At 72.7% G+C, this 56141-nt stretch carries 53 protein-coding genes (1 of these 53 only partly in view); 30 read left to right on the forward strand and 23 right to left on the reverse strand.

Annotation, left to right across the window (positions count from 1 at the left end; all coding sequences use genetic code 11):
* Nucleotides 1–365 carry the 5' portion of a YbjQ family protein gene (locus tag ACIO92_RS12430; RefSeq protein ID WP_366442066.1) on the reverse strand. Its footprint begins 4 nt before the window's first position, so the window shows 365 of its 369 coding nt (coding positions 1–365); it begins with the start codon at nucleotides 363–365; its stop codon lies off the left edge, out of view.
* Nucleotides 366–514: 149 nt separating this feature from the next.
* Between ACIO92_RS12430 and ACIO92_RS12435 the strand changes: the two genes are divergently transcribed.
* Nucleotides 515–1234: a DedA family protein gene (locus ACIO92_RS12435; RefSeq protein ID WP_402279871.1), complete on the forward strand. Its 720-nt coding sequence runs from the start codon at nucleotides 515–517 to the stop codon at nucleotides 1232–1234.
* 46 nt (nucleotides 1235–1280) lie between these two features.
* On the opposite strand, the gene ACIO92_RS12440 is transcribed toward ACIO92_RS12435, so the two are convergent.
* Complete coding sequence (locus ACIO92_RS12440) at nucleotides 1281–2951, reverse strand: threonine/serine exporter family protein (RefSeq protein ID WP_366442068.1); 1671 nt, start codon at nucleotides 2949–2951, stop codon at nucleotides 1281–1283.
* Between the two features lie 117 nt (nucleotides 2952–3068).
* The gene (locus ACIO92_RS12445) at nucleotides 3069–3560 is read right to left on the reverse strand and encodes an inorganic diphosphatase (RefSeq protein ID WP_351785830.1); all 492 of its coding nucleotides are present in this window, start codon (nucleotides 3558–3560) and stop codon (nucleotides 3069–3071) included.
* Between the two features lie 104 nt (nucleotides 3561–3664).
* Here ACIO92_RS12445 and dacB point away from each other — a divergent pair, with 104 nt between their 5' ends.
* From dacB to folE, 6 genes are all read left to right on the forward strand, one after another.
* Nucleotides 3665–5065 (forward strand): D-alanyl-D-alanine carboxypeptidase/D-alanyl-D-alanine-endopeptidase, encoded by a 1401-nt coding sequence (gene dacB, locus ACIO92_RS12450; RefSeq protein WP_402054537.1) that lies wholly within the window; start codon nucleotides 3665–3667, stop codon nucleotides 5063–5065.
* A gap of 70 nt (nucleotides 5066–5135) precedes the next feature.
* Nucleotides 5136–6275, forward strand: coding sequence for a zinc-dependent metalloprotease (locus ACIO92_RS12455; protein WP_366442070.1), 1140 nt, complete (start codon nucleotides 5136–5138; stop codon nucleotides 6273–6275).
* 204 nt (nucleotides 6276–6479) lie between these two features.
* Nucleotides 6480–7493, forward strand: a complete 1014-nt coding sequence (tilS, locus tag ACIO92_RS12460) for a tRNA lysidine(34) synthetase TilS (protein ID WP_366442071.1) — start codon at nucleotides 6480–6482, stop codon at nucleotides 7491–7493.
* Nucleotides 7494–7533: 40 nt separating this feature from the next.
* Nucleotides 7534–8073 (forward strand): hypoxanthine phosphoribosyltransferase, encoded by a 540-nt coding sequence (hpt, locus tag ACIO92_RS12465; protein ID WP_317876926.1) that lies wholly within the window; start codon nucleotides 7534–7536, stop codon nucleotides 8071–8073.
* 174 nt (nucleotides 8074–8247) lie between these two features.
* Entirely contained in the window at nucleotides 8248–10266 is a 2019-nt protein-coding gene (ftsH, locus tag ACIO92_RS12470) for an ATP-dependent zinc metalloprotease FtsH (RefSeq protein WP_366442072.1), read from the forward strand.
* A gap of 99 nt (nucleotides 10267–10365) precedes the next feature.
* The gene (gene folE / locus ACIO92_RS12475) at nucleotides 10366–10971 is read left to right on the forward strand and encodes a GTP cyclohydrolase I FolE (RefSeq protein WP_366442073.1); all 606 of its coding nucleotides are present in this window, start codon (nucleotides 10366–10368) and stop codon (nucleotides 10969–10971) included.
* A 72-nt stretch (nucleotides 10972–11043) separates the two neighbouring features.
* Here the strand turns inward: folE and ACIO92_RS12480 are convergent, their stop codons facing one another.
* The 6 genes from ACIO92_RS12480 to ACIO92_RS12505 all read right to left on the reverse strand — a co-directional run bounded on the left by ACIO92_RS12480 (nucleotide 11044) and on the right by ACIO92_RS12505 (nucleotide 15859).
* Entirely contained in the window at nucleotides 11044–11523 is a 480-nt protein-coding gene (locus ACIO92_RS12480; RefSeq protein WP_366442074.1) for a DUF3180 domain-containing protein, read from the reverse strand.
* A gap of 47 nt (nucleotides 11524–11570) precedes the next feature.
* Nucleotides 11571–12170, reverse strand: a complete 600-nt coding sequence (folK, locus tag ACIO92_RS12485) for a 2-amino-4-hydroxy-6-hydroxymethyldihydropteridine diphosphokinase (RefSeq protein ID WP_366442075.1) — start codon at nucleotides 12168–12170, stop codon at nucleotides 11571–11573.
* Nucleotides 12167–12526: a dihydroneopterin aldolase gene (gene folB / locus ACIO92_RS12490; protein ID WP_351785809.1), complete on the reverse strand. Its 360-nt coding sequence runs from the start codon at nucleotides 12524–12526 to the stop codon at nucleotides 12167–12169. The genes folK and folB overlap by 4 nt, the downstream gene beginning before the upstream one ends.
* Before the next feature lie 135 nt (nucleotides 12527–12661).
* Nucleotides 12662–13069: a nuclear transport factor 2 family protein gene (locus tag ACIO92_RS12495; RefSeq protein ID WP_401235470.1), complete on the reverse strand. Its 408-nt coding sequence runs from the start codon at nucleotides 13067–13069 to the stop codon at nucleotides 12662–12664.
* Between the two features lie 56 nt (nucleotides 13070–13125).
* The gene (folP, locus tag ACIO92_RS12500) at nucleotides 13126–13986 is read right to left on the reverse strand and encodes a dihydropteroate synthase (RefSeq protein ID WP_402279867.1); all 861 of its coding nucleotides are present in this window, start codon (nucleotides 13984–13986) and stop codon (nucleotides 13126–13128) included.
* Between the two features lie 28 nt (nucleotides 13987–14014).
* The gene (locus ACIO92_RS12505) at nucleotides 14015–15859 is read right to left on the reverse strand and encodes a phosphatidylglycerol lysyltransferase domain-containing protein (RefSeq protein ID WP_401234959.1); all 1845 of its coding nucleotides are present in this window, start codon (nucleotides 15857–15859) and stop codon (nucleotides 14015–14017) included.
* A gap of 167 nt (nucleotides 15860–16026) precedes the next feature.
* Here ACIO92_RS12505 and ACIO92_RS12510 point away from each other — a divergent pair, with 167 nt between their 5' ends.
* Complete coding sequence (locus ACIO92_RS12510) at nucleotides 16027–17139, forward strand: alpha/beta hydrolase-fold protein (protein ID WP_366442078.1); 1113 nt, start codon at nucleotides 16027–16029, stop codon at nucleotides 17137–17139.
* Nucleotides 17140–17142: 3 nt separating this feature from the next.
* On the opposite strand, the gene ACIO92_RS12515 is transcribed toward ACIO92_RS12510, so the two are convergent.
* Nucleotides 17143–18165 (reverse strand): ATP-binding cassette domain-containing protein, encoded by a 1023-nt coding sequence (locus ACIO92_RS12515; protein ID WP_366442079.1) that lies wholly within the window; start codon nucleotides 18163–18165, stop codon nucleotides 17143–17145.
* A 144-nt stretch (nucleotides 18166–18309) separates the two neighbouring features.
* Between ACIO92_RS12515 and ACIO92_RS12520 the strand changes: the two genes are divergently transcribed.
* The 5 genes from ACIO92_RS12520 to ACIO92_RS12540 all read left to right on the forward strand — a co-directional run bounded on the left by ACIO92_RS12520 (nucleotide 18310) and on the right by ACIO92_RS12540 (nucleotide 22797).
* Nucleotides 18310–18996 carry an ABC transporter permease gene (locus tag ACIO92_RS12520; RefSeq protein ID WP_402279864.1) on the forward strand — a complete coding sequence of 229 codons (687 nt, stop codon included), beginning with the start codon at nucleotides 18310–18312 and terminating at the stop codon, nucleotides 18994–18996.
* 1 nt (nucleotide 18997) lies between these two features.
* Complete coding sequence (locus ACIO92_RS12525; RefSeq protein WP_366442081.1) at nucleotides 18998–19792, forward strand: ABC transporter permease; 795 nt, start codon at nucleotides 18998–19000, stop codon at nucleotides 19790–19792.
* Nucleotides 19785–20774, forward strand: a complete 990-nt coding sequence (locus ACIO92_RS12530) for an ABC transporter substrate-binding protein (RefSeq protein WP_401234953.1) — start codon at nucleotides 19785–19787, stop codon at nucleotides 20772–20774. Before ACIO92_RS12525 ends, ACIO92_RS12530 begins: the two co-directional genes overlap by 8 nt.
* Nucleotides 20775–20905: 131 nt before the next feature.
* Nucleotides 20906–22168, forward strand: coding sequence for a hypothetical protein (locus tag ACIO92_RS12535; RefSeq protein WP_366442083.1), 1263 nt, complete (start codon nucleotides 20906–20908; stop codon nucleotides 22166–22168).
* Nucleotides 22165–22797 carry a GNAT family N-acetyltransferase gene (locus ACIO92_RS12540; RefSeq protein ID WP_402279861.1) on the forward strand — a complete coding sequence of 211 codons (633 nt, stop codon included), beginning with the start codon at nucleotides 22165–22167 and terminating at the stop codon, nucleotides 22795–22797. The genes ACIO92_RS12535 and ACIO92_RS12540 overlap by 4 nt, the downstream gene beginning before the upstream one ends.
* 16 nt (nucleotides 22798–22813) lie before the next feature.
* On the opposite strand, the gene ACIO92_RS12545 is transcribed toward ACIO92_RS12540, so the two are convergent.
* Both ACIO92_RS12545 and ACIO92_RS12550 read right to left on the reverse strand, forming a co-directional pair.
* Nucleotides 22814–23956 carry an NADH-quinone oxidoreductase subunit D gene (locus ACIO92_RS12545; RefSeq protein WP_402054518.1) on the reverse strand — a complete coding sequence of 381 codons (1143 nt, stop codon included), beginning with the start codon at nucleotides 23954–23956 and terminating at the stop codon, nucleotides 22814–22816.
* Nucleotides 23953–25068: an SAM-dependent methyltransferase gene (locus ACIO92_RS12550; RefSeq protein ID WP_402279859.1), complete on the reverse strand. Its 1116-nt coding sequence runs from the start codon at nucleotides 25066–25068 to the stop codon at nucleotides 23953–23955. The genes ACIO92_RS12545 and ACIO92_RS12550 overlap by 4 nt, the downstream gene beginning before the upstream one ends.
* Before the next feature lie 97 nt (nucleotides 25069–25165).
* Between ACIO92_RS12550 and ACIO92_RS12555 the strand changes: the two genes are divergently transcribed.
* Entirely contained in the window at nucleotides 25166–26368 is a 1203-nt protein-coding gene (locus ACIO92_RS12555; protein WP_366442087.1) for a sensor histidine kinase, read from the forward strand.
* 51 nt (nucleotides 26369–26419) lie between these two features.
* Complete coding sequence (locus ACIO92_RS12560) at nucleotides 26420–27097, forward strand: response regulator transcription factor (RefSeq protein WP_366442088.1); 678 nt, start codon at nucleotides 26420–26422, stop codon at nucleotides 27095–27097.
* Between the two features lie 134 nt (nucleotides 27098–27231).
* On the opposite strand, the gene ACIO92_RS12565 is transcribed toward ACIO92_RS12560, so the two are convergent.
* Entirely contained in the window at nucleotides 27232–28320 is a 1089-nt protein-coding gene (locus ACIO92_RS12565; protein WP_366442089.1) for a DUF5937 family protein, read from the reverse strand.
* Nucleotides 28321–28467: 147 nt separating this feature from the next.
* On the opposite strand from ACIO92_RS12565, the gene ACIO92_RS12570 reads away from it, so the two are divergent.
* Nucleotides 28468–28698, forward strand: coding sequence for a hypothetical protein (locus tag ACIO92_RS12570; RefSeq protein WP_402279857.1), 231 nt, complete (start codon nucleotides 28468–28470; stop codon nucleotides 28696–28698).
* A 129-nt stretch (nucleotides 28699–28827) separates the two neighbouring features.
* Here ACIO92_RS12570 and ACIO92_RS12575 read toward each other — a convergent pair whose 3' ends face one another.
* Nucleotides 28828–29994, reverse strand: coding sequence for a threonine aldolase family protein (locus tag ACIO92_RS12575; RefSeq protein WP_402279856.1), 1167 nt, complete (start codon nucleotides 29992–29994; stop codon nucleotides 28828–28830).
* A gap of 136 nt (nucleotides 29995–30130) precedes the next feature.
* Here ACIO92_RS12575 and ACIO92_RS12580 point away from each other — a divergent pair, with 136 nt between their 5' ends.
* The 10 genes from ACIO92_RS12580 to ACIO92_RS12625 all read left to right on the forward strand — a co-directional run bounded on the left by ACIO92_RS12580 (nucleotide 30131) and on the right by ACIO92_RS12625 (nucleotide 38767).
* Nucleotides 30131–31048, forward strand: coding sequence for a Rossmann-like and DUF2520 domain-containing protein (locus ACIO92_RS12580; protein WP_401234936.1), 918 nt, complete (start codon nucleotides 30131–30133; stop codon nucleotides 31046–31048).
* A gap of 83 nt (nucleotides 31049–31131) precedes the next feature.
* Nucleotides 31132–32181: a pantoate--beta-alanine ligase gene (gene panC / locus ACIO92_RS12585; RefSeq protein ID WP_402280343.1), complete on the forward strand. Its 1050-nt coding sequence runs from the start codon at nucleotides 31132–31134 to the stop codon at nucleotides 32179–32181.
* Complete coding sequence (locus ACIO92_RS12590) at nucleotides 32178–33872, forward strand: L-aspartate oxidase (RefSeq protein ID WP_401234933.1); 1695 nt, start codon at nucleotides 32178–32180, stop codon at nucleotides 33870–33872. Before panC ends, ACIO92_RS12590 begins: the two co-directional genes overlap by 4 nt.
* Nucleotides 33873–34898, forward strand: a complete 1026-nt coding sequence (nadC, locus tag ACIO92_RS12595; RefSeq protein WP_366442094.1) for a carboxylating nicotinate-nucleotide diphosphorylase — start codon at nucleotides 33873–33875, stop codon at nucleotides 34896–34898.
* Nucleotides 34898–35704 (forward strand): type III pantothenate kinase, encoded by an 807-nt coding sequence (locus ACIO92_RS12600; protein WP_366442095.1) that lies wholly within the window; start codon nucleotides 34898–34900, stop codon nucleotides 35702–35704. Before nadC ends, ACIO92_RS12600 begins: the two co-directional genes overlap by 1 nt.
* 558 nt (nucleotides 35705–36262) lie before the next feature.
* Nucleotides 36263–36835 carry a hypothetical protein gene (locus tag ACIO92_RS12605; protein ID WP_401235466.1) on the forward strand — a complete coding sequence of 191 codons (573 nt, stop codon included), beginning with the start codon at nucleotides 36263–36265 and terminating at the stop codon, nucleotides 36833–36835.
* A gap of 14 nt (nucleotides 36836–36849) precedes the next feature.
* Entirely contained in the window at nucleotides 36850–37029 is a 180-nt protein-coding gene (locus ACIO92_RS12610; protein ID WP_366442096.1) for a hypothetical protein, read from the forward strand.
* 264 nt (nucleotides 37030–37293) lie between these two features.
* Nucleotides 37294–37719, forward strand: a complete 426-nt coding sequence (locus ACIO92_RS12615; RefSeq protein ID WP_366442097.1) for a BlaI/MecI/CopY family transcriptional regulator — start codon at nucleotides 37294–37296, stop codon at nucleotides 37717–37719.
* Between the two features lie 9 nt (nucleotides 37720–37728).
* Nucleotides 37729–38277 (forward strand): amino-acid N-acetyltransferase, encoded by a 549-nt coding sequence (locus ACIO92_RS12620; RefSeq protein ID WP_366442098.1) that lies wholly within the window; start codon nucleotides 37729–37731, stop codon nucleotides 38275–38277.
* A gap of 154 nt (nucleotides 38278–38431) precedes the next feature.
* Nucleotides 38432–38767 carry an Lsr2 family protein gene (locus ACIO92_RS12625; RefSeq protein WP_366442099.1) on the forward strand — a complete coding sequence of 112 codons (336 nt, stop codon included), beginning with the start codon at nucleotides 38432–38434 and terminating at the stop codon, nucleotides 38765–38767.
* On the opposite strand, the gene ACIO92_RS12630 is transcribed toward ACIO92_RS12625, so the two are convergent.
* Nucleotides 38746–39336 carry an SCO3374 family protein gene (locus tag ACIO92_RS12630; RefSeq protein ID WP_366442100.1) on the reverse strand — a complete coding sequence of 197 codons (591 nt, stop codon included), beginning with the start codon at nucleotides 39334–39336 and terminating at the stop codon, nucleotides 38746–38748. The two genes, ACIO92_RS12625 and ACIO92_RS12630, sit on opposite strands and share 22 nt — an antisense overlap.
* 460 nt (nucleotides 39337–39796) lie before the next feature.
* On the opposite strand from ACIO92_RS12630, the gene ACIO92_RS12635 reads away from it, so the two are divergent.
* On the forward strand, nucleotides 39797–42319 hold the full coding sequence (locus ACIO92_RS12635; protein WP_366442101.1) for an ATP-dependent Clp protease ATP-binding subunit: 2523 nt from the start codon (nucleotides 39797–39799) through the stop codon (nucleotides 42317–42319).
* A gap of 76 nt (nucleotides 42320–42395) precedes the next feature.
* Here ACIO92_RS12635 and ACIO92_RS12640 read toward each other — a convergent pair whose 3' ends face one another.
* Entirely contained in the window at nucleotides 42396–45482 is a 3087-nt protein-coding gene (locus ACIO92_RS12640; RefSeq protein WP_402279851.1) for an NACHT domain-containing protein, read from the reverse strand.
* Between the two features lie 544 nt (nucleotides 45483–46026).
* Here ACIO92_RS12640 and ACIO92_RS12645 point away from each other — a divergent pair.
* Nucleotides 46027–46698: a M23 family metallopeptidase gene (locus ACIO92_RS12645; RefSeq protein WP_366442103.1), complete on the forward strand. Its 672-nt coding sequence runs from the start codon at nucleotides 46027–46029 to the stop codon at nucleotides 46696–46698.
* Nucleotides 46699–46799: 101 nt separating this feature from the next.
* On the opposite strand, the gene ACIO92_RS12650 is transcribed toward ACIO92_RS12645, so the two are convergent.
* Entirely contained in the window at nucleotides 46800–47357 is a 558-nt protein-coding gene (locus ACIO92_RS12650) for a helix-turn-helix domain-containing protein (RefSeq protein WP_366442104.1), read from the reverse strand.
* Nucleotides 47358–47458: 101 nt separating this feature from the next.
* Here ACIO92_RS12650 and ACIO92_RS12655 point away from each other — a divergent pair, with 101 nt between their 5' ends.
* A complete protein-coding gene (locus tag ACIO92_RS12655) occupies nucleotides 47459–49039 on the forward strand; it encodes an MDR family MFS transporter (protein WP_366442105.1) in 1581 nt (526 codons plus the stop codon).
* A 226-nt stretch (nucleotides 49040–49265) separates the two neighbouring features.
* On the opposite strand, the gene cseC is transcribed toward ACIO92_RS12655, so the two are convergent.
* The 6 genes from cseC to ACIO92_RS12685 all read right to left on the reverse strand — a co-directional run bounded on the left by cseC (nucleotide 49266) and on the right by ACIO92_RS12685 (nucleotide 54915).
* Nucleotides 49266–50582 (reverse strand): two-component system sensor histidine kinase CseC, encoded by a 1317-nt coding sequence (gene cseC, locus ACIO92_RS12660; RefSeq protein ID WP_366442106.1) that lies wholly within the window; start codon nucleotides 50580–50582, stop codon nucleotides 49266–49268.
* 15 nt (nucleotides 50583–50597) lie between these two features.
* Complete coding sequence (cseB, locus tag ACIO92_RS12665; protein WP_366442107.1) at nucleotides 50598–51299, reverse strand: two-component system response regulator CseB; 702 nt, start codon at nucleotides 51297–51299, stop codon at nucleotides 50598–50600.
* A gap of 91 nt (nucleotides 51300–51390) precedes the next feature.
* Nucleotides 51391–52221, reverse strand: a complete 831-nt coding sequence (locus ACIO92_RS12670) for a hypothetical protein (protein ID WP_401234914.1) — start codon at nucleotides 52219–52221, stop codon at nucleotides 51391–51393.
* Nucleotides 52209–52781, reverse strand: coding sequence for a SigE family RNA polymerase sigma factor (locus ACIO92_RS12675; protein ID WP_351785718.1), 573 nt, complete (start codon nucleotides 52779–52781; stop codon nucleotides 52209–52211). The genes ACIO92_RS12670 and ACIO92_RS12675 overlap by 13 nt, the downstream gene beginning before the upstream one ends.
* A 454-nt stretch (nucleotides 52782–53235) precedes the next feature.
* A complete protein-coding gene (locus ACIO92_RS12680) occupies nucleotides 53236–54195 on the reverse strand; it encodes an A/G-specific adenine glycosylase (RefSeq protein WP_402054492.1) in 960 nt (319 codons plus the stop codon).
* A gap of 33 nt (nucleotides 54196–54228) precedes the next feature.
* On the reverse strand, nucleotides 54229–54915 hold the full coding sequence (locus ACIO92_RS12685; protein ID WP_366442109.1) for a phosphatase PAP2 family protein: 687 nt from the start codon (nucleotides 54913–54915) through the stop codon (nucleotides 54229–54231).
* A 245-nt stretch (nucleotides 54916–55160) separates the two neighbouring features.
* Between ACIO92_RS12685 and ACIO92_RS12690 the strand changes: the two genes are divergently transcribed.
* On the forward strand, nucleotides 55161–56000 hold the full coding sequence (locus tag ACIO92_RS12690) for a hypothetical protein (protein WP_366442110.1): 840 nt from the start codon (nucleotides 55161–55163) through the stop codon (nucleotides 55998–56000).
* The last annotated feature ends 141 nt before the right edge of the window (nucleotides 56001–56141 follow it).

Raw genomic sequence — 56141 nt, forward strand, 5'->3', positions numbered from 1 at the left:
GCGCGTGGCGCGATCACCACGGCAGTGCCGTACGCGCACACCTCCGTGCCCACGTCGGCCGCCTCGGTGACGTCGAAGCGGAACATCAGCACGGCGTTCGCGCCCCGTGCCTGCGCCTGCTCCACCAGGCGTTCCATCGCCTGGTTGCGGGTCTGCACCAGGGTCTTGGTCAGACCCTTCAGCTCCCCGCCGATCATCGACTTCAGCCCCGCGCCGATCTGACTGCCCAGATGGCGGGAGCGGACGGTGAGCCCGAAGACCTCACCGATCACCTGCCGCACCTCGTACCCCGGCACGTCGTTCGTCGTCACGACCAGCACGTCGGGCTGCGGCCCCTGGCCGCCTCCGTACTCCTCGATGCCCATCGGCATACACCTCCTGACCCCCAAGACTCCCGGTCCCGGGCCCCGTCCGCATCCCGTGGTGCCCGGGTGGAACCGGGTGCGCCCGGCCCGCGTTGGTAACTTGGAGGCAGCCGTCCCCGCCCCCACCGACCGCAGGAGCCCGGAAGCCCGTGAACACGATCGCCCTCGGACCGAGCTGGCTGGATCCGGACTATCTGATTCAGACCTTCGGTCTGATCGGAGTCCTCGTCATCGTCTTCGCCGAGTCGGGACTCCTCATCGGGTTCTTCCTCCCCGGCGACTCGCTGCTCTTCACCACCGGCCTCCTCGTCACCACGGGGAAGATCGACACCCCGCTGTGGCTGGTCTGCACCATGATCGTGGCCGCCGCGATCATAGGGGACCAGGTCGGCTACCTCTTCGGCCGCAAGGTCGGACCCGCGCTCTTCAAGCGCCCCGACTCCAAGCTGTTCAAGCAGGAGAACGTCGAGAAGGCCCACGTCTTCTTCGAGAAGCACGGCCCGAAGTCGCTGATCCTGGCCCGGTTCGTGCCCATCGTGCGCACGTTCACCCCGATCATCGCGGGCGTCAGCCGGATGAACTACCGCTCGTTCATCACGTTCAACATCATCGGCGGTGTCCTCTGGGGCGCGGGCGTCACCGTCCTCGGCGCCGCCCTCGGCAAGATCGACTTCGTGCACAAGCACATCGAGATGATCCTCATCGCGATCGTCCTGATCTCCGTCGTCCCGATCGTGATCGAGGTCCTCCGGGCCCGCTCCCAGTCGAAGAAGGCCCGCGCGGCGGGCGACCACGAGGTCCCCGGCACGCCCGGCGCCCCCGACCAGTCGCCCCCGGGACCCTCCCGGGGCCGCCACGCCAAGCGCTGACTTCCCCCCGGCCCCTCCCCGAGCGGAGGGGCCCGGACCGGGGGCCTCAGAAGCCCCTGGTCCGCTTCGCCGCCCGGCGCGCCGCGGCCGCGCCGGGCGCCTGCATGAACAGCCGCGCCAGCTCGCCGCCCAGGTTCACCCCGATCGCGATCGCGAGGGCCAGCGCCGCCGCCTTCGCCAAGGACGTGAAGCCCTGGTCCAGATTGTTCTGCGCGATGGCGAGGACCCCGAAGTACGTCGCCGAACCCGGCAGCAGCGGCCCGATCGCCGCCGTCACGTAGGGCAGCGACGAGGTGTGCTTGTACCGGGCGATCAACTGCCCGAAGAGCCCCACGAGGCCCGCCGCCACCGACGTCGCCATCACCGCCGAGCCCTGCGCCGTCACCGCGATCGACGCGTACACCACCCACGCCACCCCGCCGTTCAGCGTCGCGAACAGCACCGTCGCCCGCGACTGCTGCAGCAGGATCGCGAACGTCGCGCACAGCACCATCGACGCCAGGGTCTGCGTCACCGGACGCTCCACCGCCCGCAGCGCCCCCTCCGGATTCAGCTGCGCGTCGAACTGCACCGCCACGTAGAGCACGGAGAGCACGCCCACCACGATCGCCACGAAGAAGTACGCGACCTCCAGGAGCCGCGCCGAAGCCGTGATGTAGAAACCGGTCAGCCCGTCGTGCACCGCCGCCACCAGCGCCCGCCCCGGGATCAGCGCGAACAGACCACCGGTGATCACCGCGGAGGGCCGCAGATCCGCGTGCAGCAGCGTCAGCAGCACCCCCATCGCCGCCGGAGGCATCGCCGCCACCAGGAACTGGTAGAACTCCGGCAGCCCCCGCCCCGCGCACAGCCACGCCAGCCGGTCACCCAGCACCGCGCCCAGCGCCGCCACGAGGAACACCGTCGGCCCGCCGCCCAGCAGCACCGACGCCGCACCCGCGAGCACGCCCGCCGCCGCCGTCAGCACCCACCCCGGATACGGATGCCGGTTCCGCCGGATCTCCGCGAGCCGCCGGTACGCCTCCTCGGGCGTCACCTCGTGCGCCCGCGCGTGGATGTCCGCCAGCAGCGTGTACACCGCCGCGAGCCGCGTGTAGTCCGTGCCCCGGCGCCGCACCGTCCGGTTCGCCGTGATCGGATCGTCCACCAGCGAAGGCTGGTACGTCACCGACAACAACGTGAACGTCACCGTCGGCTCGACCCGGTCGAGCCCGTACGAACGGCAGATCACGAACATCGCCGTCTCGACGTCCTCCGCGCCCTCACCGCCCGCGAGCAGCAGCTCCCCGATGCGCAGCGTCAGGTCGAGCACACGGGGCACCGAAGGACCCGACTCGTCCTCCTTGCGCAGCGCCTCCGGCACCGGCCGCTCGCCCACCGGCAGCCGCAGCATCGTCCGCATCCGGTCCTGCCAGGGCGCGTCCTGCGACAGCCGCACCAGCGGAACCCCGTACACGGGTGTGAACACCGGCGGCGAGTTCCGCGCCGAATACGTGGCGGGCGTCGCGAACGCCGACCCCTCCTGCTCCGGCGGCGGCTCCGGCGTCAGCCCAGGCGGCAGGGCGAACTCGGACGTCGGATGCTCCTCCTCCGGAGGCGGGGGCCGCTCCACCCCGGCGGGCGCCACGAACGCGCTCCGCGACTCGTCCGACTGCGGCTTCCGGTCCTCCGGAGCCCCGTCCGTACCGAGTTCAGAACCGTCCGGCTCCGCCACCACACCGACCGCCTCACTCCCCAGGGAACCGTGGCTTCCAGTATGAGCATGAGACGGATGTGCGAAAGGCGGTGCACCCCAAGAGGTGCACCGCCTTCACACGCGGGGAACGGGAACGGCTCAGTGGCCGCCCTGCTCCTTGGCCCGCGCGTACGACTTCTCGATCTCCGCCTCGGCCTCGGCGCGGCCGACCCAGTCCGCGCCCTCGACCGACTTGCCCGGCTCCAGGTCCTTGTAGACCTCGAAGAAGTGCTGGATCTCCAGACGGTCGAACTCCGACACGTGGTGGATGTCCCGCAGGTGCTCCATGCGCGGGTCCGTCGCCGGGACGCACAGCAGCTTGTCGTCGCCGCCGGCCTCGTCCGTCATGCGGAACATGCCGATGACACGGCACTTGATCAGACAGCCCGGGAACGTCGGCTCGTCCAGGATGACGAGGGCGTCCAGCGGGTCGCCGTCCTCGCCCAGGGTGTTCTCGACATAGCCGTAGTCGGTCGGGTAGGCCGTCGACGTGAACAGACGACGGTCCAGGCGGATGCGACCCGTCTCGTGGTCGACCTCGTACTTGTTACGCGACCCCTTCGGGATCTCGATGAGAACGTCGAACTCCACGGGTGGCTCCTCCTGAATCAACACACAAGTGACTGCCCGCGACGACGCGCGGTGATTAAGTGTCCCTCACGCACGACCGTGATCGCGAAAGGGGCTGGTCGGCAATGCCCGAGCCGAGAACGTGGCAGCTCACGGCGGGCTCCGCCGCCCTCGGTCTGGCCCTGGCCGCCACGGCGGTGACCCTGGCAGGCCCGTGGGACTCCGGCCAGCGTACGGCCGAACGGGCACGCGCCGCCGCCGCCCAGTCACCGGGTGGCACACGTCACGCCCCCGCCCCCGCCCCCGCCCCGCCCCACCGCCCCGCGCCCGCGCCCAGCGCCCCCGGCGTCCTCCCCGCCCTGCACGGCCCGGCCCCCGCCACCCGCCCCGCCGACCTCGCGGCCGTCCTCGGCCCCCTCCTCGCCGACCCCGGCCTCGGCCCCCTCCGGGCCGCCTCCGTCGTCGACACCTCCACCGGACTCCGGCTCTACGGCGCGGGCGACACCACCCCCATGACCCCCGCCTCCACCACCAAGATCGCCACCGTCGCCGCCGCCCTCTCCGCCCTCGGCCCCGACCACCGCCTCACCACCACCGTCACCGCCGCCCCCGACGGCCGCGCCGTCACCCTCACCGGCGGCGGCGACCCCACCCTCGACCCCGGCCGTCTCAAGACCCTCGCCGCCGACACCGCCCGCGCCCTCACCGCCCGCGGCCACACCTCCGTGCGCCTCGCCTACGACACGAGCCTCTACACCGGGCCCGCCCTCCACCCCATCGGCCCCAACGAGAACCTCGCCCCCGTCGTCGCGCTCATGACCCGCGGAGGCCGCCTCGACGACAGCCGCGACGGCCCCGCCCCCCGCACCGGCGACCCCGCGGGCGACACCGCCACCGCCTTCGCCGCCCTCCTGGCCGACGCCGGGATCACGGTCACCGGCGACCCGGCCCCCGGCCGCACCCCGAAGGCCGCCCCCCTCGCCCGTACGTACTCCGCCCCCCTCACCGACCTCGCCGAACGCACCCTCACCCACAGCGACAACGACCTCGCCGAAGCCCTCGCCCGCCACACCGCCCTCGCCCACAAGGCACCCGCGAGCTTCGACGGCGCCGCCCGAGCCGTCCACGACGAACTCGCCCGCCTCGGTCTCCCCGTCACCGGCGCCCGCTTCGCCGACGGCAGCGGACTCGACCGCCGCGACCGCCTCACCGCCGCCCTCCTCACCGCCCTCCTCACCCGCGCGGCCGACCCCGCCCATCCCGCCCTGCGCCCCCTGCTCACCGGCCTCCCCGTCGGCGGCTTCACCGGCACCCTCGCCGACCGCTTCGGCACCGCCCCCGCGGGCGCCGGGCTCGTCCGCGCCAAGACCGGCACCCTCACCGGCGTCAACACCCTCGCGGGCACCGCCGTCACCCCCGACGGACGCCTCCTCGCCTTCGCCTTCCTCGCCGGCCGCACCCTCTCCCCGTACGAGGCGCAGCCCGCCCTCGACCGGCTCTCCGCCGCCCTCACCGCGCCCCGCTGACCCCGGCCCACCCCCGTCCGGCCCGCACCGAACCCCCACCGAACGGGCCCCGAGACCGTACGGTTGACGCATGACGAGCTTCGGTGGGGCGCGCACACCCGGGATGGTCGACTGGAACCTCGCGGTCGCGACCGCGACCCGTCTCGTACGGCCCGGACCCGAAGTCGGCCGGGACGAGGCCCGCGAGATCGTCGCCGAACTCCGCAGGCACGCCAAAGCCGCCGAGGAACACGTCCGCGCCTACACGCGGATGATCCCCGAGGGCGCCGAGCCCCACGACACCCCCGTCCTCGTCGTCGACCGGGCCGGCTGGATCAAGGCCAACGTCGCGGGCTTCCGCGAACTCCTCACCCCGCTCCTCGGCAAGATGCGGGACCGCAGGCAGGACACCCCCGGCAGCGCCGTCCTCGGTGCCGTCGGCGGCAAGGTCACCGGCGTCGAGCTCGGGATGCTCCTGTCGTTCCTCGCCTCCCGCATCCTCGGCCAGTACGAGACCTTCGCCCCCGCGACCCGGGACCTCCCCACCGGGACCGCAGGCGGCGGACGCCTCCTCCTCGTCGCCCCGAACATCGTCCACGTCGAGCGCGAACTCGAAGTCGACCCGCACGACTTCCGGCTCTGGGTCTGCCTCCACGAAGAGACCCACCGCACCCAGTTCACCGGCGTCCCCTGGCTCCGCGACCACCTCCAGGGCGAGATCCAGTCGTTCCTCGCCGCCACCGACGTCGACCCCGGCACCGTCGTCGAACGCCTCCGCGAAGCCGCCCAGACCCTCGCGGGCGGGCGCCCCGAGGCCGAGGAGGGCGAACCCGCCCCCTCCCTCGTCGAACTCGTCCAGACCCCCGAGCAGCGCGAGATCCTCGGCCGCCTCACCGCCGTCATGTCCCTCCTCGAAGGCCACGCCGACTACGTCATGGACGGCGTCGGCCCCCAGGTCGTGCCCTCCGTCGCCGAGATCCGCGAGAAGTTCCAGCAGCGCCGCGCCCGAGGCGCCTCCCGCCTCGACCTCGCCCTGCGCAAACTCCTCGGCCTCGACGCCAAGCTCCGCCAGTACCGCGACGGCGAACGCTTCGTCCGCGCCGTCGTCGACCAGGTCGGCATGGACGGCTTCAACCGCGTCTGGACCTCCCCCAACACGCTCCCCACCAAGTCCGAGATCGCCGCACCCGCCGACTGGATCGCGAGGGTGCACCGTAAGGCAGACTCCTGAGGCAGGTGCGGCGCACGACGCGAGAACACCTCGGAACACCCCACCAATCACCCATCCGAGGGACCCTGGACAAGGGGTGGGGCGTGCAATGCTCGGGTAACGGCCGGGTTTCTGTCACCATCGACGCACTCTGAGTGACCGAACCCCCCTCCGGCCGTTATGACTCCGACCGAGGCACCCACCCCATCACGAAGGGAACCGGACATGGGTCCCCATCCTGCGGTCGCGGCGATACGCCTGGCGGTCCGCCGCGTACTCCACGACATCCTCACCGAGCACCAGACCGACCCCACCGCCGACGACGGAACCCCCCTCGTCCTCGTCGCCTGCTCCGGCGGCGCCGACTCCATGGCGCTCGCCTCCGCCCTCGCCTTCGAGGCCCGCAAGCTCCCCGTCCGGGCCGGCGGCATCACCGTCGACCACGGACTCCAGCCCGGCTCCGACACCCGCGCCCACGAGGTCGCCGGACGCATGACCGCCCTCGGACTCACCCCCGTCGAGGCCGTCGCCGTCACCGTCGGCCGCGAAGGAGGCCCCGAAGCCGCCGCCCGCGACGCCCGGTACGCGGCCCTGGACGCCGCCGCCGAACGCCACGGGGCCACGGCGGTCCTCCTCGGCCACACCCGCGACGACCAGGCCGAGACCGTCCTCCTCGGTCTCGCCCGGGGCTCCGGCATCCGCTCCCTCTCCGGCATGGCCGCCGTCTCCGGCACCTCCCGCCGCTACCGGCGCCCCTTCCTCCGGCTCGACCGCCAGACCGTCCGCAAGGCCTGCGTCGCGCAGGAACTCGCCGTCTGGGACGACCCCCACAACAGCGACCCCGCCTACACCCGCTCCCGGCTCCGCCACGAAGGACTCCCCGCCCTGGAGAAAGCCCTCGGCAAGGGAGTCGTCGAAGCCCTCGCCCGAACGGCCCAGCTCTCCCGCGACGACGCCGACGCCCTCGACACCTGGGCCGCCGACGCCGAGACCTCCGTACGCGACGAGGCGGGCGCCCTCGAATGCGCCAAACTCTTCGGCCTGCCCACCGCGGTGCGCCGCCGCGTCCTGCGCCGCGCCGTGATCGCCGAGGGCGCCCCCGCCGGTTCCCTCTTCGCCCGGCACATCGAGGAAGTCGACCGGCTCATCACGGGCTGGCGCGGCCAAGGGGCCATCAACCTGCCCGGACGCGTCGAAGCGCGCCGCCAGGGTGGCAGACTGGTCATCCGGCAAGGCTGACGCACGCGCAACGAAAGTGACCCGGGTGAACGAGAAGGACATGGGCACCGACCTCCAGTCGGTGCTCATCACCAAGGAAGAGATCGACGCCAAGCTGGCTGAGCTGGCCGCGAAGATCGACGCGGAATACGCGGGCAGGGACCTGCTCATCGTCGGCGTCCTCAAGGGCGCCGTGATGGTGATGGCGGATCTGGCGCGCGCCCTTTCGACCCCCGTCACCATGGACTGGATGGCCGTCTCCTCCTACGGCGCCGGAACCCAGTCCTCGGGCGTCGTCCGCATCCTCAAGGACCTCGACACCGACATCAAGGGCAAGCACGTCCTGATCGTCGAGGACATCATCGACTCCGGCCTGACCCTGTCCTGGCTGCTCTCCAACCTCGGCTCGCGCGAACCCGCCTCCCTGGAGGTCTGCACCCTGCTGCGCAAGCCCGAGGCCGCGAAGGTCGCCATCGACGTCAAGTGGATCGGCTTCGACATCCCCAACGAGTTCGTCGTCGGCTACGGCCTCGACTACGCCGAGAAGTACCGGAACCTTCCGTTCGTCGGCACTCTCGCCCCCCACGTCTACGGCGGCTGAAGCCTCCCGCGGTACGGGGGAACCCGTACCGCCTTCCCCCCGTTGAACCACGGGAAGGCGGTCGCGGGCGACGATGCTGAGGTACCGTCCGAAGAACAGCTTTTTCACACAGCAGCTCTCACAGCAGCATTTTCCTACGGGCAGGAGGGACGGAGCGCCCAGCGCTCCGTATGGATGGACGTGAAGCGATACTTCCGTGGGCCGGTCATGTGGATCGTGCTGGCCGTCCTCGCCGTGGTCGTGCTGATGCAGGTCGTCGGCTCGTCCGAGGGCTACAAGACGGTGGACACCGGCAAGGTCGTCCAGGCGATCGACAAGAACCAGGTCAAGCAGGCAAAGATCACCACCGGTGACGAACAGATCGTCAAGATCGAACTCGTCGACGGCCAGAAGATCGACAACAGCAGCAAGGTCCAGGCCAGCTACATCGGCACCCAGGGCGCCGACCTTGCCGACAAGCTCCAGGAGAAGTTCGAGGCCGGACAGATCGAGAAGGGCTACACCGTCACGCCGACGAAGCAGTCCGCCTTCGTCTCGATCCTGCTCTCGCTCCTCCCCTTCGTCCTCATCGTGGTCGTCTTCCTCTTCCTGATGAACCAGATGCAGGGCGGCGGCTCCCGCGTCATGCAGTTCGGGAAGTCCAAGGCCAAGCTGATCACCAAGGACACCCCGAAGACCACCTTCGCCGATGTCGCAGGCTCCGACGAGGCGGTCGAGGAACTCCACGAGATCAAGGAATTCCTCCAGGAGCCCGCCAAGTTCCAGGCCGTCGGTGCCAAGATCCCCAAGGGCGTCCTGCTCTACGGCCCCCCCGGAACCGGAAAGACGCTCCTCGCGCGCGCCGTGGCCGGCGAAGCGGGCGTGCCGTTCTACTCGATCTCCGGCTCCGACTTCGTCGAGATGTTCGTCGGCGTCGGCGCCTCCCGGGTCCGCGACCTCTTCGAGCAGGCCAAGGCCAACGCTCCCGCCATCGTCTTCGTCGACGAGATCGACGCCGTCGGACGCCACCGCGGCGCCGGACTCGGCGGCGGCCACGACGAGCGCGAGCAGACCCTCAACCAGCTCCTCGTCGAGATGGACGGCTTCGACGTGAAGGGCGGCGTCATCCTGATCGCCGCCACGAACCGGCCCGACATCCTCGACCCCGCGCTCCTGCGCCCCGGCCGCTTCGACCGGCAGATCGCCGTCGACCGTCCGGACATGCTGGGCCGTCTGGAGATCCTCAAGGTCCACCAGAAGGGCAAGCCGGTCGCCCCGGACGTCGACCTCGGCGCCGTCGCCCGACGCACCCCCGGCTTCACCGGCGCGGACCTCTCCAACGTCCTCAACGAGGCGGCGCTCCTCACCGCCCGCGGCGACCAGAAGCTGATCGACAACGCGGCACTGGACGAGGCGATCGACCGTGTGGTCGCGGGCCCGCAGAAGCGGACCCGCATCATGTCGGACAAGGAGAAGAAGATCACCGCGTACCACGAGGGCGGCCACGCCCTGGTCGCGGCGGCCTCGCCGAACTCCGACCCGGTGCACAAGATCACCATCCTGTCCCGGGGCCGCGCCCTCGGCTACACGATGGTGCTGCCGGAAGAGGACAAGTACTCCACCACCCGCAACGAGATGCTCGACCAGCTGGCGTACATGCTGGGCGGGCGCGCGGCCGAGGAGCTCGTCTTCCACGACCCGACCACGGGCGCGGCGAACGACATCGAGAAGGCCACCGCCACGGCCCGCGCGATGGTCACCCAGTACGGCATGACCGAGCGTCTCGGCGCCATCAAGTTCGGCGGCGACAACACCGAGCCGTTCCTCGGCCGGGACATGACGCACCAGCGCGACTACTCGGAAGAGGTCGCCGCGCTGGTCGACGAAGAGGTCAAGAAGCTCATCGAGACCGCCCACAACGAAGCGTGGGAGATCCTCGTCGAGAACCGTGACCTCCTCGACAACCTGGTCCTCGCGCTGCTGGAGAAGGAGACGCTGGGCAAGGAGGAGATCGCCGAGATCTTCGCCTCCATCGTCAAGCGTCCGGCCCGTCCGGCCTGGACCGGTTCCTCGCACCGCACCCCGTCCACGCGTCCGCCGGTCCTCTCCCCCAAGGAGCTGGCCCTGACGAACACGGCGAACGGCTCGGCGGCTCCGGCGGTCGACACCACGAAGGGCATCGACATCGCCCCGGTGGACACCCCGGAGGACTGACCCTTCCCACCCCGGAATGGCTGCCGCGCCCCCACAGGTTTTAGCCTGTGGGGGCGCGGCTTTTCGCGCACTTCAGTTCGGACGGAACGAGGCACAGAGATGACCGACCCGGTGACGCTGGACGGCGACGGCACGATCGGCGAGTTCGACGAGAAGCGTGCCGAAGCCGCCGTGCGGGAGCTGCTCATCGCGGTCGGCGAGGACCCGGACCGCGAGGGCCTCAAGGAGACTCCGGCCCGGGTGGCGCGCGCGTACAAGGAACTGTTCGCCGGGCTGTGGCAGAAGCCCGAGGACGTGCTGACGACGACGTTCGACCTGGGACACGACGAGATGGTCCTGGTGAAGGACATCGAACTGACGGCGACCTGCGAGCACCATCTGCTGCCGTTCCACGGTGTGGCGCACATCGGGTACATCCCCGCCGAATCGGGCAAGATCACCGGTCTGTCGAAGCTGGCCCGTCTGGTGGACGTCTTCGCCCGTCGCCCGCAGGTGCAGGAGCGTCTGACGACCCAGGTCGCGGACTCGCTGATGAGGATCCTGGAAGCGCGCGGTGTGATCGTCGTGATCGAGGCGGAGCACATGTGCATGGCGCTGCGCGGGGTCCGCAAGCCGGGTGCGAAGACGGTGACCTCGGCGGTCCGCGGCCAACTGCGCAACGCCACCACGCGCGCCGAGGCCATGTCCCTGATCCTCGCCCGGTAGGGGCCGGGGCGGGGCGCCACGGGCTTGCGGCCCGGGGGTGCTGCCCGGGTGCCGATCGGCGGGCCGGAGGGGTCAGGCGGCGGCCGAGGGCTTCTTGTCGTCGTCCTCGGGGAGCTTGCAGACCCGCTCAAGGAAGAGGGCGGCCGCGATGACGCCGAGGCCCGCCAGGACCGCGAAGGCCGCGTAGAGGGCCTGGTCGCGGCGGGCCGGGACGTCGAGGTGGGCGAGGAGGAAGACGCCCGCGCCGCCGTACATTCCGGCGACGAGGGCGGCCACCAGGGCGCTCGCCTGGCCGAAGACCACCGCGCGGGCCGCCATCAGCGGCTCGACGCCCTTGGCGCCGGGCCGCCGGTCGCGCTGGGCCCTGAGCCGCGCGCGGAGGGACAGGGCGGTCGCGGTCAGGACGACCGCGATCACGGCGAGGACGACCGGCGCGGCGAGCGGCACGCTGGGGAGGGTGCCGACCGAGTCCCAGAGCCGGGCGGCGCCCCAGGAGAGCACGCCGGCCACGACGAAGAGTCCGGCGAGCACCTTCAGCCGCAGTTGTTTCACCGGGTGTCCTTCGTGTGGTCGCGGGCGGTCTGCCACGAGCCTAACGACTACTCGGGCAGACGGAGTTCCAGGTCGGCGCGGACGGTCACGCCTTCGTCGCCGACGGTCGCGAGGAGTCCGGTGACGGGTCCGTGGCCGGGCAGCTGGGCTTCCGGGTCGACGTCGTGCCAGGGGGCGAGGACGAAGGCCCGCTGGTGGGCGCGGGGGTGCGGGAGGGTGAGGACGGGGTCGTCGGAGACGACGTCGGCGTACGCGATGATGTCGACGTCGATGGTGCGGGCGCCCCAGTGCTCCTCGCGGACGCGGTGGAAGGCCTCTTCGACGGCGTGGGCCCGCTCCAGGAGGGAGGCGGGCGGGAGCGTCGTCTTCACGAGGGCGACCGCGTTGAAGTACGAGGGCTGGCTGCCGGGGTCGACGCCCCAGGGCTCCGTCTCGTAGACGGGGGAGACGGCCTTGACCCGGAGGCCCGGCGTGTCCGCGAGGGCGTCCACGGCCCCCTGGAGGGTCTCCAGGCGGTTGCCGAGGTTGGCGCCGAGGGCGACGACGGCCCAGTGCGGGTTGGAGAGGGTCACGTCGGCGGCGTCGACGGCTTCGACGACGGAGGCGGGTACGGGCTGGACGGTGGGGTCGCTCTGTGTCGGTTTCATCGTCGGCTCCGGGTGATCGTGACGGTCACGTCGTCGAAGGGCACGGTGATGGGCGCGTCGGGCTTGTGCACGACGACTTCCACCTCCTGTACCCCGGCGTGGCCGAGGCATCGCTGGGCGATGCGCTCGGCGAGGGTTTCGATGAGATCGACGGGTTCACCCTGGACGACGTCGACGACTTCCTCGGCGACGATCCCGTAGTGCACGGTCTTCGTCAGGTCGTCGTCGGCGGCCGCCGGACGGGTGTCCAGGCCGAGAACCAGGTCCACGATGAAGGTCTGGCCCTCCTCGCGCTCCTTGGGGAAGACGCCGTGGTGGCCCCGGGCCTTGAGGCCGCGCAGCGCGACACGATCCACGCGAATCACTCCTGCTGTCGTAGTTCGGGTGGTCACGCAGCCGGGTGCGGACGGCCGGGTGTCCGTCGTCGAATCTACCTGCGGGCACCGACAGCGCTTTGCCTTGGGGGGCGTGGGCGGGTCAGGTCGGGGGGTTCAGTTGTCGTCCGCGCCGGGCTCTCCGGCCTTGGAATCCTCGGTCTCGGCGAGGACGGGGGAGGCGTGGTGGGACCAGATCCGCCAGCCCTCGGGTGTGTGGCGGAACACATTGGTGGCGACGACGAGCTGGCCGACGAGGGGTCCGAGTTCGGCGCCGTCCTCGGCGGGGCCGCCGCTGAGGATGTTCTCGGTGCAGGTGACGACGGCGGTGTCGTCGGCGAGGGAGACGGCGAGGTCGGTGAGGAAGAACTGGATGTAGTCGGTGTTCGCCATGATCAGGGCGTACGAGCGGAGGACCTCGCCGCGGCCGGTGAGGACGGGCCAGCCGGGGTGGACGCAGGTGATGGGGGTGGCGCCGTCGTCGAGCCAGAGCGCGGAGACGGTGTCGAAGTCGCCGGTCTCCATCGCCTCGTAGAAGGCGGTGTTGACCGCTTCGACGGCGGCTTCCCTGGGGTTGCGGCTCACGCGGCTCCCTCGACGGCGCGGGCGACGCGGACGGCGTCGGCGGTGGCGCGGACCTCGTGGACGCGGACGGCCCACGCGCCCGCGTGGGCGGCGAGGGCGGAGACGGCGGCGGTGGCCGCGTCGCGTTCGCGGGCGGGCGGCGGGGTGGCGCCCTCGCGGGTGAGGACGTGCCCGAGGAACCGCTTGCGGGAGGCGGCGACGAGGAGCGGGCGGCCGAGGGCGCGGAGGGCGGGGAGGTGGGCGACGAGCGCGAGGTCGTGGGGGGCGAGCTTGGCGAAGCCGAGGCCGGGGTCGACGACGATGCGTTCGGGGGCGACGCCGCCGTCGACGACGGCGTCGAGGCGGGTGCGCAGTTCGCCGAGGACCTCGCCGACGACGTCGTCGTAGACCGCGAGGCCGTTCATGTCCTGGCTGAAGCCCCGCCAGTGCATGACGACGAAGGGGACCTCGGCGGCGGCGACGGCGGGGACCATGCCGGGGTCGGCGAGGCCGCCGCTGACGTCGTTGACGAGGCGGGCCCCGGCTTCGACGGCGCGGGCGGCGACGACGGCGCGCATGGTGTCGACGGAGACGGTGACGCCTTCGGCGGTGAGGCCGCGGACCACGGGTATGACGCGGCGGAGCTCCTCGTCCTCGTCGACGCGGCTCGCGCCGGGGCGGGTGGACTCGCCGCCGACGTCGACGAGGTCGGCGCCCTGGGCGGCGAGGTCGACGCCGTGTTTGACGGCGGCCGTGGTGTCGAACCAGCGGCCGCCGTCGGAGAAGGAGTCGGGGGTCACGTTGACCACGCCCATGACCGCGCAGCGGTCCCACTCCGGCAGGCCCAGGGCCGTACCCCGGTCGATCGTCGTACTCATGTGACCAGCGTAGGGCGTGGGGGCGGATTCAGGCCGCGCGGATCTCGCGCTCAGCGGGCCCGGGGACTATGTGGGAGCAGGGCCGGGGGGCGGGGGAGGGGCGGCGGCGGGCGAAGGGGCGGGGGAAGGAGAGGTTCACGAAGCCCTCGGCCTGCATGGCGGCGAAGCCGATGCGGGGGAGGTCGCGGCTGGTGCGGTAGACGACGAAGCGGGGTTCCCAGCGGGGCTGGAACTTCGCGTTGAACTTGTAGAGCGATTCGATCTGGAACCAGCGGGACAGAAAGACGAGGAGTCCGCGCCAGACGCGGAGGACGGGTCCCGCGCCGATCTTCTCGCCGCGGGCGAGGGCGGAGCGGAACATGGCGAAGTTGAGGGAGACGCGTTCGATGCCGAGGGCGGGGGAGGCCTGGAGGGCGGCGACGATGAGGAGCTCGTTCATGCCGGGGTCGGCGGAGCGGTCGCGGCGCATCAGCTCCAGGGACATGCCGTCGGCGCCCCAGGGGACGAAGTGGATGATCGCCTTGAGGTCGCCGTAGGGCGAGTGGGGGTCGGCGTCGTCGTCGGTCTTGTGGGCGGTCGCTATCACGGCGTCGCCGTCGCCGGGGGCTCCGATGCGGCCGAGGGCCATGGAGAAGCCGCGTTCGGTGTCGGTGCCGCGCCAGTCGGCTGCGGCGCGGCGGACCCGTTCCAGTTCGGCTTCGTCGAGGTCGCCGACGCGGCGGACGCGGGTGGTGTAGCCGTTGCGTTCGATGCGCTTGACCATCTGGCGGACGTTGCGCATGGCGCGGCCGGAGAGCGAGAAGCCGGCGACGTCGACGATGGCCTCGTCGCCGAGTTCGAGGGCGTCGAGGCCGGTCTCGCGGGTCCAGACCTGGCCGCCGGTCTCGGAGCAGCCCATGACGGCGGGGGTCCAGGAGTGGGCCTTGGCCTCGTCCATGAAGCGTTCGATGGCGCCGGGCCAGGCCTCGACGTCGCCGATGGGGTCGCCGCTGGCGAGCATGACGCCGGAGACGACGCGGTAGCAGACGGCCGCCTTGCCGCTGGGGGAGAAGACGACGCCCTTGTCGCGGCGGAGGGCGAAGTGGCCGAGGGAGTCGCGGCCGCCGTGCTGGTCGAGGAGGGCGCGGAGGCGCAGCTCGTCGTCGTCGGTGAGGCGGGCGGCGGGGTGCTCGGGGCGGAAGGCCAGGTAGATGGTGGTGAGGGCGGTGAGCATACCGAGGGCGCCGAGGGAGTAGCCGACGGTCCAGTCGACGCCCCTGGTGTAGCCGACGGGGCCTTCGAAGCCGAAGAGTCCGTAGAGGACGTGCTCCAGGCGGTCGGTGAGGCTGGGGTCGCCGACGACCCGGCGCGGGTGGGCGCTGACGATGACGAGGCCGAGGGCGATGGACCCGGCGCCCATGACGACGAAGTTGGCGAGGGCGCGCCAGCGGCTGCGGGGGTCGGGCAGCGCGGCGAACTGGTCGCGGTGCCGGACGAGGAGGGCGAGCAGGCAGAGGGAGAGGAGGGCTCCGGCGACGGAGTGGCGCCAGGCGAACTGGGCGACGGCGCCGAGGGGGAGGAGGACGACGGCGGCCCGCCAGGCGCGGCGCTTGTTGCGCTTGAGGCCGTGGGCGAGGAGCAGGAGGAGGACTCCGGCGCTGAGGGAGAGGGCGGCGGAGAGGGGTCCGAGGGTGCCGGGGAGGACCTCGGTGATGGTGTGGAAGCGGCTGGCGCGGAAGCGCGGGAAGACCCCGGCGGCGATGTCGATGAGACCGATGAAGGTGCAGGCGGTGCCGATGAGTGCGGGGATCTTCTGGGGTTCGGGGCCGCGGAGAATCCGGCGTACCCGAACCGGAACCAATCCTGATTTGTCCCCATCTACCGTGACAGACATGGCTTCCCGTGCTTCCCGTGGTCCTGCGGAGGGTCCTTGATTCCGGTCGGGACCCGCGGAGCGTTTCGGCGGGTCGTCCCGGTTGGTGCGCCTTCTAGGACGGAGCGGTACGGGCTCGGGTTCATCGGTTCACCGGAAATTCTCGGAAAGGCGGGGGTGGTCGTCCCATGGGCCTCACCAGCGGCAGGGTTCTCGTGGCGGCGGTCGTACTGGCCGTGGGGTTGTTCGTGGCGACGGTGTGGCTGTGGCCACGCCTCGCGCGCCGGGGGTGGCGGGCGTGCACCGGCAGGGTGGTGCTGCTCCTGGTGACGCAGGTGGTGCTGTTCGCGGCGGTGGGCCTGGCGGCGAACCGCTCGTTCCTGTTCTACGGCTCGTGGGCGGACCTGTTCGGGCAGGAGCAGGACATGGGGGTGGTCGTCGACCACGGGGCGGGTTCGAAGCACGTACGGGTGGTGGGGACGCAGCAGCTCGACGTGCCGGGCAGCGGGCGTCCGGAGGTCTCGGGGCAGATACAGAAGATCGTGGTGGAGGGGGCGCGGTCGGGGATCGTCTCCCCGGCGTACGTGTATCTGCCGCCGGAGTACTTCCAGGCGAAGTACGCGAAGCGGACGTTCCCCGCGTCGGTGGTGCTCACGGGGTATCCGGGGACGGCGGAGAACCTGATCAAGGGGCTGAAGTACCCGAAGACGGCGTACCTCCAGGCCAGGGAGGGACGGATGCAGCCGATGATCCTGGTGATGCTGCGGCCGACGGTGGCGCCGCCCCGGGACACGGAGTGCGTGGACGTGCCGGGCGGGCCGCAGACGGAGACGTTCTTCGCGGAGGACCTGCCGGCGGCGGTGTCGGGGACGTACCGGGTGGGGACGAAGCCGCGGAACTGGGGGTTCATGGGGAACTCCACGGGGGCGTACTGCGCGCTGAAGATCGCGCTGCACCACCCGGAGCGGTTCGCCGCGGGGGCGGGTTTCTCGGCGTACTACCGGGCGGCCGAGGACGTGACGACGGGTGATCTGTTCCACGGTGACGACCGGCTGCGCAAGCGGGCGGATCTGCTGTGGAGCCTGGACAACCTGCCGCAGGGGAAGTCGTCGTTCCTGGTGACGACGTCGAAGCGGGGCGAGAGCAATCTGCGGGACACGAGGGAGTTCATCAAGCGGGTGAAGAGCCCGGCGTCGGTCTCGTCGATCGTCCTGGACAGCGGTGGCCACAACTTCAACACGTGGAACCGGGAGATCCCCCCGGGCATGGTGTGGCTGAGCGGGAAGCTCAGCGCGGTCTGAGGTTCAGCCGGTGGTGGCCCGGCGCAGGGCGCGGTGGACGCCCGCCGGGGTGAGGACGCCGAGGGGGCGGCCGTCGGCGCCGGTGACGACGAGGCGGCCGGTGTCGTGCTGGAGCAGCACGGCGAGGGCGTCCTTGAGCGAGGTGCCCAGGGGCACGGGGGCGGGGGCGCCCGCCGGTCCCGGCGCGTGGGCCGCTCCGGGGCCGTCGGCCGGTCCGGAACCCTCCGCCGGTACGAGGTCCTCCGCCGGTACGGGATCGAGGTCGGCCTCGGTGACCGGGGTGACGGCGAGCCGCTTGAGGCCCCGGTCGCTGCCGACGAAGTCCGCGACGTACGGGGTGGCGGGGGAGCCGAGGACGGTGGCCGGGGTGTCGAACTGCTCGATGCGGCCCTGCCCGTAGACGGCCATGCGGTCGCCCATGCGGACGGCCTCCTCGATGTCGTGGGTGACGAGGAGGACGGTCTTGCGGACGGTGGCCTGGAGGGCGAGGAACTCGTTCTGGAGGCGTTCGCGGACGACCGGGTCGACGGCGCCGAAGGGCTCGTCCATGAGCAGGACGGGCGGGTCGGCGGCGAGGGCGCGGGCGACGCCGACCCGCTGGCGCTGCCCGCCGGAGAGCTGGGCGGGGTAGCGGGAGCCGTGGACGGCGGGATCGAGTCCGACGAGTTCGAGGAGTTCGGCGGCACGCGCGCGTGCGGCGGCCTTCTTCCACCCGAGCAGCGAGGGGACGGTCGCGGTGTTGTCGAGGACCGTGCGGTGGGGGAAGAGCCCGACCTGCTGGATGACGTAGCCGATCTTGCGGCGCAGGGCGACCGGATCGACGTCGGCGATGTCCCGGCCGTCGACCAGGACCCGGCCGGAGGTCGGCTCGACGAGCCGGTTGACCATCATCATCGTGGTCGTCTTGCCGCAGCCGGACGGCCCGACCAGGGTGACGAGTTCGCCCTCGGCCACCTCGAAGGAGAGGTCGTCGACGGCGGTGGTGCCGTCGTCGTACCGCTTGGTCACGTGCTCGAACCGGATCATGGTTCCCCATTCTGGCCCCTGGACGCCGGGGGTGTGTGAAGGGCGTGTTGCCGCATTGTGGCGGGTCCGGGGGATTGTCGGTGCCGGGGGTTAGTGTCGGCGGACAAGCGTTCGGGAAGGCTGACTGCCCGGGGGGAGGGACGGATGAGCGCATCGAACTGTCTGGTCACGAACGACTGGATCTGCGGGGAGTACCTGCGCACGCGCGCCGGGGAGCTGACCGACGCCACGCTCCAGCATGTGGGAATCACCGTGGTGTCCGTGCTGATCGCGCTCGTCGTCGCGCTGCCGCTGGCGCTGCTCGCGCGGGCCAGGCCCCGGTTCGCGGGCCCGGTCCTCGGTCTGACGACCCTGCTGTACACGGTGCCGTCGCTCGCCATGTTCTCGCTGCTGCTGCCGTTCTTCGGGCTGTCGGCGGCGCTCGTGGTGACCGGTCTCGTGCTGTACGCGCTGACGATCCTGGTGCGCAACGCGCTCGCGGGGCTCGACGCGGTGCCCGTGGAGACGCGGGAGGCCGCCCGGGGCATGGGGTACGGGCCGCTGAGGCTCCTCTGGGAGGTCGAACTGCCCTTGGCGCTGCCGGTGCTGATGGCGGGGATACGGATGGCGACGGTCTCCACGATCGCGCTGACGACGGTCGGTTCGGTCGTCGGCAGGGGCGGTCTGGGCAATCTGATCGAGGACGCGCTGCCGACCTTCTTCAAGGCGCAGATGCTCGCCGCCGCCGTGCTGTGCGTCCTGCTCGCCGTCGTCGCCGATCTGCTGCTCCTGGGCGTCCAGCGGCTGCTGACGCCGTGGGCCCGGATACGGACCGCGCCGGGGGGTGGGTGAGGTGGGGGTCGTGACGGATGCCTGGGGCTGGCTCACCACCGGCGCGCACTGGACGGGCGAGGGCGGGGTGGGCCGGAGGCTCGCCGAGCACGCGTACGTGAGCGGGGCGGCGCTGCTGATCGCGGGGGCGCTCGCGCTGCCGCTGGGACTCTGGCTCGGCCATCTCGGCCGGGGCGGGGCGCTCGCGGTGAACGTGTCGAACGTGGGGCGGGCGATTCCCGTCTTCGCGGTTCTCGGCCTGTTCATGGTGTCGCCCCTGCGGAACGCCGGATCCGTGCCGACGGTCGTGGCCCTGGTGCTGTTCGCGGTGCCGCCGCTCCTCACCAACGCGTACGTGGGGGTGCGGGAGGTCGACCGGGCGGCGGTGCGGGCCGCGCGGGGCATGGGGATGACGGGCGGGCAGCTGTTCCGCCGGGTCGAACTGCCCCTGGCCCTGCCGGTGGTGATGACCGGGGTGCGCTCGGCGGCGGTGCAGGTGGTCGCCACGGCGACGGTCGCCGCGATGGTCGGGCAGGGCGGACTCGGCCGGATCATCACGGCCGGTTTCGCCACCTACGACACCGCGCAGGTCGTCGCGGGCGCGGTGCTGGTGGCGCTGCTGGCCCTCCTGGTGGAGGGCGTGCTGGTGGGCGCCGAGCGACTCCTCGGCCGCCCGGGGCGTCACGGAGGACGTACGGATCGCCGGGGCGGACACACGGCCCCGGAGCCCGGACGCGCGGCGCGGCCGCTCGGACGGGTGCCACACCGGCGGGAAGCGCCGGAATCGAAAGCCGACTTGACGAAGACGAATGGGTGATCTGGTGAACAGGGTCTCGCGGATCGCGGGCGCGGTGCTGGGGACGACGGCGCTGGCCGTCGCGCTGGCCGCGTGCGGCGGTGACAGCCTGGAGCAGGGCAAGGGGAAGGGCCCCGGGGGCACGGCGGACGGCGGGAAGGGCTCGCTGGTGGTCGGTGCGGCGGCCTTCACCGAGGCCAAGGTGCTCGCCGAGCTGTACGCGCAGACGCTGCGGGGCGCCGGATACTCGGTGTCGATCACCACGGTGAAGAATCGCGAGCTGTACGAACCCTCCTTGGAGAAGGGCGAGATAGACATCGTCCCGGAATACGCGGCGACGCTCGCCGAATTCCTCAACGCCAAGGTGAACGGGCCGAAGGCGCCGGACGACAAGCCGGTCGCCTCGGCCGACGCGGCGGCCACGGTCGAGGCGCTGCGCAAGCTCGCGGGACCGCGCGGTCTGAAGGTCCTCGACGCCGGTGACGCGGTCGACCAGAACGCCTTCGCGGTGTCGAAGGAATTCGCCGCGAAGAACAAGCTGACGACCCTTTCCGATCTCGGCCGCGCGAAGCTGAAGGTGAAGATCGCCGCCGGTGACGAATGCGCGGTCCGGCCGTTCTGCGCGCCCGGACTGAAGAAGACGTACGGGATCGACGTGGCGGGCATCGACCCCAAGGGCGTCGGTACCCCGCAGTCCAAGCAGGCGGTGAAGGACGGGGTGGACCAACTGGTCCTGACGACCACGACGGACGCCACGATCGACAGCTACGGACTGGTGTTCCTCACCGACGACAAGAAGCTGCAGAACGCGGACAACGTCCTGCCGGTGCTGAACGCCGAGGACGCCGGAGCGCCCGAGATAGCCGCCGCCCTCGACCGGATCACCAAGGTGCTGACCACAGCGGATCTCGCCGAACTCAACCGCAAGGTGGACGCCGAGCGGGCGAAGCCGCAGGACGTCGCCAAGGACTATCTGACGGCGAAGGGGCTGCTCAACAAGTAGGAGTCCGGGCGGGGATGTCGGCCCGAAAACGGAACCGGAACGGGGGATATCCACTTCCCGTGACGAGAAGTGGCCAAGAGATTGCCGGGCCGACGCCCCACACGACACCTACGCACGGTAAATTTCAGGCCATGCCACGTGGACGCCACCGCCATTCCCCGCCTCTGCACAAGCTGCTGCCGCCCTCCGCGGTCGCCGGCGTCGCGGTCGTGTGTGCCGCGGCGGCCTGGCTGCCCGGCGATCCGCTGATCGCCCGCCTCCTCGCCGCGGCCGCCGCGGCCGCCGCCGTCACCGGCGCCGTCCTCATGCGCGGCTGGGACCGGAGCGCCGGGACGCGGGTCGCCGAGCTCGACCGCGCCCGCACCGCCGACCAGTGGAAGGCCGAGGAGCGGCTCGCCGAGCTGGAGTCCGACCTGGAGGAGTCCCGCGCGCTGCGCGCCCGCCTCGACGCCAAGCTCCGCGCCAAGCGGGTCGAACTGGCCGGACTGCGCGGTGAGCACGCCGATCTCCTGCGTCGCTACGCCACGGCCGAGACCGAGCGGGCCAGCGCCCTGGAGGGCCGCCGGATCCTGGCCCTGGAGACGCCCGCGCCGGAGGCCGACACCACCGGCGCCGCCAGCACCGCCAAGGCCCTTCCGGCGGGCGGCTCCACGCCCACCCCGGAGGCCTTCCGGAGCGCCGCCGACGCGCTCCGCGAGCTTCCGCGCAACGCCGCCGCCCAGCGGGCCCGCCGGACCGCCGAGGCGGCCCGCGCGCGGGACCTCGCCGAGCGGGCCCGTGAGACGGACGAGCCGCGGGGGAAGCACGCGGCGGCCCCCGGCGGCGAGCACGCCCGCCCGGCCGCCCTCGCGCTGCCCCCGGCCGCACCCGCCGAATCCGCCGCATCTGCCGCACCCGCCGACTCCACCGAATCTGAGGCCTCTTCCGCGTCCGCGGCCCCGGCCGTACCGGCGGTCCCCGCGGTTCCGGCCGTACCGGTCGCCGCCGCGATCGTCCCGTACGCGGCCCGCAGGCCCGTACCGCGCCCCGAGGGCGGCTTCGACTTCTTCGGTACGCAGAAGGCCGCGGCCATCGAGGCGGTGCAGCACACCGATCTCGCCGATGTGGTCGGCGAGGAGGTCCTCGAAGAGGCCCTGGCCGCACAGAACCTGACCGCACGGAACCTGACCGTGCGGAACCTCGGCGGGCTGGACCCGGCCGTGCAGGACCCGGCCGCGCGGGACGGGGCAGGCGCCCCGCCGCTCACACCGGTCAGCCCCACCGGCACCGCCGGGCCTCTCGCTCCCCACGTCCCCGCCCCGCCCCGGACGGTCGGTCAGGTCATCGACCTGACCGCCCACGACGAGACCGAGCAGCTGGACGTCGTCGAACTGCGCGGAGCGGTCAACTCATGACGTACCGCCTCGCCGGCCTCCCGGCCGGTGAGGCCACCGGCCGCCGGGACGAACTGATCGCCCTGTGCGCCCGGGCGTTCTGCGGCGCCCCCTGGCACGAGCCCCCGGCGCGCGCCGTGCGGACCGTGGACCGGCTGCTCGGCTCGGCCGCCGGGCGCCCCGGCTTCCTGGCCGTCGCCGCGTTCGGCCCCGACGACGGGCTCCGGGGCTTCGCGGCGGGCTGGACGGACACCGCGCTCTCCGGCGACGAACCCGCCTTCGAACTGGCCGAACTGGTCGTCGCCCCCGCCCACCAGGGCCTCGGCCTCGGGCGCGCGCTGCACGACGCCCTGCTCACCGCCCTGCCCCCGGGCCCCCGCCGTCTGATGACCCTCGACGTACCGGAACTGACGGAGCGCTACGCGCGCTGGGGCTGGGCCGTGGCCGAGCGGCGACGGCCCGGCACCACGGACCGGGAGTACGTGGTGATGCACCGGAACGACGGGACAGACGGAGCAGGCGGGACGGGCGGGGCGGGCAGGCCAGACGGGACAGGCAGGGCCGGAGGGGCTGACGGGGCTGATTGCATCCATGGGGCCGACGGGTCCGACGGGACGGACCGGGCCGACCTGACCGCGCCCGCCGTCTGACCCCGTACGCCCGGCGTCACTTGTCGATGTCGCCGACGACGAAGAACAACGAGCCCAGGATCGCCACCATGTCGGCGACCAGCGTCCCCGGCAGCAGCTCCGTGAGCGCCTGGATGTTGTTGAACGAGGCCGAGCGCAGTTTCAGCCGGTACGGCGTCTTCTCGCCCCTGGAGACCAGGTAGTAGCCGTTGACCCCGAGCGGATTCTCGGTCCACGCGTACGTGTGGCCCTCCGGTGCCTTCAGCACCTTCGGCAGCCGCTGGTTGATCGGGCCGGGCGGCAGCTCCGCGAGCCGGTCCAGGCACGCGTCCGCCAGGTCCAGGGCGTGGTGCGTCTGCTCCAGCAGGCACTCGAACCGGGCCAGGCAGTCGCCCTCCTGACGGACGGCGACCCGCAGGGTGTCCTGGAGCTCCCCGTACGCCAGGTACGGCTCGTCGCGGCGCAGGTCGAAGTCGACGCCCGAGGCGCGGGCGATCGGCCCCGACACCCCGTACGCGTGGACCGCCGCCGCCGACAGGACACCGACCCCGCGCGTACGGCCCCGGAAGATCTCGTTGCCGAGGACGAGCCGGTCGTACACGTCCATCCGCGAACGGACGTCCGCGACGGACCGCCGCGCCCGTCCGAGCCACCCGGCCGGCAGGTCCTCCTTGAGGCCGCCGACCCGGTTGAACATGTAGTGCATCCGGCCGCCGGAGACCTCCTCCATCACCGTCTGGAGCTCCTCGCGCTCCCGGAAGGCGTGGAAGACCGGGGTGATGCCGCCCAGTTCGAGCGGGTACGAGCCGAGGAACATCAGATGGTTCAGGACCCGGTTCAGCTCGGCGAGGAGCGTACGGGTCCACACCGCGCGCTCCGGCACCTCCATGCCGAGCATCCGCTCGACGGCCATGACCACGCCGAGCTCGTTGGAGAAGGCGGACAGCCAGTCGTGCCGGTTGGCCAGCATGATGATCTGCCGGTAGTCCCGCGCCTCGAAGAGCTTCTCCGCGCCCCGGTGCATATAGCCGATGACCGGCTCCGCCTGCCGCACGACCTCGCCGTCCAGCACCAGCCGGAGCCGGAGCACGCCGTGGGTCGAGGGATGCTGCGGCCCGATGTTCAGCACCATGTCGGTGCTCTCCGCCGCGCCGCCGATGCCGACCGTCGTCTCCGTCATGCGGTCAGTATCCCCCGTGCGCCGGAGCCCCCGCCCGCCCCTTCCGGGACCCGCCGGACCAGCCACAGGAAGTCCCCGAGGCCCCCGCGCGCGGTCAGCTCCGCCGCCTCGCCCGCCGAGGAGAGCGCCCGTACGTAAGCGGCGGGATCGGCCGACGCGAGCGACAGCGGCGGTCGCCCCCCGGACACCCCGAGCCTCCCCAGCGCCTCCCGCTGGGTGACGAGCCGGGTCAGCGCCCGGGGCCGGTCCGGCCCCTCGCTCCGGTCCCGACGTCCCGTCCCGTCCCCGTCCTGCTCCGTCGCGCCCCCCTCGTCCGTCGCCGCCGCGCACGCGTCCAGGGCCACGTGGGAGGTCAGGTCGCAGCCGCCGTCCGGGACCGGCGGGACCTCACGGCCCGCGCGGAAGCCGGTCAGCGAACCGAAGGGCGGCCGGGACGCCCGTACGTGCGCGTAGTCCACGGCCACCGCGCGACCCGCCGCCACCGCGCCCACCGCCGCCGCCCACGCCTCGTCGCGGGGCCGCCCGATCTCCGCCCGCGCGCCCGGCTCCGCCAGCGGCCACCAGCGGGCCAGCCACTCCGCGTCCGGGCCGTCGACCGGCCCGCCGAGCCGCTCCGTGCCGTCCGCGCGGACCTCCACGTACCGGACGGTCCCCTCGGCGTCCGCCTCGGCCACGTCCACCGGCACGTTGTCGAGCCACTCGTTCGCGAAGAGCAGCCCGCGCACCCCCCGGGGCACCTCGCCGGTCCACTCGATCCGGGGGTCGAGCCCCGGAGGGCGGGCCGCCCGCTCCACGGCGTACGCCCGCACGGTCAGCCCGCTCCCGCTCCCGTCCGCTCCCCCACGCGCGCCGTCGAGCGCGGCGAGGACCCCGGTGAGGAGTTCACCCCGGCCCGCGCCCACGTCCACCAGGTCCACCGAGGCCGTTCCCAGTTCCTCCGCGACCTCGCCGAGCAGCCGGGCCACCGCCGCCGCGAAGAGCGGGGAGGCGTGCACCGAGGTACGGAAGTGCCCCGCCGGACCCTCGGGCCGCAGATAGAAGCCCCCCGGGCCGTACAGCGCCCGTTCCGTCGCCGTCCGCCACCCCTGCCACTGACACGTCTCATCCGTCACGGGCCCCAGTCTCCACCTCGGGGAGTACGGGCCCCGCGCGAAGGATCGACCCCACGGTTGATCCGCGCACCCCTCTCCCTTCCCTACTCTGGGTGACGTGCAGCGCCTCTACGACTTCTTCCGCAGACACCCGACGGGCGTCGACACCTTCTGGGCCGTCGTCCTCCTCGGGTTCTCCCTGCTGTCCGTGGGAGCGACCTACCAGGAAGTCGGCCGCCCCGTCGCGCACGGTCTCGTCGCCGTGCTCTTCTGCCTGGTCGTGGCCCTGCGGCGGCGCGCACCCGAGAAGATGCTGCTGCTGGCGGTCCTCCTCGGACTGGTCCAGCTCGGCCTCGACCTGACGCCGACCATCGCCGACTTCGCCATGCTGGTGATCGTCTTCACCGTCGCCGCGCACGACGGGCCCCGCTGGGCGTCCCGCCTCGCGCTCGTCGCCGGGCTCGCCGCCTCACCGCTCTCCCAGCTGAGATGGCCGCTGGAGGGCTCCGAGTCCGGGGCCGCCCGGGTCTTCTTCACGATCATCATGACCGTGCCGTTCGTCCTCGCCTGGGTCCTCGGCGACTCGCTGCGCACCCGCCGCGCCTACTTCGCGCAGCTGGAGGAGCGGGCCTCCCGGCTGGAGCGGGAGCGCGAGGCCCAGGCCAAGGTGGCGGTCGCCGCCGAGCGGGCCAGGATCGCCCGCGAGCTGCACGACGTCGTCGCGCACAACGTGTCGGTGATGGTCGTCCAGGCAGACGGCGCCGCCTATGTCATGGACTCCTCCCCGGAGACCGCCAAGCAGGCCCTGGAGACCATCTCCACCACCGGCCGTCAGGCGCTCGCCGAGATGCGCAGACTCCTCGGCATCCTGCGCACCGGGGAGCACGAGGAGGCCGGGGAGTACGTGCCCCAGCCCGACGTGGGCCAGATCGAGGACCTCGTCGAGCAGGTCCGGGGCGCGGGCCTCACCGTGGACTTCGCGATCGAGGGCAGCCCCCGCCCGCTGCCCAGCGGCGTCGAGCTGACCGCGTACCGGATCGTGCAGGAGGCCCTCACCAACAGCCGCAAGCACGGGGGCCCCGATGTCGGTGCCAGCGTCCGCCTGGTCTACTTCGACGACGGGCTCGGGCTGCTCGTCGAGGACGACGGCCGGGGCGCGCCGCAGGAGATGTACGAGGACGGGGGCGCCGACGGCCGGGGCCACGGTCTGATCGGGATGCGGGAGCGGGTCGGCATGGTGGGCGGCACGCTGGACGCGGGCCCGCGTCCCGGCGGCGGTTTCCGGATCAGCGCCCTGCTCCCCCTCAAGTCCGCCCACTGACGACGAGCCCGCCCCCCCCGAGACCTCCGACCGAGAACCCGAAGGAACCCGATGTCCATCCGCGTGATGCTCGTTGACGACCAGGTGCTGCTGCGTACCGGATTCCGCATGGTGCTGGCCGCCCAGCCGGACATGGAGGTCGTGGCGGAGGCGGGCGACGGGGTCGAGGCCCTGGAGGTGCTGCGGTCGACGGCGGTCGACGTCGTCCTGATGGACGTGCGGATGCCGAAGCTGGACGGGGTGGAGACGACCCGGCGGATCTGTTCGCAGCCCGACGCCCCGAAGGTGCTCATCCTGACCACCTTCGACCTCGACGAGTACGCGTTCTCCGGTCTCAAGGCGGGGGCGAGCGGCTTCATGCTGAAGGACGTGCCGCCCGCCGAGCTGCTCGCCGCGATCCGTTCGGTGCACAGCGGGGACGCGGTGGTGGCGCCGTCGACGACCCGGCGGCTGCTCGACCGGTTCTCGCCGATGCTGCCGTCCTCGGGCCGGGAGCCGGAGCACAAGGAGCTGGGGCGTCTCACGGGCCGCGAGCGGGAAGTCATGATGCTGGTCGCGCAGGGCCTGTCGAACGGCGAGATCGCCGCCCGGCTCGTCCTCTCGGAGGCGACCGTGAAGACCCATGTGGGCCGCATCCTGACCAAGCTGGGCCTGCGCGACCGGGTCCAGGTCGTGGTCCTCGCGTACGAGACGGGCCTGGTCCGGGCGGGCGGCGGCGCGACCGGCTGACGGGGCCCGCGCCCGCTCCGGCACGGGCTCACCGGCCCCGGACGGTACGGCACGGGGGCCGACCCGCCCCGGGAGCGGTACGGTCGCCTCACCTCGCTCCGGGGGCGGTACGGCCGTGTCGGCCCGCCCCCGGGTCAGCGCAGCACGCTCTCCAGGAAGTCGCTGCCGAGACGGGCGACGACGGAGACGTCCAGCTGGTGCAGGACGTACCGGCCGCGCCGCTGGGTGGTGATCAGTCCGGCCTTCTTCATGACCGCGAGGTGCCGGGAGACCTCGGGGGCGGTGACGTCGTACGCGTCGGCCAGCTCGCCGGTCGTGCTCGCGCCGCGCGCCAGACTGCGGCAGAGCCGCATCCGCAGCGGATGGGCGACGGCCTCCAGACGCAGGGTGACCTCCCCGACGGAAGCGGCGCCGCCGAGGTCCCGGTCGGCGACCGGGTACTGGACGACGGGCTGCCAGCCGGGGGTGTGCAGGGCGAAGAGGTGCGGCCAGCCGAAGGCCGTCGGCAGGAACGTCACCGCAGAGCCCACCGCGCTGGCCCGGCCGTGGACCAGCTTGTCGACGACGATCCGGGAGCCCGCCGCGTCCTCCTCCAGGGACATCGCGGGGGAGGCGGCGGTGACCGCGGCGGCCAGGCCCTTGCGGCGCGTCAGCTCGGTCTTGTGGCGGGCGTCGGCGGCGAGCTGGACCCGGACGCGGCGCCAGGTGTCGGCGAAGAAGGCCTCGTCGCAGTCCTCCAGGAGCCGCCGGACCCACGCGCGCGTGCCGGGCGGATCGGCCAGCATCCGCTCGACGAAGGCGATCTGCCGGGGACCGCGCGCGGCGGCCAGGTCGAGGGCGCGGCGGCGCATCCGGGCGTCGACGAGCGGGGAGGGGGTGCCGTGGGTGTGCGCGCTGTTGCAGGAGATCTCCAGGGCGGCGCCCACGTACTTCTCGTCGTCCATGAGGTCGAGGTCGTCCAGCTCCTCCGCGAGGGTCTCCCGGGGCCGGGACGGCAGCAGGATGTCCGACCGGCTGCTGTTCCACATGAAGTCGGCCTCGTGGAGCCGGTCCGCGAGCTCCGGCCGCAGTCCCGCCGACGTGGTCGTGGTCCAGGCGTGGAGCCGGGCGTGGTGTCCGGGTACGGACAGGGCGTGCAGGGCGGCGCCCAGCTCGGCCAGGGGCGAGGGGCAGAAGGCGATCCGCTCGTGCGGCAGTCCGGTGATGTCGATGGTCACGCTCACCCGTCCATGGTGCGGGACGGGGCGGGGGTGGTGTCGCGTGGGTTGACCGGGCCCGTCAATCGTCGCGGCGGGCGGCCCGGGTCCGTCGTTTGACGGGGCTGGTCAATCGGCGCGCGGTACGGCGGGGGAGCGGCGCACGGTGAGGGCATGAACGCCATGCACCAGTACCTCTTCGACGCCTACCGTGCCGCCAAGCTGGGGGAGCCCGCGCCGCCCGAGCCGGGCACCCGGGACGTCGCCGTCCTGCGGGAGCTCCGGGACCGCCGCCGGTTCGAACGGGTGGTGGCGGGCCGCCCGGCCCGGGGCGGTCTCCGGCCCCGGCTCAGGGCCCTTCTGCGGTCCCGGGCCCCGCTCGGCGAGTGCCCCCGGCTGCCGTGACCGTGCCGGCGCCGACCCGGATCGGCGCGGTGACCCGGCCGTGCCGGCTCGGGCCTTTCCGGCCGCCGAGGTGACCCGGCGGCGTCCGCTCGGGCCTTCCGGCCGCCGCGGTGAACGGGCCGCTCCCGTTCAGGGCTTCCCGGCCACCCGGGCCAGGAACGCGCGGGCCGCCGTCCGGACGTCCCCCGTCGACCACTCCAGGCCCTCCGCGGCCACCGTGACCTCGGTGCAGGAGACGCCCGGCGGGCCGCCCGCGCCCGGCGCGGACCAGCGGCGGAACAGGGCCGTGCCGGTGTCCTCGGTCAGGGCGAGGGACGCCGCCGTCAGGACCTCGGGCGGGTACGGCAGCCAGACCTGGAACTGATGGGTGTGCGGCGGTTCCGGATGGATGCGGAACCAGCCCGTCCCGGCCTCCTCGAACGCCTCCCGCAGCGCGTCCGCCACCACGCGCGCGCGGGCCACGTACGAGGGCAGCCGGGGCAGCTCGACGGCCAGGCCCCGGAGCGCGGAGAGCACCGCCGGGTACTGCTGGAAGACCTCGCCCCCGTACCGGTGCCGCCAGACCCTGGCCTCCGCCATGACGTCCTCGGGTCCGGCGAGCGCGGCGCCCGACATGCCGCCCAGGGACTTGTAGAACGACACGTACACGCTGTCCGCGAGCCCCGCGACCTCCGCGAGCGGACGGCCGAAACGCGTCGGGCACTCCCAGAGCCGTGCCCCGTCGAAGTGGACCACCGCGTCCCGCTCCCGGGCCGCCGCGACGACCGAGGCCAGCTCCTCCCAGGTCGGCAGGACGAAACCGGCGTCCCGCAGCGGCAGCTCCAGCATCAGCGTCCCGAAGGGCTCCGGGTGGTCCCGCACCTCCTCGGCGGTGGGCAGCCGGGGCGCGCCGGTCGGGTGGACGGTGCGGAGCCCGGAGACGGCCCCGAGGGCGCCGTCCTCGTGGACCTCGGGGTGGGCGAGCGGATGGAGGGCGACGACCGGGTTCCCGGTCCGTCCGGCCCAGCAGCGCAGGGCCACCTGCTGGGCCATGGTGCCGGTCGGGAAGAAGACCGCGGAGGGCATCCCGAGCGCGGTGGCGACCCGCTGCTCCAGGAGCTCCACGACCCCGTTCCCGTAGGTGTCGAGGGGCTCGTCGCCGTGCCCGGCGGACTCCGTCCAGTCGGCCAGTCCGCGCAGGGCCGCGCCCGCCGTGCCGTCCGCCGAGGCACGCCACAGGGTGCGCTCGGCACCGCCCCAGATCTTCGCCCGGTACAGCCGGGCCGCTTCCTCGTCCACGGGATCCACAGGTTTCATGCGCCGATCATCACACTGCCGTCCCCACCCTGTGGACAGCCGTGGGACAGCCACGGGAGAGCGTGAAACGCTGGCGTAGCATGACCAGAAATCGTCCGGTACCCGCCGAGGACTGGAACGGAAGGCCGTCCCCACCGTGAACGCACCAGCAGCGCCAGAGCCCCGAGCCGAGGACCGACCCGCCCGGCTCACCGTAGGAGTCGTCGGCGCGGGCCGCGTCGGCCCCGCCCTCGCCGCCTCCCTCCGGCTCGCCGGGCACCGCCCCGTCGCCGTCTCCGCGGTCTCCGACGCCTCCCGGCGCCGCGCCGCCGCCCTCCTGCCCGACGTCCCCGTCGTCGAGCCCGCCCAGGTCCTGGCCCTCGCCGACCTGGTGCTGCTCACCGTCCCGGACGACGCCCTGCCGGATCTGGTCGAAGGCCTCGCCGACACCGGCTCCGTCCGCCCGGGACAGCTGCTCGTGCACACCTCCGGACGGTTCGGGGCCCGCGTCCTGGACCCCGCCCGGCGGGCCGGTGCGCTGCCGCTCGCCCTGCACCCCGCCATGACCTTCACCGGCACCGAGGTCGACGTCCAGCGGCTCGCGGGCTGCTCCTTCGGCGTGACCGCGCCCGAGGAGCTGCGGCTCGCCGCCGAGGCCCTGGTGATCGAGATGGGCGGCGAGCCCGAGTGGATCGCGGAGGACGCCCGCCCGCTGTACCACGCGGCCCTGGCCCTGGGCGCGAACCACCTGGTCACCCTGGTGGCCCAGTCGATGGAGCTGCTCCGCACGGCGGGCGTCGCCGCCCCCGACCGGATGCTCGGCCCGCTCCTGGGCGCCGCCCTGGACAACGCCCTGCGGTCCGGGGACGCGGCGCTCACCGGGCCCGTCGCGCGCGGTGACGCGGGCACGGTCGCCGCGCACGTGGCGGAACTGCGCAAGCACGCGCCCGGCGCCGTCGCCGGATACCTGGCGATGGCCCGTACGACCGCCGACCGGGCACTCGCGCACGGCCTGCTCAAGCCCGAGCTGGCCGAGGACCTGCTGGGTGTGCTCGCCGAGGGAGAGACCCGATGACCACACCGAGCCCGTCGGGCACCCCGCACCAGCCGAACACTCCGGCCGCTCCGATCGCACCGAGCCCGTCGACCGCGCCAGCCATGCCGACCGCGCCCCTCGCCCCCGTCCGCACCGCACACGAGCTGCGGGCCCTCGGGGCGGACGGGCCCCGGGCCGTCGTCATGACCATGGGCGCCCTCCACGAGGGCCACGCCACCCTGATCCGGGCCGCCCGCGAGCGGGCCGGGGAGCGGGGCACCGTCGTCGTCACCGTCTTCGTCAACCCGCTCCAGTTCGGCGCGGGCGAGGACCTCGACCGCTACCCCCGCACCCTCGAAGCCGATCTGGCGCTGGCCGTCGGCGCGGGCGCCGACGCCGTCTTCGCACCCTCCGTCGACGAGGTCTACCCGGGCGGGGAACCGCAGGTCAGGATCACCGCGGGCCCCATGGGCGAACGCCTCGAAGGCGCCTCGCGGCCCGGCCACTTCGACGGCATGTTGACGGTCGTCGCCAAGCTCCTCCACCTCACCGCGCCCGACCTGGCCCTCTTCGGCCAGAAGGACGCCCAGCAGCTGGCGCTCATCCGCCGCATGGTCCGCGACCTGAACTTCCCCGTGGAGATCGTCGGGGTGCCGACGGTCCGCGAGGACGACGGCCTGGCCCTGTCCAGCCGCAACCGCTACCTGTCGGCCGGGGAGCGCCGCACCGCGCTCGCCCTGTCCGGCGCGCTGTTCGCCGCCGGCGACCGGCTCGCCGCGCAGGAGGCGCTCCGCGCGCGTGCCACCGCCCTGCCCGGTGCCCGGGAGCGGGCCGGGACCCGCGCCGAGGAGCTCTCCCGGCTCGGCGAGGCACGGTCCGCCGCCGACGCCCACGCGGTCGCGCGGGCCTCCGGGGGCCACGGCGCCGGAGCCGTCCGGGCCGCCGCCCGAGCCGTCCTCGACGAGGCCGCGAAGGCCGAGCCGCCGCTCACCCTCGACTATCTGGCGCTCGTGGACCCGGCGGACTTCACCGAGGTCGCCGACGACCACGCCGGAGAGGCGGTCCTCGCCGTCGCCGCGCGCGTGGGCGCCACCCGCCTGATCGACAACCTCCCCCTCCGCCTCGGAGGCACCGCGTCCCCCGAGGACCCCACGTTCGGAGCGACCCCGTGACCGGAATACGGCTGCCCGCCCCCGCGCCCGGCTGGGCCGTCGACGCCGATGTCGTCGTGGTCGGTTCCGGGGTCGCGGGCCTCACCGCCGCCCTGCGCTGCACCGCCGCCGGACTCCGTACGGTCGTCGTCACCAAGGCGCGCCTCGACGACGGCTCCACCCGCTGGGCCCAGGGCGGCATAGCGGCGGCCCTCGGCGAGGGCGACACCCCCGAGCAGCACCTCGACGACACCCTCGTCGCCGGGGCCGGGCTCTGCGACGAGCGGGCCGTACGGGCCCTGGTCACCGAGGGCCCCGACGCCGTCCGCAGGCTCATCGCGACCGGCGCCGACTTCGACAAGGACGCCGACGGCGAGATCGCGCTGACCCGCGAGGGCGGCCACCACCGGCGCCGGATCGCCCACGCGGGCGGCGACGCGACCGGCGCCGAGATCTCCCGCGCCCTGGTCGGGGCCATCCGGGACCGGGGCGTACGGACCGTCGAGCACGCCCTCGTCCTGGACCTCCTCACCGACGCCGAGGGCCGTACGGCGGGCGTGACCCTGCACGTCATGGGCGAGGGACAGCACGACGGGGTCGGCGCGGTCCACGCGCCCGCGGTGGTGCTCGCCACCGGCGGCATGGGCCAGGTCTTCTCCGCCACCACCAACCCGGCGGTCTCCACCGGCGACGGCGTGGCGCTCGCGCTGCGCGCCGGGGCCGAGGTCTCCGACCTGGAGTTCGTCCAGTTCCACCCCACGGTGCTCTTCCTCGGCGCCGGGGCCGAGGGCCAGCAGCCGCTGGTCTCCGAGGCGGTCCGCGGCGAGGGCGCCCATCTGGTCGACGCCGACGGGGTCCGCTTCATGCTCGGGCAGCACGAGCTGGCCGAGCTTGCCCCCCGGGACATCGTCGCCAAGGCGATCACCCGCCGGACGCGCGAGCACGGCACCGACCACATGTACCTCGACGCCCGCCACTTCGGCGCCGAGATGTGGGCGGAACGCTTCCCCACCATCCTCGCCGCCTGCCGGGCCCACGGCATCGACCCGGTGACCGAGCCGATCCCGGTCGCCCCCGCCGCCCACTACGCCTCCGGAGGCGTCCGCACCGACCTGCGGGGCCGTACCACCGTCCCCGGCCTCTACGCCTGCGGGGAGGTCGCCTGCACCGGCGTCCACGGCGCCAACCGGCTCGCCTCGAACTCGCTCCTGGAGGGCCTGGTCTTCGCCGAGCGGATCGCCGACGACATCATCGCGGCCGCGCCGCGCGTGCCGGGCGCCCCCGTGCCGCACCCGTCCCCGGTGCCCCTGCCGCTCCCGGTGGCCGGGGCCAGGGCCCGTATCCAGCGGATCATGACCGCCGACGCGGGAGTGCTCCGCTCCGAGGACGGCCTGCGGGAGGCCGCCGAGGCCCTCGAAGCGCTGCACGGCGACGCCCTCGCGGGCGGCACCGACGACACCAAGGCCGGTGAGCCGGGCGTGGACGCCTGGGAGACCACCAACCTGCTGTGCGTGGCCCGGGTCCTGGTCGCCGCCGCCCGCCGCCGCGAGGAGACCCGCGGCTGCCACTGGCGCGAGGACCGGCAGGACCGGGACGACGCCGACTGGCGCAGGCACCTGGTCGTCCGTCTCACCCCCGAGCGGACCCTCGACGTCCGGGCGACCGCCACCCATGACTTCCCCCCCACCTCCGATGCCCCGAGGGAGCCGTAAGTGACCACGCCCGAGGAAGCCCGTCCGCAGCCCGTGGACGTCCCCCTGATCCAGATCGGCGCCCCTTCGGCGGCGGCCGAGGAGCCCGGCGGCTGCGGCGACGGCTGTGGCTGCGGCGACGCGGAGGAGTTCGAGTGCGGGCTCGACCCCGCGCTCGCCGAACTGCTCGCGGACGCCGGTCTCGACCCCGTACAGGTCGAGGACATCGCGCACCTGGCCATCGCCGAGGACCTCGACGGCGGAGTCGACGTGACCACCGTGGCGACCGTCCCCGAGGACGCCGTCGCCACCGCCGACTTCACCGCCCGCGAGGCCGGTGTCGTCGCGGGCCTGCGGATCGCCGAGGCCGTCCTGTCCATCGTCTGCGCCGACGAGTTCGAGGTCGAGCGGCACGTCGAGGACGGCGCGCGCGTCGCGGCGGGCGAGGTCCTCCTCAGCGTCACCGCCCGCACCCGCGACCTGCTCACCGGCGAGCGCGGCGCGCTCAACCTCCTGTGCCGCCTCTCCGGCATCGCCACCGCCACGCGCGCGTGGGCCGACGCCCTGGAGGGCACGAAGGCCGAGGTCCGCGACACCCGCAAGACCACCCCGGGCCTGCGCGCCCTGGAGAAGTACGCGGTCCGCTGCGGCGGCGGCGTCAACCACCGCATGTCGCTCTCCGACGCGGCCCTCGTCAAGGACAACCACGTGGTGGCGGCCGGAGGCGTGGCCGAGGCGTTCAAGGCCGTCCGCGAGCTCTTCCCCGAGCTGCCGGTCGAGGTCGAGGTCGACACGATGCACCAGGTCCGCGAGGTCCTGGACGCGGGCGCCGACCTGATCCTGCTCGACAACTTCACCCCGGGCGAGACCGCGGAGGCCGTCGCCCTCGTCGGCGGCCGCGCGGTCCTGGAGTCCTCGGGGCGGCTGACCCTGGAGAACGCGGCGGCGTACGCGGCGACCGGCGTGGACTACCTGGCGGTCGGCGGGCTCACCCACTCCTCCCCGATCCTCGACATCGGCCTCGACCTGCGCGAGGTGCGGGCCTGATGCTGCTCACCATCGACGTCGGCAACACCCACACGGTCCTCGGACTCTTCGACGGCGAGGAGATCGTCGAGCACTGGCGGATCTCCACCGATCCGAGCCGCACCGCCGACGAGATGGCGGTCCTGCTCCAGGGCCTCATGGGAATGCACCCGCTGCTCGGCGTCGAGCTGGGCGACGGCATCGAGGGGATCGCGATCTGCGCGACCGTCCCCTCGGTGCTGCACGAACTGCGCGAGGTCACCCGCCGGTACTACGGGGACGTCCCCGCGGTCCTGGTGGAGCCGGGCGTCAAGACGGGCGTCCCGATCCTCACGGACAACCCCAAGGAGGTCGGCGCGGACCGCGTGATCAACGCGGTCGCGGCCGTCGAGCTGTACGGCGGCCCGGCGATCGTCGTCGACTTCGGCACCGCGACGACGTACGACGCGGTCACCACGCGCGGCGAGTACGCGGGCGGCGCCATCGCGCCGGGCATCGAGATCTCCGTCGAGGCGCTCGGCGTCCGGGGCGCCATGCTCCGCAAGATCGAGCTGGCCAGGCCGCGCAGCGTGATCGGCAAGAACACGGTCGAGGCCATGCAGTCGGGCATCGTCTACGGGTACGCGGGTCAGGTCGACGGTGTGGTCGCCCGGATGAAGCGCGAACTGGTCGGCCCGCACGGCGACCCCTCGGACGTCACGGTGATCGCCACCGGCGGCCTCGCGCCGATGGTCCTCTCCGACTCCAAGGAGATCGACGAGCACGAGCCCTGGCTGACCCTGATCGGCCTGCGCCTGGTGTACGAGCGGAACGTCTCCCGCATGTGAGTCCCCGGGTGCGCCGCCCGCGCGCCACACCCGCCCCGGGGGCGTACGAAGGGGCTCCCGGCCCTGGGGAGCCCGTAGGCGGTGTGCCCTCGTCCGGGGAGCCCGCACGCGAGGGGCCGCCCGGTCGGGTACGAGACGGCCCGGCCGCTCGCGACCCGGAAGCCCGCGACCCGGAAGCCCGCGACCCGGAAGCCCGCACGGGGCGCCCGACGGCTCCGCGCGGGCGTCCCGACCGTCACCCCCGGGGCCCGCACGCGGGGGCGCCCGCTCCCGGGAGCCCGTACGAGCGGGCCGCGCGCGGACCAGCGCACCGGGCCGGGGCGAGCCCGGCCGGTGACCAGGCGCCCCGGTCCCGGCCCCTGGCCCGAGCTCCGGTCCGGTCATGGCCCGGCCCCGGCTCCGGCCCCCGGCCTCCGGCCCCGACCCCTCCCGGCCCCCGGTTCTCCTCGTCGGCCCGTCCGGAACCCCGCCGACGCGCCCGTAACACCCCTGAGGGAAATTTGTCCGATTAGCGCGTATCGTCGGCCCATGCCCACGCCATACGGATCCCGTGGCGGCATGGCGTTCAGCGCGGACGAACTGCGCGTGCTCCGCCGTGCCCTCGCCGTCGCCCTGCACCCCGCCCCGCTCCAGGACGAGGACGTCCGGGACGCCCTGCGCCTGGCCGAATCGGTGGATGAGGCCGCGCGCGAGGCCGGTCGCCTGCGCGCCTTCCTCCTCGACGACCTGGCCCGCTACCGCCAGGCGCTGCCCGGGTCCCTCAGCGGCTATCTGGGACTCCTCCGGGACGCCCTGGCCGCCGGGTACGACCCCGAGGCCGACGATCTGGCCGCCCTGCGCGCCCTGCGCGGCAACCCGCCCGCCGCCGAGCTGCTCGCCCGCTGCCAGGTGCTCGCCGAACGTTCCGTCCGCGCGCGGCTGGCCCGGATCTCCCAGGCCACCGCCACCCCCGCCCCCGGCGTCTCCCGGGCCCGGCTGCTCGCCCTCCCCGGCGGGCGGACGGCGCCCGACGACCCCCGGCCGAGGCCCCCGGCCCCGGCCGAGCGTCCGGTGCCCAAGCCGTCCGAGGTGTTCCCGCCGCGCCGGAGGCCCGTACCACCGCCCCCGCCCGAGGAACGCGCCGCCGGATAGCTAGTCTGGTCGCCATGGAATACGTATCCGCGCTCCTGCCCCCCGTCGTGATGGCCGCCTTCTTCATCGGCCTCGTCGTCACGATCGTCAAGAGTCAGGGCGGCTCGAACAAGAACAAGGAGGACGCGGCCGTGGACGCCGCGCTCGCGCGTGCCGAGGCGGCCCGTCAGCCGAACGGCACCGCCACCTCCTGAACGGCGACGGCGACCACGACAGCTGCGACGGCGACGGCGACTGCGACGTCAGGACACCGCAGCGACCGGGCGCGCCCGCTCCCGGTGTCGTCACGGTCTGATTCTCGCCGTCCGGACGTCGTGGCCCCGCCCGGTCCCGCGCCGGGCGGTCGGCCGCACCCGGGACGCATGACCTTTCACGGTCATGCGTCCTTTTTGTTTGGCTTCCTTCGTTTTGCATCGTCAATGAACACTTATTGGCGTTTTGCGCACTAAAGTGGCGCTGTGCCCCGTCCCCTGGGAGAGCTCGAAGACGCCGTCATGACGCGCGTCTGGCAATGGAACCGTCCGGTGACCGTCCGGGAAGTCCTGGAAGACCTTCAGCAGGAACGGTCCATCGCCTACACGACCGTCATGACCGTCATGGACAATCTCCATCAGAAGGGCTGGGTCCGTCGGGAAGTCGAAGGCCGCGCCTATCGATATACGGCGGTCTCCACCCGGGCCGCGTACTCGGCCGCACTGATGAACGAGGCATGGGCCCGGAGCGACAATCCGGCGGCCGCGCTCGTCGCCTTCTTCGGGATGATGTCGCAGGAGCAGCGCGAAGCCCTCGACGACGCCGTCCGCATGGTGCAGCGAGACACCTCGCCGACCGCCCCCACCCCGCCCGAGGAGGGCGCCGGGGGCCCCGGCGACGAAGAGCGATAGCGTCCCCCCATGTCGCCGTCCGCTTCCTCCCCGGCCGCTTCCCCGGCCCCCGCCAGAGCCGTCACCGTCCGCAGGGCCCGTACCGGAGACGTCGCCGCGATCCGCCGTCTCGTCGACCCCTTCGTGGACCGCGGCATCCTCCTCGACAAGGCCACCGTCACCCTTTACGAGTCCATCCAGGAGTTCTGGGTGGCGGAACGCGACGAGGACGCCGTCGTCGTCGGCTGCGGCGCTCTCCACGTCATGTGGGAAGACCTCGCCGAAGTGCGCACTCTCGCCGTCGACCCCGAGTTCAAGGGCGCGGGCGTAGGACATCACGTGCTCGCCAAGTTGTTGCACACCGCCCGTTGGCTCGGGGTGCGCCGGGTATTCTGTCTGACCTTCGAAGTCGACTTCTTCGCGAAGCACGGCTTCACCGAGATCGGTGAGACCCCGGTGGACGGAGATGTCTACAGCGAGCTCCTGCGTTCCTATGACGAGGGAGTCGCCGAGTTCCTCGGTCTCGAACGAGTGAAGCCGAACACCTTGGGCAACAGCCGGATGCTTCTGCACCTGTGACCGGAACCCGGCACGAGCTCCACCCGGAACCCTATGTCCGAATCGCGCACGTTTCCCGTGCCGCCGGGCTTCTGAACCTCTCCCAGGGGTTTGTGTTTTTCCGGGAAAAGCGGTTTCCTTTCCGCGTACTGCATTTTCGATGAAAGGAAATCCGGTGGCACAGAAGGTTCAGGTCCTTCTTGTCGACGACCTCGACGGCGTCGAGGCGGACGAGACCGTGACGTTCGCGCTGGACGGCAAGACCTACGAGATCGACCTCACCGCCGCCAACGCGGAAAAGCTCCGGGATCTGCTCGATCCCTACACCAAGAGCGGTCGTCGCACCGGTGGACGCACCACCGGTGGACGCGGCAAGGGCCGTGTGGTGGCGACGGGCGGCCAGGACACCGCGAAGATCCGCGCGTGGGCCAAGGAGAACGGCATGAACGTGAACGACCGCGGTCGCGTTCCCGCCGACATCAAGGCCGCCTACGAGGACGCGAACCGCTGAGGCGCCAGCTGCTGAGCAGACGGGCCCCCGGCCCGGACACTCAGCAGCCGCGCCCGGTGGCACTCCACGGCCGCGGCGGCCACGAGCCGTGTCAGGCACGGGGTGTCCGCCCCGCCCCAGGGCGTGGAGCGCAGGGCCGGAAGTGAGGACTCGACCTCACGGCCCGGCGCCGGAGGGCGCAGCCACACGGACGCGTCCGGTGCGCCGGATCCGCCCCGCCCCGGGGGAAGGGGCGCGGTCATCCGGCCTCCGGCGCCCAGCACCGTGAGGTCCAGCGCGATCCCGCCCCATTCCAGCCAGTCCAGCAGTCCCGGCAGCTCCTCCGCCGCCCCGGCGGCCACGAGCAGCCGCATCCGGCGGTCGGCCACGGCCACCGGCCCCGTCGCCGGTCCGGTCCGGCGCAGCACCCGGAGCCCCGCGCCGACGGGCAGTTCCAGGACGTCGAAGCGCAGCCCGGTGACCAGCCGCACCGGAGGGCCAGCCACCGTCGCCCAGCCGAGCTCCCGCTCGTACCACCGTGCCGTTCCGCCGTCGGGCGGCGTACGGGGCGGCGGCACGGTGAAGGACATGTCCGGGGAACTCCCGGAGGAGCGTGTTGGTTACGCCGCGGTGACGCACCGTCCCCCGCCGGACGCGCAAGGTGTCCGTGATGGGGTGTACGAGTGCATTCGGCAGCGCGAGGTTGTTCGCTGGTAGCGGAGGGGACGGGGGTCTCCCGCATGGAGTGTCCGTCACCACGGGTAAGACATTCCTAGTGGAGAGGGGCGACTCGCTGGCTTCGGGGTCTCACGTTCGCCATCGGCGTACTGATGGTGTGGGTAACTACTTGGCCTGCGGGAACATCATCTCGCACCATCGGGTTGGAGCATTTGTCGGCTGTTCGGCAGCAGGTCTCCCCATGCGAAGAGGGGTGATCCGGACGGATGTCGGCAGTTGGAATGAGCGGTCCCCGCTTGCGGGACTAAGCTGCGGAAGGACAGGGAGGGGATCGACCCCTAACTGACTGACCGCTCTGAGGAGCGATTAACGATGTTCGAGAGGTTCACCGACCGCGCGCGGCGGGTTGTCGTCCTGGCTCAGGAAGAAGCCCGGATGCTCAACCACAACTACATCGGCACCGAGCACATCCTTCTGGGCCTTATCCATGAGGGTGAGGGTGTCGCCGCTAAGGCCCTGGAGAGCCTCGGGATTTCGCTCGAGGCGGTCCGCCAGCAGGTGGAGGAGATCATCGGGCAGGGGCAGCAGGCCCCGTCCGGGCACATCCCCTTCACTCCTCGTGCCAAGAAGGTCCTGGAGCTCTCGCTCCGCGAGGCCCTCCAGCTCGGCCACAACTACATCGGCACCGAGCACATCCTGCTCGGCCTGATCCGCGAGGGCGAGGGCGTCGCCGCCCAGGTCCTCGTGAAGCTGGGCGCCGACCTCAACCGGGTGCGGCAGCAGGTCATCCAGCTGCTCTCCGGCTACCAGGGCAAGGAAGCCGCCACCGCCGGCGGTCCTGCCGAGGGCACCCCCTCGACGTCCCTGGTCCTCGACCAGTTCGGCCGCAACCTCACCCAGGCGGCCCGCGAGTCCAAGCTCGACCCGGTCATCGGGCGCGAGAAGGAGATCGAGCGGGTCATGCAGGTGCTGTCCCGCCGCACCAAGAACAACCCGGTCCTCATCGGCGAGCCCGGCGTCGGCAAGACCGCCGTCGTCGAGGGCCTGGCGCAGGCCATCGTCAAGGGCGAGGTGCCCGAGACCCTCAAGGACAAGCACCTCTACACCCTGGACCTCGGTGCCCTGGTCGCCGGCTCCCGCTACCGCGGTGACTTCGAGGAGCGCCTGAAGAAGGTCCTCAAGGAGATCCGTACCCGCGGCGACATCATCCTGTTCATCGACGAGCTCCACACCCTCGTGGGTGCGGGTGCCGCCGAGGGCGCGATCGACGCCGCCAGCATCCTCAAGCCGATGCTGGCCCGCGGTGAGCTCCAGACCATCGGCGCCACCACGCTCGACGAGTACCGGAAGTACCTGGAGAAGGACGCGGCCCTGGAGCGCCGCTTCCAGCCCATCCAGGTCGCCGAGCCGTCGCTGCCGCACACCATCGAGATCCTCAAGGGTCTCCGCGACCGGTACGAGGCCCACCACCGGGTCTCCATCACCGACGAGGCCCTCGTCCAGGCCGCGACCCTGGCCGACCGGTACATCTCGGACCGCTTCCTCCCGGACAAGGCGATCGACCTGATCGACGAGGCCGGTTCCCGGATGCGCATCCGCCGGATGACCGCGCCGCCGGACCTCCGCGAGTTCGACGAGAAGATCGCCGGTGTCCGCCGGGACAAGGAGTCCGCGATCGACTCGCAGGACTTCGAGAAGGCCGCTTCGCTCCGTGACAAGGAGAAGCAGCTCCTCGCCGCGAAGGCCAAGCGGGAGAAGGAGTGGAAGGCCGGCGACATGGACGTCGTCGCCGAGGTCGACGGCGATCTGATCGCCGAGGTCCTGGCGACCGCCACCGGCATCCCGGTCTTCAAGCTGACCGAGGAGGAGTCCAGCCGCCTGCTCCGCATGGAGGACGAGCTGCACAAGCGCGTCATCGGGCAGAAGGACGCCGTCATCGGCCTCTCGCGGGCCATCCGCCGTACGCGTGCCGGTCTGAAGGACCCGAAGCGTCCCGGTGGCTCGTTCATCTTCGCCGGTCCGTCCGGTGTCGGTAAGACCGAGCTTTCGAAGGCGCTCGCCGAATTCCTCTTCGGTGACGAGGACGCCATGATCTCCCTCGACATGTCGGAGTTCAGCGAGAAGCACACCGTGTCCCGGCTCTTCGGTTCGCCGCCCGGATACGTCGGCTACGAAGAGGGCGGCCAGCTCACCGAGAAGGTGCGCCGCAAGCCGTTCTCCGTCGTCCTCTTCGACGAGGTCGAGAAGGCCCACCCCGATATCTTCAATTCCCTTCTCCAGATCCTGGAGGACGGTCGTCTGACCGACTCCCAGGGCCGGGTCGTGGACTTCAAGAACACGGTCATCATCATGACCACCAACCTCGGGACCAGGGACATCTCGAAGGGCTTCAACCTGGGCTTCGCCGCCCAGGGCGACACGAAGTCCAACTACGAGCGGATGAAGGCGAAGGTCAGCGACGAGCTGAAGCAGCACTTCCGCCCGGAGTTCCTCAACCGTGTGGACGACGTCATCGTCTTCCCGCAGCTGACCCAGAGCGACATCCTCCAGATCGTCGACCTGATGATCGGCCGCGTGGACGAGCGCCTGAGGGACCGGGACATGGGCATCGAGCTCTCCCAGTCCGCGAAGGACCTGCTCGCCAAGAAGGGCTACGACCCCGTGATGGGCGCCCGTCCGCTCCGCCGGACGATCCAGCGGGAGATCGAGGACACGCTGTCGGAGAAGATCCTCTTCGGCGAGCTGCGTGCCGGTCACATCGTGGTCGTGGACACCGAGGGCGAGGGCGAGCAGCGCACCTTCACCTTCCGCGGCGAGGAGAAGTCGGCCCTGCCGGACGCCCCGCCGATCGAGGCCGCGGGCGGCACGGGCCCGAACCTGTCGAAGGAAGCGTAGGGCTCACGTCCTGACGCGAAGGGGCGGCCCCGGAACCTGTCGGTTCCGGGGCCGCCCCTCTTTCCGTGTGCGGGAGTCAGTCCCTGGCGATCTCCACGCCGGTCCCCGGGGACAGCCGGTCGGTCCCGGTCAGGACGGTGTCGCTCCACAGAGACGTCAGCCGCTCCAGGGCGGCCAGTTCCGAGACGTCCAGCCGGTCGACGGAATGGCCGGTCAGGGAGAGCGTGCGCAGGGAGGGGAACGCCCGGACGACGGTGGTGAGCGAGGACGGGTCGCTGAGGGCGAGCCGCAGTCCCGTGACGCCCGGCAGGACGAGGTCCTCCGGCAGCTCTTCCAGGTCCTCCTCGGCGACCGAGAGGGACGACAGGAAGGGCAGCGCGGCGAGCTGCCGCCACTCCTCCTCGCGGATGATGAGCGACTGCCACAGGTTCAGATCGGTGAGCGCCCCCAGGTGCGCCAGGGCCCCGAAGCCGCCGTCCGGCCAGGTGTCCAGGGTGAGCGAGCTCAGGGGCGCCGAGGTGGGGAGCACATCGGGGGACCAGGGCCTGTTGTGGGTTTCGAGCCGGAGGCTCTCCAGCCGGGTGAGGGACGACAGGCCCCTCAGATCGGATACGGGGTCGTAGGAGGCGAGGGCGAGGTGGACGGGGTCGCAGCGGCGCAGCAGCGCGGTCACCACGGCGGGCGAGACGGTGTCGTCGATGTCCAGGCGGGCCGGGCACAGGCCGAGCCGTTCCAGCTCGGCGGCGTGCTCGTCGCTCCGGACCGTGAAGTCGAGGCCGACCGGGTCGAGCCGGGCGACGATCCGCTCGGCGTAGGCGCGGGTCTCGAAGCGGGGCCACGCCCAGACCAGCTGGGAGCGGACGGACAGTGAGGGGTGCCCGGTGAAGCGGGCCAGATAGGGGATCGCCGCGTCGCCGGGGATCCGGGAGGCCGTGATCACGGACATCAGCGCCTGCTCGTCGTCCAGCCCGGCGGGCGGGGCGAGCAGGCCGAGGACGGTGGGGCCGACGGTGGCCAGGGCGCGCGCCTCGTCGGGCGTACGGGGCGGGATGACCCGGGCCGTACGGTCCAGCAGCTCCTCGCGGATCTCCGGGGACACCTCCGTCGCGTGGTCGAGGGCGGTCGCGGCGACGACGAGCAGCCGCAGCCGGGCGCCGGGCTCCTCGGCGCGGTCGGCGGCGGCCAGCAGCTCCCGGAGGATCTCCGCGCACTCGCGGGGCCGGGAGTGGCCCACCGCCATGCGGACGACGTCCTCCCACTGGTCGTCGGCGGCGTGGCCGATCAGGACGCCGATGTCCCAGCGGTCCACCAGGTGTTTGGCGGCCAGGTAGTCCTGGAAGGTGCGGTGGACGAAGTCGAGGGTGCCGGGCGTGGGCTCGCGGAGGAGACCGCTGCGGTGCAGCAGATGGTCGAAGACGCGGTGCGGGTCGCCGTGGGCCGCGGCCTCGGGGACGGCGGGCACGGCCTCGGAGACGATCGTACGGGCGTGGTCGCGGTCCATCTGCGTGCGCCCGTTGAGCGTGAGCCAGTACGCGAGGCGCTGGATCAGCTGGATCTGCGGGGCCTCGCCGAGTTCCACCCCGTACGGGGTTCCCATGTCCCGCTCGCGGTCGCGGCGGGTCAGGAGCATGGACAGGGCCGCGTCGTAGAGGGCCTTGCGGCCGCGGGGCAGGAAGCCGCGCCGGTCGCGGTGGAGGGCGCAGATCAGTCCGCACATCAGCGGGTTGGTGGCGAGCTTCGCGAGGTCGGGGGTGGCGTGCAGGGCGTCGACGAGGGGCTGCTCGTACGGGGTGGCATCGGGTCCCGCGGCCGTGTGCCAGCGGCGTACGAAGGCGGTGACCTCGGCGCGGGACATCTCGGAGAGGGTGAGTTCGGTGAAGCCGTCGGCGCCGAGCCAGTCGTCCTTGACGGCCGAGGGGCGTGAGGTGACGAGCCAGCGGTTGGGGCCGTCGTAGGCGTCGACGAGGTCGCGGAGCCAGCGGCGGGTCCGGGCCCGTTCGGGTTCGGGGACCTCGTCGATGCCGTCGACCAGGACGACGCCACGGCCCGCGCGCAGGACCCGGTCGGCCCAGCCGTCGGGCGGGGTGAGGGGACAGCCGACGGCGGAGAGGAAGCGGTCCGCCGGGGGCAGCGGGCCGTCGTGGCGGGTGAGGGTGCGCAGGGGCAGGACGAAGGGGACGGCGGCCCCGGTCGTTCCTGCCTGTCCCACCTGTCCCGCCTGTCCCATCGTTCCTGCCTGTCCCGCATGTCCTGCCTGTCCCGCGGGTCCTGTCCGTCCGGTGCTTCCGGGGGCTCCGGCGGAGGTGATCGCCAGCCACTGGACGAGGGTGGTCTTGCCGGAGCCCGCGACACCGCGCAGCAGGACGCGGGGGTGGCGGTGGAGGGCGCGGTCGGCGGGGACGCCGTGGCCGGGTGCGGCCGGGCTGTTCCCGTCGGACCGGGCGGTCTCGCGGCCGGTCGCCTCCAGGGAGAGGTACGCCATGTCGAGGGGCCACTCGTCCGGTGAGTGGTGCAGGTCGATGCCGTAGATGGTGAGGCGGCCGTGCTTCCTGGCGAGGTGTTCCAGGTAGCGCCGTTCGAAGTCCGCGTCCCGGGTGTCGGGTCTCGGCGCCCGGCGGACGAGTTCGTCGACCTTGGCGATGAGCTCGCTCTGGCCCCGGGCCTGCTCCACCAGGCTGCGGGCGACGAAGGTGGACCGGCGGGTGAAGAACTCCAGGACGTGGAGACAGGCCCACTCGACGAGGGTCTCCAGGTAGTGGACGGAGTCCGTGGAGAGGCCGTCGGCGGCCGGGGCGGCGGCGCGCAGTCGCCGGGCGATGGCGGTGTGGCCGAGGCGGACGGCCTGGACGTCGTCCATGTCGAGGTCGCCGAGGGCGAGGAGGGTCGCCGCGAGGGCGTCGGTGACCGCCTCGGCCTCGTCGGTGGGGAAGGGCCGCTCGCCGTCCCCGCCCAGGGACCGCTCGACCAGGGTCCCGGCGAGCTTGCGGACGTCCTTCTCGGTGAGGGTGCGGTGCTCGCCGCGGAAGGAGACCAGGGAGGAGAGCCGGACGGCGTCGGACCGTTCGACGAGACCCGCCCCGGGGCCCTCGCTGACCAGCAGTTTCTTCAGGAGCGGGCCGATCGCGGCCGAGGCCAGGCGAGTGCCGATGAGCGCAGGTTCCATAGGTGTCCCCCCGTGGGTCCCCGAGGATGTGTCCCCCCATGGGCCCCCGAGGCGGTCAGCGTAGTGCGGGACGCCTTCGGTACGTCCTCCGGGCGTCCTCCGGGCGCCTTCGCGGCGGGCCGGGCGCGTGACCCAGGTCGCATCGGGGCCCGGTGCCTGGTGACAAGGCGCACAGGGGTTTTCGGGGGTACTAGCCGGAATAGTGGCGGCCTTCGGTGCCGGTTCGAGGCGCCCGGGAGGAGGGCCCCGGGACTTTGGTCCCGGGGCCCGCGAAACGGGCGCGGGGCGGTTTCCCCGGCGGGTCCGGGCACCTCTGACATGCGGATAAACCGGTCGACTTATGCCGTTATGTTCCTTTTGAGGGGGTGGATTCGGGGGCGTTCGGGGTTGATCTCCATCGGAGATCGCTACGACGCAATGTCGTAGATGGGGTGTTTTGGGTTGGGCGGGGGTCCGGGTTACCAAGGTGGAGCAAGCCCGGTGCGGCACGTTCGCTTCGGGCTCCGCATCCCCCCGTTCGTCCCACCCGGAGGTTTTCCCCCGTATGTCGAAGCGCGTCATGAACCCCGCCGCCCGTGTCACCGTCGCCGCTCTCGCCGCCACGGGCCTGGGGGCGTCGCTGGTGGCCGGAGCAGGGTCCGCCTTCGCCGCCGAGGGCAAGTCCGTCGCCCCGGTCACGGTCACCGCGTCCGCCGCGGTCGCCGCCCAGGCCCAGACCCAGGCGCACGTCGCCGCCCAGGTGAAGGCCGCCACCGCGAAGGCGATAGGCGTCCAGCAGGCCGCCGCGAAGGCCGCCCCCGCCTGGGTCAAGCCGGTCAGCTCCTACACGCTGACCGCCGGCTACAACCAGGGCGGCGCCATGTGGGCCAGCAAGCACTCCGGCCAGGACTTCGCCGTCCCGGTCGGCACCCCGGTCAAGGCCGTGGGCGCGGGCACCGTCGTGAAGGCCGGTCCGAACGGCGGCGGCGACGGCCCCGCGTACGGCAACGCGATCGTCGTCAAGCACGCCGACGGCCGCTACTCGCAGTACGCCCACCTGTCGAAGGTCAAGGTGAACATCGGCCAGAAGGTCGCCGCCGGCCAGCAGATCGCCCTCTCGGGCAACACCGGCAACTCCTCCGGCCCCCACCTGCACTTCGAGATCCGTACGACCCCGAACTACGGCTCCGCCGTGAACCCGGGCGCCTTCCTGCGCGCCCAGGGCGTCACCATCTGATCCAGCACATCTGATCCAGCGCGCCTGGTCCAGTGCATCTGGTCCGGCACATCTGGTCCAGCGCGTCTGATCCGGCGCATCCGGCCCACCGCGAGGTGCGGTCAGTCGGCCCGGTGGGCCGCTTCCAGCAGATCGAGGGCGACCTCGAGGGTGGCTTCGTGCTTCTCCTCGGTGTCGCCCTCGACGTTCTGCATGAAGAAGGTGCCCGCGTGCAGGGTGAAGACCGCGCTGACGCAGCGGACCTTGTCGACCACCGCGAAGTCCGGCTCCTGGGTCAGGCCGACCAGGGTGATCATGCGCTCCTTGAAGGTGAGGCCGACGGACAGCTCGCGGACCGTGGCCTGGTTCTCCTGCATGAAGCGGTAGAGCGGGGCGGCGGTGCGCAGGGCCGTCTGGTAGCGGCGCAGCATCTCCCGGCGGGTCTCCAGGGTGGCGGGCTGCTCCTGGGCCCAGGCGATCAGCTCGTCCATGGGCCGGGTCAGGTCCTCGAAGATGCCGACGAGGATGTCTTCCTTCGTCTTGAAGTGGTAGTAGAGCGCGGCTTTGGTGACGTCGAGGCGTTCCGCGATCTCACGCAGCGAGGTCTTCTCGTAGCCCTGCTCGGCGAACAGGTCGAGGGCCACGTCCTGGATGCGCTGGCGGGTGTTGCCTCGGGCCATGGGTGGCCTCCACTTTCCAAAGAACTTACTTGACGACCGGCTAGTTCCGGGTCTACTTTCCCCAGTGTAGTAACTAGCCGGGCGGCAAGTAAGGGAACGACATGACGACGCAAGCAGCAGCGGTACCGGCGCAGGGGGAGACGGGGCAGCCACGCAGCGTCCGGGTCGTCCTCCTCGCCCTCATGATCGCGATGCTCCTCGCGATGCTGGACAACATGATCATCGGCACCGCGATGCCGACGATCGTCGGCGAACTCGGCGGCCTCGAACACCTCTCCTGGGTCGTCACCGCCTACACCCTGGCCACCGCCGCCTCCACCCCCCTCTGGGGCAAGGTCGGCGACATGTTCGGCCGCAAGGGCGTCTTCCTCACCTCGATCGTGATCTTCCTGATCGGTTCGGCCCTCAGCGGCATGGCCCAGGACATGGGCCAGCTCATCGGCTTCCGGACGGTCCAGGGCCTCGGCGCGGGCGGCCTCATGGTCGGCGTCATGGCCATCATCGGCGACCTCGTCCCGCCCCGCGAGCGCGGCAAGTACCAGGGCATGATGGCCGGCGTCATGGCCCTCGCCATGATCGGCGGCCCCCTCGTCGGCGGCACCATCACCGACCACTGGGGCTGGCGCTGGTCCTTCTACATCAACCTGCCGCTCGGCGCCGTCGCCCTCGCGATGGTCACCGCCGTCCTGCACCTGCCGAAGAAGCAGCGCGCCGCGGGCACCCGCATCGACTTCCTCGGCGCCGCGCTGCTCACCGTCGGCATCACCGCGATCGTCCTCGTCACCACCTGGGGCGGCACCGAGTACGCCTGGGGCTCGGCCACCATCGTCGGCCTCGGGGTCGGCGGCGCCGCGGCGCTCGCCGCCTTCCTCCTGGTGGAGACCCGGGCGAGCGACCCGATCATGCCGCTGCACATCTTCCGCAGCCGCAACTTCACCCTGATGTCCCTGATCGGCTTCATCACCGGCTTCGTCATGTTCGGCGCGGTCCTCTACCTGCCGATCTTCCAGCAGTCCGTCCAGGGCGCCTCGGCGACCAACTCCGGGCTGCTGCTCCTGCCGATGCTGCTGTCGATGATGGTCGTCTCGCTGGTGGTCGGCCGCCTCACCACCAGCACCGGCAAGTACAAGATCTTCCCGATACTCGGCGGCGTGCTCATGACCGTCGGCCTGTTCCTGCTCTCCACCATGGACACCGACACCTCGCGCCTGGTCTCCGGCGTCCACATGGCGGTCCTCGGCGCGGGCATGGGCTTCCTCATGCAGATCACCATGCTGGTCGCCCAGAACAGCGTGGAGATGAGGGACATGGGCGTCGCCTCCTCCTCCACCACCCTCTTCCGGACGCTCGGCTCCTCCTTCGGCGTCGCGATCATGGGCGCGCTCTTCACCAGCCGCGTCCAGGACGAGATGACGGCGAACGGCGGCTCCGGACTGACCGAGCGGACCGCGCAGCTCGACGCGGCCAGCCTCGCCAAGCTCCCGGCGGCGCTCCGCGAGGCCTACCAGCACGCGGTCGCCTCCGGCACGCACGGCGCCTTCCTGCTCGCGGCGGCGGTCTCCGTCCTCGCCTTCGTCCTCGCCCTCTTCGTCAAGGAGGTGGCGCTCCGCGGCGCGGGCCCGGCGCCGGGCCCGAAGACCGCGGAGGGCGACGGCACGGCGAAGGTCGCCGAGACGGTCTGACGCTCCGTCCCGCACCCGCTCGTACACCCGTGAAGGGGCCGGTCCCGTAGGAGGGACCGGCCCCTTCCGCCGTACGCGGGGGGTCGGCAGCCGTACGGGAGAGCGCTCGGCGCTACGGGACGGGAGAGCGCTCGGCGCCCGCACGGGACCGGAAGGCACTCAGCGCCCGTACGGGAAGGAGCCCGGCGCGGTGGGGGAAAAGGTGACCCCGCGCGGTACCCGGTCCTCAGTCCTGCGGGCGCAGGATCGGGAAACTGCCCGTGTTCGTCGGCGCGTGGTCCGGCAGCCACAGGACCGCGATGGCCCCGCCCACCCCGTTCGGCGCCGACTCCGACGCCACGTTGCGGAAGGTGAGCCGGGCGCCGAGGACCCGTGCCTGGCCCGCCGCGATGGTCAGCCCGAGCCCGTGGCCCTGCCCCGCCCGGTCGCTCGTCCCGGTACGGAAACGGCTCGGGCCCTCCTTCAGGAGCGCCTCGGGGAAGCCGGGGCCGTGGTCGCGGACCCGGACGACCCGCCCCTCGACGGTCACCTCCACCGGCGTCCCGCCGTGCTTGGCCGCGTTGGAGAGGAGGTTCCCGAGGACGCGTTCGAGCCGCCGGGGGTCGGTGTTCACCCAGGACTCGTGGACGACCCGGACGAGCACCTCGGGGTCCAGGGCCCGTACCCGCCGCTCCACGAACTCGCCCAGCGCGATCTCCTGGAGCTCCGCGCGCTCCGACGCGCTGTCCAGCCGGGCCACCTCCAGGACGTCCTCGACCAGGGTCCGCATCGCCTGTGCCCGGTCCCGCACCAGCTCGGTGGGGCGCCCCGGCGGCAGCAGCTCGGCGGCGGTGAGCAGCCCGGTGACGGGGGTGCGCAGCTCGTGCGCGATGTCGGCGGTGACCCGCCGTTCCGCCTCGATCCGCTCGTTGAGGGCGTCGGTCAGGGCGTCCACCGCCCACGCGAGGTCGTCGGTCTCGTCCCGTACGACCCCGCCGACGGCCTCCCGGACGCGGACGTCGGTGTTGCCCTGGGCGACCCGCCCGGCGGCGACGGCCGCCTTCCTCAGCCGCCGGGACAGCTGGCCGCCGATGAGCACACCGAGCGCGCAGCCGCCGAAGACCACCGAGACCGAGCCGATGACCAGGGCCCGGTCGAGGTCGTTCATGACGGTCGCGCTGCGGTCGGCGAACGGGATGTGCAGGGAGAGCACGTCCCCGTTGGCGAGGGGCACGGCGGCCCACACGTCCGGCGGCCCGCCGTGCCGGTGCTCCTGCACGTAGGTGCCGCGCCGCTTGTCCCGCATCAGCTGGTCCAGCTGGGGCGGCAGCGCGGGGTCGTTGAGCTTGGTGCCGAAGCGCGGTTCCTTGGGCTTGGAGGTCTCGTACATGCGCTGGGCGAAGAGCAGCCGCTCCATCTGCACCTCGCGCGCGTTGTCGAGCATCGAGATGCGGGCGGCGTTGTGGACGACCACGCTCAGGGTGACCGCGATGAGCGCGCCGACCGCCGCGATGGCGACGGCGATCTTCCAGCGGACCCCGGTACGGAGGGGGAGCAGCTTCACCGGTGCGGGCCCGTCCTAGCTCTTGAGCTTGTAGCCGAAGCCGCGGACCGTCTCGATCCTGTCCTGGCCGATCTTGGCCCGCAGCCGCTGCACATGGACGTCGACGACCCGGGTGTCGCCGCCCCAGCCGTAGTCCCAGACCCGCTCCAGGAGCTTGTCCCGGGACAGTACGGTGCCGGGCGCGGTCGAGAACTCCAGGAGCAGCCGCATCTCGGTCGGGGTCAGCCCGACGGGCACCCCGCCCCTGCGGACCTCCATGCCCTCGGTGTCGACCTCCAGATCGCCGAAGACGAGCAGCCCGCCGCCGTCGGTGCCGCCCTCCGCGCGCTCGCCCGCGCCGAGTCCCGCGTGGCCGAAGCGGCGCAGCACGGCCCGGATGCGGGCCATCAGGACGGAGCCGTCGAAGGGCTTGGTGACGTAGTCGTCGGCGCCCGCCTCAAGGCCGAGGACGACGTCGATCGAGTCGGCGCGCGCCGACAGCATGATCACCGGCACGGTCGACTCGTCGCGGATGCGGCGGCAGAGGCTGACGCCGTCCATGCCCGGCAGCATCACGTCGAGCAGGGCGATGTCCGGCCGCTGGGCGCGGAAGGCGTCGAGCCCGGAGAGCCCGTCGGGCATGGCGGTGACCCGGAAGCCGTCCCGCTCCAGGGCGAGCTGGGTGGCCTCACGGATGACGTCGTCGTCCTCGACGAACAGGACATGGGTTTCGGCCATCGTGCGGGTCCTTCGGGTCTGCGGTTCCGGGGCGGCCGGGACGGGAGGGGCGGGCAGGGCGGAGGGGGACGGACAGGAGCAGGGGTACGGCTCAGGTCGGCGGGCTCACGGCGGGCGCGGGCTCCTCGACGCCCGAGTCGCCGACCGCCCGGCTGTAGTCGTTGTGCACCCAGTCGTGCTGGGTGAACCTGTTCCCCGCCCAGCGGTACGTGATGACGTCCTCGCCCGAGGGGTACGCGACCGGGTCGCCCTTCGCGTACACCTGCTTGGTGACGACGAGCTCGCCCCGGTCGATGGTGCCGTAGACCGCCGCGTCCTCCGCCGTGAACACGTTCTCGTACCGGTCGCTCTGCTTCCGGTAGACGTAGGTGCCGATGCCGACGGCGTCTCCGCAGGTCATCACGTTGACGACGACATCGGGCGCGGCCGAGTTGGTGAGGTTGCCGTAGGAGGTGTCCACCGGGTAGGCGTCCGCGACGCACGGCTTCAGATCCGCCTTGAGCCGCTTGCCGATCTTCGGGTCGTCCTTGAGGAGCGCGATCGGGTCCACCCGCACGGCGGTCTCGGCACCGGCGGTCGCGGAGGGCGGGGGCGTCGGCGCCGCCGCGGCGACCTCGCCGGTGCGGGCCGCGCCCTCGTCGCGCGAGCCGGTGCCGCCGGTCGAGCAGGCCGCGAGGGACAGACCGACGGCGACGAGCCCGGCCGTCGCCGTGATGCCCGCCGCCTTGGCCGAGGGAAGCCCGCGTCGGCCGGGACGGTACCGGCCGGGACGGGTCCGGCCGCGGCCGGACCCGCCGGGGGCGACGGCCGGGCGCGGACCGTTCCCGGCGCGGTCCGCGCGGACATCGCCGCCGGGGCGGTCACCGTCATCGGTGCCGCCCCTTTGTCCTCTGCCGTCGGCTCCGCCGTCTAGGCCGCGCACCGCTCCCGCCCCCGCTCGTCGCCTCGTACGGTCGTCCGCTCCCCGGTCCGCCCCAGGGCACGGGCGTCGAGGTCACGGCTCTCCAGCTCCTGACGGAGCCGGGCGAGCGCGCGGTGGAGCGTGGACTTCACCGTACCGGTCGACATGCCGAGCGCCGCGGCCGTCTCCTCGGTACTCATCTGTTCCCAGTGCCGCAGGACGACGACGCTGCGCTGCTTCGGGGCGAGGACCTTCAGGACGTCCATGAGCAGGGCGCGGTCGGCGTGCTGCTCGGTCGGGTCGTCGACACAGGCGTCGGGGAGCTGCTCGGTGGGCACCTCTTCGAGCTTGCGGGAGCGCCACCACTCGGTCCGTGTGTTGATCATGACCCGGCGGAGGTAGGCGTCGGCCAGGGACTTGTCGGCGATGCCGTCCCAGCGGCCGTACGTCCGGGCGAGGGCGGTCTGGAGCAGGTCCTGGGCGTCGACGGGGTCCGCGACGAGACGACGGGCACTGCGCAGCAGCGCGTCCTGCCGCGTGCGGACGTACTCCTCGAAATCGAGCACCTCGCCATGCCTCATCCGAACCGCCTCCGAACCCCGTGACCTGCTTCGTTCCTGCTGTCGTGGACGACGCTACGGAGCGCGTGTCACGGGGCTGTGCGTGGCAGCCGTCGATGGACGCACGGCTGTCCATCGGTTGTGTAACGACGATCGGGGCGGGGTTTCGGCCGGGAGGGGAGGTGTCCCAGGGACGCGGGAGGCCCGTGGGACGGGTCTCGGGACCTGCTCCACGGGCCTTCCGATACGACGTCCGAGACCCCCGACGGCTACGGGCTCAGGCCCCCGATTCCTACGGGCCGGGGCCACCGGGAACCAGGATCCGCGACCCCTCACGGATCACGGACCCCACTGCGGGACGTGGCCCGCCGGGCGCCGGTGGCGGGGTCACCGCCCCCACCACGGGCGGGCGGGTCACAGCCCCCCACGGGCAACCGGGGTCACCGCCCCACCCACGGGCCACCGCCCCACCGGCTCAGGCCATCGGCAGCCGGTAGCGGCTTCCGGACAGCGGCTCGACCAGACCGTCCGCGACCAGACCGTCCAGGGCCCTGGCCCGCTGCACCGGCTCGTCCCAGACCGCGTCCAGGGCCGCCTGCGCCACCGGCTCCCGCGACTCCCGCAGCACCGCGAGGAGCCGTCCCCTGACCTGCCGGTCGGTCCCCGCGTACGTCTGGCCGCGCCGCGGCGGCCCCTCGTGCTCGGGCTTCCCCGCCAGCAGCCAGGCACACCGCCCGGAGATCGGGCAGCGCCCGCACTCCTCGTTCTTCGCGGTGCACACCAGGGCGCCCAGTTCCATCGAGGCGGCGGCCCAGCGGGCGGCCGTGGCCTCGTCCGCCGGGAGCAGCGCGCGGGCCAGCCGTCGCTCGGCGGCCGTGGTCGCGTTCGGCGGGTACCGCACACCGGTCGCCGCCCGCGCGAAGACCCGGCGCACATTGGTGTCCAGGACCGCGTGCCGCTGCCCGTACGCGAAGGAGGCCACCGCCGCGGCCGTGTACTCGCCGACGCCGGGCAGCGCGAGCAGGTGCCCGTGGTCGCTGGGCACGTCGCCGCCGTGCCGCTCCGTTATGGCCGTGGCCGCCGCGTGCAGCCGCAGGGCCCGGCGCGGATAACCGAGCCTGCCCCAGGCGCGGACCGCCTCACCGGGGGCGTCGGCCGCCAGATCGGCCGGGCGGGGCCAGCGCGCGAGCCACTGCTCGTACACCGGGAGCACCCGGACCACGGGTGTCTGCTGGAGCATGAACTCGCTCACCATGACGCCCCAGGCACCGGCCTCGGGGCGCCGCCAGGGCAGGTCGCGGGCGTGCCGGTCGAACCAGGCGAGGACGGGCCCGTGCAGCTCCGCGGGGGGCGTCGGGACGGCGGGGTCGCCTGCGGCGCGCGCTTCGCGGGCCGGGGGAGCGACGGGGACGGGGGGAGTCTCGGTGGAAGTCATGGCACCACCGATCCTGGCACGTCCCCGACGCGATCAGTGCGCGCCGTGGCGCGCGCGGCGGGCTTCCTCGGCGCGCCGGGCGGCGCGTCCCCCCGCCGGGTGCACGCGCGGTCCGCGCCCCGCGCACCAGACCACGGCCGTGTTTCCGCTCGACCTCGCCGTGTCCACCAGGTTGGCCACCGGCCGCGCCGCGGTCCGCATCACGAGGAAGGCGACCAGACCGCCGAGGAGCACGCCGACCGTCACGTCGTGCGGGTAGTGGACACCGACGAAGACCCGGGAGAAGGCCATGAGCAGGGCCATCGGCACGGTCAGCCAGACGATCCCGCGCCAGGACAGGGCGAGCGCGACGGCCGCGGCGCCCGCGATGGCCGCGTGGTTGCTGGGGAAGGACCAGTCGCCGTGCGGCGGGCAGGTGATCAGGGAGGCGGGCGCCCCGGCCACCGAGCGGCACGGGCGTTCCTCGTCGACCAGCGACTTGAAGGACTCGCTCACCACGTACCCGAAGGCGGTGGCGAGCGGGGCGAGCAGCGCGAGGGCCATCGCCCGGCTCGACCCCTCGCGGGAGCGCCACCAGCCGGCCAGGAAGAGAACGCCGAAGAGCAGCAGCCCGGCCTCGGTCCAGACCTCGGCGAGCCACTGGAACCAGTGGGGGGTGGAGTGCGCGAAATCCAGGACGTCGACATACAGACGGTCGGAGAGGTCGAGAAGGGTGTTCATGGTGCATGACGCTAACCGGAATCCACGGCGTCTCGCCCCGGGCCAACGGCCAGAGCGACCCCTGACGAAAGTGGGGGTCACCGGAAGGTGTCCGTTATCTTCTGTTTCCGGTCGGCTTGGGGGGTGCCGGAACGGGGGTCGGGGAAAAGTTCCCGGAACCGACGGATGTGATCATCGGCAAAACTTGATGGCTCGGGCGGCGGGGAGGGCGGGAGTTGGGCGTGATCTCTCGTAAGGTTCGGGTCGTGGGATCTTTGCGCAATCCGGTCGGGCCGCTTCCCTCCACCATCTACTGGCGACGGAGGGCGGTGGCGGCGTGCCTGGCGGCGCTTCTGGCGCTCCTCGCCTTCTGGGCCCTGGCCTCCGGCGACGGCGGCGGCAAGAAGCCGAACGACGCCGCCAACGGCGCCTCCCCCACACCCCCCTCGATCACCCCGGGCCCCTCCGGCAGCGGAACCGCGATCAGCCAACAGCCCGGCGGGCGCGACGAGTCGGGCGACTCCGGAGGCTCCACGGGCGGTGACGGCGGCTCGGGCGGCACCGGCACGGACCCGGGCGCGGCCGACGGCGGCACGGGCAGCGACGGCGGTGGCAAGGGCGGCAAGAACGGCGACACCGACGGCGCCGGTGGCGACGGCGGCGCGGGCACCGGCGCGGGCCAGCGCGTCCCCGCCGACTCCCCGCTCCCCAACTGCCCCTCCGGAGCGTTGCAGTTGACGCTCCGCAGCAGCAAGGTCAGTTACGAGACCGGCGAGAAGCCCCGTTTCCTGCTGGTCGCGAAGAACACCTCGGGCACCGCCTGCAAGGCCGATCTCGGGCCCCGCAACGCCGTTCTGACGATCAGTGACAGCAAGGACGACGAGGTCTGGTCCAGCGCCGACTGCCCCCGGCCCGGCGCCCCCGTGCTGCTGCGCGTCCCCGCGCGCACCACCATCACCCACACCGTCGAGTGGGACCGCGACCGCAGCGCCCCGGACTGCGCCACCGCCCCGGCGGGCCAGGCGGGTCCCGGCACCTATCTGGTGGAGGCGACGATGCCGGGCGTGAAGGTGCTCCCGGCCCCGTTCAGCCTGGCGAAGGACTGAGCCGGACCCCGTCCCGCCCGGGGGCAGGACGGGGCCCGGTCACGAACTGACGTATTCGTACGGGAACGGGCCCCGCAGGGCGACCGGCTCCCCCGGCACCCGCACCACCCCACGCCCGAGCCGCCCCCACCACCCCCGCCC

This window comes from Streptomyces sp. NPDC087215, from assembly GCF_044744885.1.
Taxonomy (GTDB): domain Bacteria; phylum Actinomycetota; class Actinomycetes; order Streptomycetales; family Streptomycetaceae; genus Streptomyces.

Coding starts and splice junctions, on each gene's coding strand:
- ACIO92_RS12635 (WP_366442101.1), top strand. CDS start 39,797: ATGTTCGAGAGGTTCACCGACCGCGCGCGGCGGGTTGTCGTCCTGGCT.
- ACIO92_RS12650 (WP_366442104.1), bottom strand. CDS start 47,357: ATGGCCCGAGGCAACACCCGCCAGCGCATCCAGGACGTGGCCCTCGAC.
- ACIO92_RS12605 (WP_401235466.1), top strand. CDS start 36,263: ATGGCGTTCAGCGCGGACGAACTGCGCGTGCTCCGCCGTGCCCTCGCC.
- ACIO92_RS12575 (WP_402279856.1), bottom strand. CDS start 29,994: ATGAAACCTGTGGATCCCGTGGACGAGGAAGCGGCCCGGCTGTACCGG.
- ACIO92_RS12535 (WP_366442083.1), top strand. CDS start 20,906: ATGCCACGTGGACGCCACCGCCATTCCCCGCCTCTGCACAAGCTGCTG.
- ACIO92_RS12530 (WP_401234953.1), top strand. CDS start 19,785: ATGGGTGATCTGGTGAACAGGGTCTCGCGGATCGCGGGCGCGGTGCTG.
- ACIO92_RS12600 (WP_366442095.1), top strand. CDS start 34,898: ATGCTGCTCACCATCGACGTCGGCAACACCCACACGGTCCTCGGACTC.
- ACIO92_RS12560 (WP_366442088.1), top strand. CDS start 26,420: ATGTCCATCCGCGTGATGCTCGTTGACGACCAGGTGCTGCTGCGTACC.
- ACIO92_RS12680 (WP_402054492.1), bottom strand. CDS start 54,195: ATGACTTCCACCGAGACTCCCCCCGTCCCCGTCGCTCCCCCGGCCCGC.
- folP (WP_402279867.1), bottom strand. CDS start 13,986: ATGAGTACGACGATCGACCGGGGTACGGCCCTGGGCCTGCCGGAGTGG.
- ACIO92_RS12540 (WP_402279861.1), top strand. CDS start 22,165: ATGACGTACCGCCTCGCCGGCCTCCCGGCCGGTGAGGCCACCGGCCGC.
- folE (WP_366442073.1), top strand. CDS start 10,366: ATGACCGACCCGGTGACGCTGGACGGCGACGGCACGATCGGCGAGTTC.
- ACIO92_RS12620 (WP_366442098.1), top strand. CDS start 37,729: ATGTCGCCGTCCGCTTCCTCCCCGGCCGCTTCCCCGGCCCCCGCCAGA.
- ACIO92_RS12675 (WP_351785718.1), bottom strand. CDS start 52,781: ATGAGGCATGGCGAGGTGCTCGATTTCGAGGAGTACGTCCGCACGCGG.
- ACIO92_RS12505 (WP_401234959.1), bottom strand. CDS start 15,859: ATGTCTGTCACGGTAGATGGGGACAAATCAGGATTGGTTCCGGTTCGG.
- folK (WP_366442075.1), bottom strand. CDS start 12,170: ATGAAACCGACACAGAGCGACCCCACCGTCCAGCCCGTACCCGCCTCC.
- ACIO92_RS12455 (WP_366442070.1), top strand. CDS start 5,136: ATGACGAGCTTCGGTGGGGCGCGCACACCCGGGATGGTCGACTGGAAC.
- ACIO92_RS12520 (WP_402279864.1), top strand. CDS start 18,310: ATGAGCGCATCGAACTGTCTGGTCACGAACGACTGGATCTGCGGGGAG.
- hpt (WP_317876926.1), top strand. CDS start 7,534: ATGGGCACCGACCTCCAGTCGGTGCTCATCACCAAGGAAGAGATCGAC.
- ACIO92_RS12515 (WP_366442079.1), bottom strand. CDS start 18,165: ATGATCCGGTTCGAGCACGTGACCAAGCGGTACGACGACGGCACCACC.
- dacB (WP_402054537.1), top strand. CDS start 3,665: ATGCCCGAGCCGAGAACGTGGCAGCTCACGGCGGGCTCCGCCGCCCTC.
- ACIO92_RS12610 (WP_366442096.1), top strand. CDS start 36,850: ATGGAATACGTATCCGCGCTCCTGCCCCCCGTCGTGATGGCCGCCTTC.
- ACIO92_RS12630 (WP_366442100.1), bottom strand. CDS start 39,336: ATGTCCTTCACCGTGCCGCCGCCCCGTACGCCGCCCGACGGCGGAACG.
- ACIO92_RS12685 (WP_366442109.1), bottom strand. CDS start 54,915: ATGAACACCCTTCTCGACCTCTCCGACCGTCTGTATGTCGACGTCCTG.
- ACIO92_RS12570 (WP_402279857.1), top strand. CDS start 28,468: ATGAACGCCATGCACCAGTACCTCTTCGACGCCTACCGTGCCGCCAAG.
- cseB (WP_366442107.1), bottom strand. CDS start 51,299: ATGGCCGAAACCCATGTCCTGTTCGTCGAGGACGACGACGTCATCCGT.
- ACIO92_RS12640 (WP_402279851.1), bottom strand. CDS start 45,482: ATGGAACCTGCGCTCATCGGCACTCGCCTGGCCTCGGCCGCGATCGGC.
- ACIO92_RS12510 (WP_366442078.1), top strand. CDS start 16,027: ATGGGCCTCACCAGCGGCAGGGTTCTCGTGGCGGCGGTCGTACTGGCC.
- ACIO92_RS12645 (WP_366442103.1), top strand. CDS start 46,027: ATGTCGAAGCGCGTCATGAACCCCGCCGCCCGTGTCACCGTCGCCGCT.
- ACIO92_RS12495 (WP_401235470.1), bottom strand. CDS start 13,069: ATGGAGACCGGCGACTTCGACACCGTCTCCGCGCTCTGGCTCGACGAC.
- ftsH (WP_366442072.1), top strand. CDS start 8,248: ATGGACGTGAAGCGATACTTCCGTGGGCCGGTCATGTGGATCGTGCTG.
- panC (WP_402280343.1), top strand. CDS start 31,132: ATGCCGACCGCGCCCCTCGCCCCCGTCCGCACCGCACACGAGCTGCGG.
- ACIO92_RS12545 (WP_402054518.1), bottom strand. CDS start 23,956: ATGACGGAGACGACGGTCGGCATCGGCGGCGCGGCGGAGAGCACCGAC.
- tilS (WP_366442071.1), top strand. CDS start 6,480: ATGGGTCCCCATCCTGCGGTCGCGGCGATACGCCTGGCGGTCCGCCGC.
- ACIO92_RS12655 (WP_366442105.1), top strand. CDS start 47,459: ATGACGACGCAAGCAGCAGCGGTACCGGCGCAGGGGGAGACGGGGCAG.